Raw genomic sequence first — 57671 nt, forward strand, 5'->3', positions numbered from 1 at the left:
CAGAACCACCGGAAGTATCTCCAAGGGTAGGGTAATTGTCTCCAAAATTATGCTCTGTGAAATTCACTAAGTAAATTTCCGAACCCTTTTTCCGGCAAATATCAACAGCCATTTTTAAGGCATTTTCTGATAATTCCGAAAAGTCAGTAGGTACTAATATGTTTTTCATTTTTTAAGAATTTATTGAAGTTAAAAATTACCAAAAAGCCACCTATTCTCACAATTATTATTCACAAAATAAAAAGGGTATAGTTCCATATTATTCCTTGATATATTTTTGCAGGAGTTAATTACAGCGCCTAATGAAAAACGATTTACTTAACCTTTGCAGGTCAATAGTGACTGATAAAGTGGCTGCTTTAAAAGCAGAACTTAAAACACTACAAGAATCTGCTGATCAAGATACCAAAAGCTCAGTTGGAGATAAGTATGAAACAGGTCGTGCTATGGTGCATTTGGCACAGGAAAATGTTGTGCGCCAATATGAGGAATATGAGAAGCTGGCCAGGATTTTAAACAATCTAAAAGGCAGTGTTGTGACAGAAACCATTGAAGCAGGCTCTCTCATAATAACTAACCTTGGGACCTTCTTCATGTCCGTAGGTTTGGGGAAAGTAACTATGAATGAACAAGATTTTTTTGCTATAGCACCCAACTCTCCAATAGGTGCAGCACTACTTGGTAAAAAGAAAGGTGATAGTATCGAACTTAATGGGCGCAATTATATTATTCAGGGGGTCAAATAAAACTATTCAATTGTTTTAAGAACAGTTTTATGACGTGGCGGTTATTTCTTTAATTCATTAGTAAGAAATAGTCCGATTATTCTATCTTCACCAAGCCTATGTCAAAAGAGAAACTGCTGCTAGTCATATTGGCTTCAGCGCTATTTTCACATATCATGGATTTTATGATCATGATGCCCCTCGGATCTCAGTTTATGAGATTGTTTGACATATCTCCTCAGCAATTCAGCTTTCTTGTGTCTTCTTATACCTTTTCAGCCGGAGCTTCAGGATTTGTTGCTGCATTTTTAATTGACCGGTTTGATAGAAAATCAGCCTTAACGGTAGTATATATTGGGTTCACCATCGGAACATTGGCCTGCGCCTTTGCTCCTACCTACGAAGTTCTGTTAATCACACGTTCTGTTGCCGGTGCATTTGGTGGTGTTCTTGGCGCATTGATCTTATCAATAGTAAGTGATGCTATCCCTCTTGAAAGAAGGGCCGCAGGAATAGGCTTTGTCATGGCAGCATTTTCAGTGGCTTCAGTTTTTGGAGTGCCTTTTGGTCTTTATTTGGCAACGCTTTTTAGCTGGCATGCTCCATTTTTATTTTTAGGAGGCTTCAGTGTAGTAATTAATATTCTTATATTGATCTATGTTCCTTCAATGTCCGGACATATTGCTAAGGGCAATAATCATCAAAATCCACTTCAAATTATTAAGATCATCTTCGGAAGAAGAAATCCTTTAATGGGATTGCTCTTTACTTCTGTTTTGATGCTAGGTCATTTTACGATCATTCCATTTATTGCTCCATATATGGTAGGTAATGTAGGGTTTACAGAACAAGAACTTACTTATATTTATCTTGTAGGAGGTGGTTTAACGATATTCACATCTCCTTGGGTAGGAAGACTTGCGGACCGGTATGGCCGATTACAGGTATTTTCTGTTTTTGGGGTTTTAGTCTTAATACCCGTACTAATTATTACTCATTTAAACCCAGTTCCATTATGGCAGGCACTTATAGTTACAGGCCTCTTTTTTATACTGGCCAATGGAAGGATTGTGCCTTCAACAACTATGGTAACGTCTGTCATTAAGCCTGAAAACAGAGGTAGTTTTATGAGTATTAGGGCTTCAGTTCAACAGATCTCATCTGGATTGGCTGCATTACTGGCCGGAACAATGATCTCAGAAGCACCTTCAACTATTTCAGAAGGAGCAAAAGCCCTTGTAGGTTATGAACAAGTAGGCTATGTAGCCGTATTCTTTAGCATCATTGCCATTTTCGTTGCACGTCTGCTGCGTGTTGAAAAGGGCTCCTAAAAGACTTAAAGTGATTTGAAAAACTCCACATCAGCAGCTATTAGGTCTGCCCAAAGGCCGTATTGTTTTGCCGAGGGGTGAAGATTATCAGTGGCAACTAATCCAGAATCATTAGATCGGGAAATGTCAGTGATATAGAAATATCTAACACCATGTACTTCAGTGATCTTCCTGTTTGCCTGATTATAGTCATCCAACGCTTTAGAGATTTTATCTTTCTTTGACGCTCCAAAAGGTGTAAAACCATAATCAGGAATAGAAACTACAAAAACCCTGTTTTTATCTCCATTTGCCAGTTCAATAGCTCTTTTCAAAAGTTTTTCAAATTCTGGTTTGTATGACTCCACACTTTTACCCTGATATTGGTTATTCACTCCTATCAGCAAGCCAATCAAATCAAATTCATTGGTCAGGTCAGCAGATTCAATGGCAGTAGACAATTCATCTGTACGCCAACCAGTTTTGGCGATTATCATGGGTTTATCAACATTAACACCTAAGGCATTCAACTTTTTTTGAAGTTGATTAGGCCACCTTCCCTCTTCATCAACACTTTCGCCAATTGTATATGAATCTCCTAAAGCCAGAAATTTTAGTTGAGCTGATGCACTGGCAACAGCGCAAAACAATAACAGCAGAGAAAGTATAAATCTCATGATTTAAAATAAATAAGGTTCAAGTTAATTTTAGTCTCCGTAAAACTCTTTAAAGCTCGATTCATCAAGTTGAGCGAGTTCTGCAATTTTAGTGAGGTTCACATTTTTTCGTGAAAGACCGTTGGCACTTTTCCAAACCCCTTTGATTTCCTTAGCAAAATCAAATTCATCTGAAATGACTTTGGCTTCTACAGAAGCTATAAATTGATCTGATTCGTCATACACCAATACGCCCATGCCATTTTTGTCTGCTGCAAGTCTACCTTTAATTACGTACAGATTTCCAGTGGTGACCAAAATACAAGAACCCGTGATGGCATGGCCTTTAAGTTGCATGTTAAACTCAAGTTGCTCATTACCGCCAAGATTACCTGTATAATAAAACAGGCTATTTGAGGCTCCTACTTCTTCTACTTGACCAAGTGAATCTACAGTTCCCATACATAGGAACAAAAGTGAAAAAAGAATGAATTTGACTTTCATAGAACTCATAAATGTGGCTGTCCTTTTCAAGTTAGACAATTAAGGTTGAACAATTAGGTTGCAAGTTCTGAGTTCCGACAACTGCGAATATAGAAAAAATTATTAAGTTCTTGTAATATTTACATCATTCTACAGACTATTCATTTGATAAGTTAAACCAAAATTGAATAAAAACGAAAATGATTTTCTAGAAATTATCGATGATAATCAAAAGATTATTCATAACGTCTGCCGTATTTACACTGATACAACAACTGATCATCACGATTTGTTTCAGGAGATCCTGCTCCAATTATGGAAGGGGTATCACAACTTTAAAGGGGATGCGAAAATCTCAACGTGGATCTATAGGGTATCTCTATATACCGCCATTACCTATATTAAAAAGGTAATGAAGGAAAGAAAATTGAATGAAGAAGTATTAATGGAGAGTACATATGAGCAGAAGGATGAGGATACTTATGAGGAGCTATTGCACGGTGCCATTGAAAGATTAAACGAAAATGAAAAAGCACTGATTACTCTTTATCTCGATGATAAATCATACAAAGAAATGTCTTCTATATTGGGTATTTCAGAATCTAATGTGGGTGCCCGAATAAATAGATTGAAGAATAAACTGAAGGAAATATTTAATCAGAGCAAAGATGGATATTGATAAATTAAAAGAACTTAAAACCGATTCTATAGAGTATAGCAGAACTGAAATCAACCAGATTTTTGAATTGAGGACTGTCCGATCTTTAAAATCGACAAATAAAAAGATGCTCATAGATCTGCTTTTAATGGTAATTACAACAGCATTTCTAATTGGCATCACCTTTTTTATAGGTCTGCAAAGCAGACTACTCGTTAGTGGACAGATTGTAATTATTGCTGGTATACTAATAATACACTACCGAATAAAGTATATGCTCTTAAATAATGTTGACCTTTCAAGTAACGGCATTAAGCCTGCCATTACTAAAATTAAAAACAGGTTGGAAGGTTATATCACCTTTTATCAATTAACGCTGCCTCCTCTTTTTTCAATGTTAATGGTCAAGTTTCAATTTGATATTAATGGCGGCTGGATTGGAGTCTTTAATAAATGGTATTATGTAGCCTGCATTTTTGTGCTAAGTCTTATAGTAGTAAGATTTCTGTGTTACAAAATTTATGGCAAAGACATGGGTAGATTCAAAAGTCTGATAGACAGTTTAAATAACGATTTGTAAGATTATCGAATAAGTTAAGACGGTAAGCTTAAAATCTTTATCACATTACCCTATATTTGACGCCATGGAAATATTTTTGGAGCCCTCTACATGGGTAGCATTACTTACACTTACTTTTTTGGAAATTGTCTTAGGTATAGACAATATTATTTTTATCTCAATAGTTTCAAACAAGTTGCCAAAAGAGCAACAATCGAAAGCACGAAACATCGGTTTGAGCCTTGCTTTGATTTTCAGGGTAGCCCTTCTTTTAGGGATTACTTATATTATAACATTTACCCAACCTCTATTTTCACTTTTTGATCATGATTTTAGTGGCAGGGATTTGATTCTTTTGGCGGGGGGTATCTTCCTTATCTTCAAAAGCACCATGGAGGTGCACCACAAAATGGAAGGTAGCGAAAGCGAAAAAAAAGAGTCAAAACCCCACTCTATGTTAACAGTAGTTGGACAAATAATTTTACTGGATATTATTTTTTCCTTTGATTCGATCCTAACAGCAATAGGTCTAACCGATCAGCTAATTTTAATGATTATTGCCGTTGTTATCTCTATGGGAATAATGATGTTTTTCTCAAAAAGCATAAGCGATTTTATAAGTAAACACCCTACATTGGAAATTTTGGCGCTGTCATTCCTTATTTTAATTGGTTTTATGCTTGGAATTGAAGCACTTCATTATCACGTTCCAAAAGGATATATCTATTTTGCTGTGTTCTTCTCATTAGTGGTGGAAATGTTAAATATCAAATTGAGGAAGAAGCATAACCCAGTTAAATTAAAAAAACGGCTTTAAGATTTTATTCTATGTCTTTGGCCTTTGAAGAGTTAATAAAAAGCACATTTCCAATGTCATCATAACCTTCAAAAAGGTTGTGCTCAAGCTGCTTTATTGCCTCTTCCCTGAAACCAAGTATGGTCAGGTCGGCATCCTGTGAACGCTCGTTTACAATGTCCTTAATATTAACATCTTCTTCATGCTGAATAAGCTTAATGTTATTGGGGGAAATTGGCAACCTACCTGCTTTAATTAAGGAAACCAGATTCTCTTCCTTAGAAGACAATTCTGATTTAGAAACAACCGCAAAAATCCTTATCTCCGCATCTCGCCAGTCTCTATGGCCCATTATAATATAGCCAATCAATATCATCAGACTGCTATTATTAATATCGCTTGGGGTGAGCCAAATATGGATATCATGCATGAAGCCAAACTCTTTGTCAGAGGAACCCAGCAAGCAAATATCAAAATCCGCAGCTTTTACCATGGTAAAGTTATCAAGGATGTGGTTAAGGTTTTGAGGCTCATTCTTTGAGTATTCAAACAATATCATATTAATTTCCTTGCCTGAAACACTCGGCAACTGCATAGATTGAGCCACAGCACTGGTAAATGAGGGTGAAATCAACGTATCTACATAAACATTACTTTTACTGATGCCGGTAGCCTTTAACAATCGGTGTAGCTCTTCTTTAGATTTTTCGTGGGTATCTGTTGATAAGTATCCATTTATATAATGAATATAAGTACCAAAACCATAACGGTGAGAAAGCCACTTCATTAACTGAAAAGCAGATGGTCTCTTAAAAAAATCCTGGGAGATGCAAATAATAGAAGGGCGCCAGTTCTCCTCTCCTTTTTCAACCTTTTGAAGGAACACTTGCAGCTGACGGCTAACCTGAAAAATAACGCCCTGAAAGATTTTAGCCAACCCCTCCTTGCTATTACTGGTGTGGGTGATAAAAATGTAAATCAGGGTCATCATAATAATTGAAATTATGGCGTATTGTGTATTCATTTTAAACATTAAATACACGCACAAGAGTGCTCCAATTAAAGATATTGGCCACTTAGACTTAAAGGAAGGCCTGTATGACGGATCTGCAGCGAAATGTTGAAGGAAGGAAATTAAACATAGAGAGCCATAAGTAATCATAAAGAACATAGAGATTATCTCGGCTACAACATTCACATCACCAATCCCTACAAAAACCAGCGCTATTATACCTGTAACAATTGTAGAATTAATGGGATCATTAGATCCGGGCTTCCCTTGGGCCAAGTAGGCATTGATCTTCATTAGCGGAAAAACTTTATCTCCTGCCAAAGCCTGAAGTGTTCTTGGTGCCACCAAAATACTGCCCAGTGCTGAAGAGATGGTAGCACAAGCAAGACCAATAGGAATTATTGGTCCCCAAACGGCTATGTCCATCATAATCAGCTGATTGTCTACAAGATCGTCTGGATGAGCTGCACTGGCCATTTTATAGGCAATAAAAACATAAATAATCATGCCGCTAAAGGTGGCCAACAATGTTCCGTAGGGGATCGACTTTTTAGGGTCTTTCAAATCTCCCGAAAGACCTACACCAGCTGTCATTCCCGTAAATGCAGGGAAAACAATGGCAAATACCATAAAGAAGTCATCCGGATTTGATACTGTGGCATACCAGTCAAAATCCGTTAGTGTTTCCTGATATTCTGTTGAGCCTAAGAAAAACATAATTAGCGAAAGAAAAAGTATAGCTACCACAGCGTACAATGCTTTCATGCCCAAATCCGCTCCTTTCTTGATAATCAAAAAGCTGAGCAAAATAACTGAAGGGATACTAATCAGGCGTTTATCAATAAAACCAATATCAAATGTGGCTTGCAGGTATTCTATCAATGGACCAAAAGCTTCAGCAAATGCGATAATATAAAAGGCCACGCTTACGGCTTGAGATAGATAAAGAGCAATTCCAATAGCAGCGCCTACATTTATGCCAAACGAGCGTGATATAATATAATACTCCCCTCCACCTTCCACTTTCTGGTTGGTCGCAATCTCTGCAATAGCCATTGCAGTAGGAATAGTCACCATATGGGCGAATATTATGATCCCGATGGTGCCTATGAGGCCAACACTACCCACAGCATAACCAAACCTTAGAAACATAACTGCTCCTAATATGGTGGAGATAGCAGTAAAAAATACGGGGGCTGTTCCGAAGTTGGCCTTGGTTTGCTTTCCTAAACTCATATGTCAAGTTATCATTTTGCCCTTACAATTCCGAAAATAGGCAAATTGTTAAAATCAACCTTTATCTTTGATCAATGAAGAAAATAATTGAAATGTATAAGAAATATAAGGCATACGTGCGGGTTGATCTCGTGATGTATGCCGTTATGATCTTAATGATTATATTCTACTTTATCTATACCTCCTTATTCGATAAGAATTAATTCCCTTACGTTCTTTTTAATCTTTTCGCAAAGGTCATCCGTAGGCAGGTCATTTACATCATTTCCAAATGGATCTTCAATTTCTTCTGCAATCAACTCCACACTCACCAAGATAAAGAATACCATCAACACTATAGGAACTGTCCAATAATGGAATTCGGTCATAAATGCAAAAGGCAGGGTGATTGTAAATGTGAAAATGAATTTCTTTATGAACATACTGTAAGAATAAGGAATCGGTGTATTTCTAATTCTCTCGCATCCTCCCAAAATGTCAGAGAATTCTTTAACCTCTTTGTCCAAAACAAAAAACTGATCTCCAGTTAATTTTTTATCCATGTAAAGTTCATTGATCTTTTTATAGATCATAAAAGAAATAGCATTAGGAATATGTTTCTTGCCTTTCAACTTAGCCAGAAACCCGTCTTCAGCTATATCTAAATCCTCTAAATCAACACCACTACGCAGGTGCTCCTTCATAGAAACTGCAAAATTTGGAATTATTTGAGCAAAATAATTACGATTGGCTTTATCATCATCAGGAAGGTATGCGCTAAGCTTAGATGCCAGGTTACGGGAATTGTTAAGCAATAAACCCCAGAGTTTACGGCCCTCCCACCAACGGTCATAAGCCGAATTTACCCTGAATACTAAAAACAAACCTAATACAATACCCAAGAGTGAGTGAACTACTGTAGTACTGAGAAAGGACAAACCCATGTAATCAAGTAGAAAGTAGGTAATACCCGCAGTGTAGAGCCCCATAAATACTAATGCGGGAAAGAGCGTCTTAACGACTTGTCGGCTATAAGAATGAAAAATAAGAGCAAGCCAGGTTTTAGGATTGTATTTAACCATTGTAATTCAAAAAGTTTAGATGACAAATAAACTTTAGAAATAAGAGAAAACAAAATATACAACCCTTGCCAAATGATTTGCGTAAATCAATTTAAATTAATATAATTATGATATCAATTTAATATCATACCAAAGAAATATAACCATTGACAATTAATTTAAACTAACCACTAATCCCTACTGGCATGAAAACAGAAAAAGATAACAACCCCGTATCAGGCTATCTGATGATTTTTGTAGTCACTATACTCTTCTTCGGCTCCATCTTACTTTTAGCAGCTACTAAATTCCCGATGTTTGCCTTAGGCATCGTAGCCTCTCTTGTATTATGCCCCGGATTCTTTTTTGTAAATCCAAACGGTTCCAGAGTATTGGTGCTTTTTGGTGACTATAAAGGCACTGTCAAAAAGAACGGCTTCTTTTGGGTAAACCCATTTTATGTAAAAAAGAAAATCTCTTTGAGAGCAAGAAACTTCGATAGCGAGCGTGTAAAAGTCAATGACAAGGTGGGTAACCCAATATTGATAGGGGTCATATTAGTGTGGCAAGTTGAAGATACTTTTAAAGCGGCTTTTGAAGTTGATAATTATGAAAACTTTGTGCGTGTCCAGAGTGATGCAGCCGTCCGAAAATTGGCTGGTCAGTATCCTTATGACAATTTTGAGGATGGTGATGCTGAAATGACCTTACGGTCTGGACTTGATGAGGTAAATCATGCACTAGAAGAAAACCTTACACAAAGGCTGGATATTGCAGGCATTAAAGTTATAGAAGCAAGAATTGGCTACCTGGCATATGCCTCTGAGATAGCAAGTGCCATGTTGAGAAGGCAACAGGCCACTGCTATAGTTGCCGCCAGGCATAAAATAGTTGAGGGTGCTGTGAGCATGGTAGAGATGGCACTGGAACAATTGTCGCAGAAGAAGATCATTGACCTTGACGAGGAACGCAAGGCCGCAATGGTCAGTAACCTTATGGTAGTATTGTGTGCCGATAAAGATGTTACACCCATTGTGAATTCCGGAACCTTAAATCATTAGAAATGGATAACTATAAGTTTATAAAAAAGGGACTTTTTGAAAGCCTAAATACTTTTCAGGAGAAACTGAACGCACTGGCAAGGGAAGGATGGAAAGTAGTTAACTTTGTAGGAGATCACAGTTCTATAATAGTACTGCTTGAGCGATCAAAATAAACACTATGCCTAATTTACCACTGTTTAATGGCTAAGAAAAAACCATTTGTAGTCAGACTAGACCCCGAAATGTTGAAAGCGGTTGAAAAATGGGCTGCCGATGAATTTCGCAGCACTAATGGTCAGCTGGAGTATATTATCAACAAGGCCCTAAAAGATGCGGGTCGGCTGAAAAAGAATGGCGAAAGTGACAAATAATTCTATTTTTGTGACCCTATAAACCTATACAACAATGCGTTTTTCGATATACACAATTCTTTTATTGATTTTAAGTCCGGCAGTCTATGCTCAGGACTGGTTGGTAACCACAAGTGCTGATACACTCAAAGGTGAAATAGCAATTGAACTGCCCATGGAGCGCTATGAGGAGTTGACCATAAAAAATGACGATGGCAAGCAAAGGTTTAAGGCCTATCAGATCATAGAATTTGAGCATAAAGGCCAAATTTATAAAACGGTTAAGCATGCTGGTGTTTATAGAATAATGCTTGTAGAGAGCGATGGCTACCTTAGCCAGTTTAGGTACAGGGCAGATCAAGGTTTTGAATTTTCAAGCATCTTCTTACTTAAAACTGATGGCGAGTCATTAGAAGTTTCAAACCTCACTTTCAAAAGGTCACTTTCTAAGTTTCTTGAAGATTGCCAGACTGTAGTGGATGGTCTGGCAAACAAAGAATACAAAAGATCTGACCTGGATCAGATTGTTATTGACTATAACGCTTGTATAGACAAGAAAACGGCTAACGCGCTTGCTACTGAAAATACTCCTAAGGCTCCAGTTCAGGTAGCTCGGGTTAACCACCCTGGTATCGCTATAATTGAAAGTATCTTAAATAAGATTGATAATAACGGTGACCTTAGTGCCATGCTTAACGATATTAAATCCAAACTGTCTAAAGGAGAAAATGTGGCTGGCTATCTGAAATCTGCACTTGAAGAACAGGCTGCTGGTCAGGAAAATATCAAGGAAGAAGTTGACCAACTGCTGGAGACAATTAAATAATGAAACCCGTTGCCATACTTCTTCATGGTGCCATGGGGTCAGAAAAGCAACTGTTTCCTTTGAAGCAGCTGTTGTCTGAAAATTTTGATGTCTATGCCCTCAACTTCACCGGCCATGGTGGCAAAGCCTTTGGAGAAGAATTTGGCATTGAAAGATTCTCAAAGGACTTAGTTCAGCTACTTGACCAGAAAAATTTAAATAATGTCAACATTTTTGGATATAGCATGGGCGGTTATGTGGCCATCAATGCCGCTTTATCGGATTCGAGAATAGCTAAAATTTTTACGTTAGGAACTAAATTTGGTTGGTCGCTAGAGTCAGCAACGCAGGCAGTTAAAATGTTTGATCCGGGAAAAATCGAAGAAAAAGTGCCTGCTTTTGCTGTGACACTAAAATTGATGCACCAACCGCAAGATTGGAAAGAAGTGATGACCCACACTACCCAAATGATGATTTCACTGGGAAAATCACCAATACTCCATTCAAAAAACCTAAAAGAAGTAAAAATTCCAGTTATTATTGGCCTTGGCGCTGAGGACAAGATGGTTTCAGTGCATGAATCCAAAGAGGTAGTAAATGCCTTACACCAGTCAGAATTCCAACTTTATGAAGGTTTCAAACATCCAATTGAGCAGGTAGACATCAGCGTATTGGCCAATGATCTGACAGAATTCTTTTTAAAAGAATCTTAATCCCATTAAATCAAAATTTCGTTCTCCATTCATTAAGCGCTAACCGCTTAATCTGCTATTTTTGCACCCTTAATTTTTATCAGACAATGGCAGAATACAATTTCAAAGAAATAGAGAAAAAGTGGCAGCAGTATTGGAAAGAGCATAAAAGCTATCATGCTGACAATGACTCTACTAAACCCAAGTTTTATGCGTTAGATATGTTCCCTTACCCTTCCGGTGCCGGGTTACATGTTGGTCACCCGCTGGGTTATATTGCTTCTGACATTGTTTCCAGATATAAAAAATTGAACGGGTACAATGTGCTGCACCCCATGGGTTTTGATGCTTTTGGTTTACCCGCAGAGCAATATGCTATTCAAACAGGCCAACACCCTGCAATAACTACTGAGCAGAACATTAAAAGATATAAAGAACAGTTGGAAAATATTGGTTTTTCTTTCGACTGGGATAGAGAAGTACAAACCTGTGATCCTAAATTCTATAAGTGGACACAGTGGATCTTTATGCAGCTTTTTAACAGCTGGTATAACCAAAAGTCTGACAAGGCCGAATCAATTGACTTACTGATCAAGGCCTTTGAAAAAGAAGGAAATGCTAATATCAAGGCCAAATGTGATGATGATACTCCATCTTTCTCTGCTGCAGACTGGAATGCATACAGCGAAAAAGAACAGCAAAATATACTTTTAAAATACAGACTGGCATTTTTGGCCAATACTATTGTAAACTGGTGTCCTGCATTAGGTACAGTGCTTTCAAATGATGAAGTAAAAGATGGTTTCAGTGAGCGTGGCGGGCATCCTGTGATAAGAAAAAACATGATGCAGTGGATGATGCGAATCTCTGCCTATGCCGAAAGATTGTTGCAAGGTCTTGATACTATTGACTGGTCTGAACCTATTAAAGAAATGCAGCGCAACTGGATTGGAAAGTCTATTGGAGCGCAATTTCATTTTAAAATAGCCCCTAACAATATTTCTACTAAGGATGGAGCCACTACTCCCTTGGGTGAGGACTACAAAACTGCTAATCCTGAAAACTGGGCATTACTCAAAGAGTTTGGAAGAACGAACAGAAAGAACCCTACCCCAGAAGAGGATGCAATCTGGCAAAGGGTTAGAAATAAAAAGCTTGGTTATAAAATAAGGAGACAACATACTATTCAGGATTTTATTGCCGATTTTGCCTGTCTCTCTCAGAAACTGGTAATTGAAATTGACGGTGAATATCATCAAGGGCAAAAAGAGTATGATCAAATAAGAACCGAATACCTTAACGCTTTTGGCTTCAGGGTTATCCGGTTTTCTAATCAAGAGATAAATGAAAATCTTGAAAAAGTACTTGAAAAGATAAAATACGAATTGAGCCTCACCCCCTTTAATTCCCCCTCTCCTGAGGAGAGGGGGCTAGGGGGAGAGGCCAAAACCATTGAGGTATTCACTACTCGTTTGGATACAGTATATGGTGTTACCTATTTAGCGCTTGCCCCTGAACACGAGCTTGTTGCTCAAATAGTAACTGATTCGCAGCGCGAGGAAGTAATGGCCTATGCTGAAGTGGCAAGTAACAGGTCTGAGCGCGAGCGTATGACTGAGGTTAAAAATATTACCGGTGCTTTCACAGGTGCTTATGCCATCCACCCTTTTAGTGGCGAGAAGATACCAGTATGGGTGGCTGACTATGTGCTTGCTGGCTATGGAACCGGAGCCGTAATGGCAGTGCCTTCTGGCGACCAGCGTGATTATGATTTTGCCAAACATTTTAATCTGCCGATAACAGTAATCAATGATGCCATGGTTATCGATGAAAAAGCTGACCCTACATGGGAAGGTAAGATCATCAATTCTGGCTTTATGAATGGACTTACACCAAAAGAGGCCATTAAAAGAGGTATTGAGGAGTTGGAGAAATTAGGAATTGGATCAGGCAAGATCAATTATAGAATGCGTGATGCCATTTTCACCAGGCAAAGATATTGGGGCGAGCCTTTACCGGTTTATTTTAAAGATGGCATTCCATATTTAATGGAAGAGTCTGAGTTGCCTTTGGTGCTTCCTGAAGTTGATAAGTACTTGCCAACAGAAGATGGTGAACCCCCATTGGCAAGGGCAGAAAACTGGACAACTGCACAAGGTGATGCTATAGAAAAAAGCACTATGCCGGGCTGGGCAGGTAGTAGCTGGTACTTCTTCAGGTACATGGATGCTCATAATGAAGAAGAGTTTGCAGGTAAAAAAGCACTAGATTACTGGCAAAATGTTGACTTATATATTGGTGGATCTGAACATGCCACAGGTCACTTATTATACTCCAGATTCTGGACCAAGTTCTTGAAAGACATTGGCTTGGTTGAAGTTGAAGAACCTTTTAAGAAACTGATCAACCAGGGGATGATACAAGGGGTTTCTGGCTTTGTTTATCGTTTGAATTATGATGGGTTTGAGAAATTTAAGAGACAACTTTTTATAACGAAATCAAAACGAGACATTCTAATATCAGATAGAGCTAACAAGGAAGTTGAAGAAGAAGTTTTTAGAAAAATTGGCGAAATAACTGGCGAACCAGTTGTTGGGTATGATGCAGGATCCTTGAGATCATCAATTCATGTCGATATTAAGCTCTTGAAAAATAATGAATTGAATATTGATGAATTTAAAAAATGGCGCGCTGAGTTGAAGGATTCTGTATTTATTTTAGAAGATAATAATACATTTATCTGCGGCAGTGAGGTTGAGAAAATGTCAAAATCTAAATACAATGTGGTCAACCCTGATGACATTATAGAAAGATATGGAGCCGACACATTAAGGCTTTATGAAATGTTCTTAGGGCCATTGGAGCAGTTCAAACCATGGAATACTAATGGTATTGATGGTGTTTTCAAATTCTTGAGAAGATTTTGGAACCTGTTCCACAATGCTACTGATCAGTTTGAGGTTTCTGATGCTGAACCTTCAAAAGAAGAACTAAAAGTACTTCATAAAACCATAAAAAAAGTAAAAGAAGACATTGAGCATTACTCCTTCAACACTACAGTGAGTGAGTTTATGATCTGCACCAATGAATTGACCTCATTGAAATGTAATAAGCGCAAGGTGCTGGAGCCTTTAGTAATTGGCCTTGCTCCTTATGCGCCACATATTGCAGAGGAGCTTTGGAATAAACTCGGCCATGAGGAAAGCATTACAAAAGCCACTTTCCCTGAATATGACGAGCAATACCTTGTTGAAAGTGAGCACGAATACCCTGTATCTATTAATGGTAAGATGCGTGCTAAGATGAATTTCCCACTAGACATGCCTAAGGAAGACATCGAAAAGCAGGTATTAGCCTCTGAGATTGTTCAAAAATGGCTGGAAGGCAAAGCTCCTAAAAAGGTTATTGTTGTGCCTAATAAAATTGTGAATGTAGTTGTATAACTGGAGCTTTGAGTTACGAGTTGTAAGCTTTGAGCTAACTCGTAACTCGAAGCTCACAACTCGTCTCACCCCTTTTATTCGTATCTCAAAGACTGCACAGGATTAACCTTTGCTGCCTTGAAAGATTGATAGCTCACTGTTAGCCATGCTATCAATATTGCTGCAAAGCCACTGGCCACAAATACCCAAATATTAATATCTATTCGGTTGGCAAAATCATCCAGCCACTTGTTCATGGCATAATATGCCGGGTAAATAGATAAGGCAAAGGCTATCAAAACAAGCTTCACAAAGTCTTTGGACATCAGGGAAGTAACACCCCATAGAGAAGCTCCCATCACTTTTCTTATTCCTATCTCCTTGGTTCTCTGCTCCGCCATAAATGCTGCCAAGCCAAACAAACCTAAGCTGGCTATAAAAATTGCAACTACTGTAAACACAGTAAATACTTTACCCAACCTTTGTTCTGCTCTAAACAACTTATCAAAATCATCATCTAAGAACGAATATTGTATTGGTTCACCCGGAGCTATCTTATCCCAGCTATTGGTAATACTCTCTATAACCTTATCAGGGCTCTCTCCAGAAAATCTGGTATAAAGTATGTTCCCTTCTTTGGTAAGCTTTAAAACCAACGGCCTAACTACCATTTTCAGACTCTCAAAATTGAAATCTTTAGCTACGCCAATCACCTGCATTTCTTGTGGCGCATCCCCGTCAAAGTTTATGATTTTCTCTTCCAAAGGATTATCCCAGCCCATTTCACGTGCTGCTGCTTCATTGATAATAACCGCTGCAGTGTCTGAAGGAAAATCCCTAGAAAAGAACCTGCCTTCAACCAGCTCAAATCCCAGTGTTTTAGCATGATCATAATCTGCAAAATAAGTGGCTAATATGTGATCTTGTTCGTTACCTGCACTCCTGAATAATGTGGTATTATTCACACCAGGCACCATGTTATTTGAAAAACTTGTACCCATAATTCCAGTTGTGGCTTCTAACTCATTTTTGAAAGCCATTTTATTGTCTTCCAATCTGTTAACATCTTCTATGATCAATACATGGTCTTTATCAATACCCAAATTCTTATCCTGAATATATTGCAACTGCTGATAAACTATAGCGGTGCATATTATTAAAACAATAGAAATCCAGAACTGGAAAGTCACGAGGAAACTTCTTATTGCTCCACTTTTCATTCCTGCTCTAAGTTTACCCTTTAACACTTCAGTGATCTTAAAGCTTGTAAGGTAAAATGCAGGATAGCTTCCAGCTACAATTCCTACCAATAAAACCAGAGCAACATATGTAGCAAGAATTACAGGCTCACCAATAACACTGGCCGCCAGTAATTTTCCTGATAGCACATTGAATGAAGGCATTAGCAAATACACAACCACAATAGCCAAAACACCGGCTGTAATGGCATAAAACATTGATTCTGTTAAAAATTGGGAAATCAAAACTGATCTTTGCGATCCTAATGTTTTCCTTAACCCTACTTCTTTGGCCCTTCCTGCTGACTTGGCAGTTGTAAGGTTCATAAAGTTGATGCAAGCCAACAATACAATAAACAATCCAATTCCTGCTAATATATATACATAGGAGATGTCCCCCGGAGGTTCGGCCTCATCCTGAATGTCTGACTTTAAGTGAATGTCAAGCATAGGGAAGCTGTAATATTCATATATACCACCAGTCTCTCTAAATTCGGCTAATGATTTCCCTACGAATTGTTGCATCACTGGTGTCACATTCAACTCCATAATTGGCTCCAGCTTGGCATCTACATCCTTAGGATCTGCGCCTTCTGCAATGACATAATAGGTATAAAGGCTATTGCTTAACCAGTTGCCTTGATTCATCCATGGAAATGTGCTTGTCGATAAAAGAATATTGAATTTCAAATGTGAATCACTTCTTCTATTTTCAACTACTCCGGTAACTTTATACTCACTCTTATCATTACCAATACTCAAAGACTTATCCAAAGCATCGGATGGTTCTCCGAAATATTTAACTGCCAGATCTTCTGATAAAATAATACTATTAGGCTCTATCAATGCAGTTTCAGGATTACCATACAGCAATTCGAAACTAAATACACTAAAAAAATTGGAGTCAACAGCAAAAACATCTTCCTCGTTAAATGAGATAGTGCCGTTTCTAATAATCCACTCACCCATTGGGTTCACCCTGGTAGCCTCTTCAACCTCAGGGATTTCTTCTACCAACGCTTGGGACATAGGGAAGCTAGTATTGGAAGTATAAATTTCCTGCCCCGCCAATTTACCGTGCAGGTTCATTCTGTAGGTTCGTTCTGCTTTGGCATTAAATTGGTCATATGTAAGTTCATCATAAATATACAAGGTGATGAACAACGATGCTGCAAGTCCTATGGTTAACCCCAAAATATTGATGATTGAAAAGAACTTGTGTTTTGTAATATTGCGAAAAGCAACCTTAATGTAATTTTTTAGCATGTTGAGTTGTTGTTTTGAGTTTAAGTATTAATCAGACTATAACTGGGATAAAATGTTACAGTCTGATTAAAAAAATTATTCTGTCCTGATTGTTTCTGTTGGACTGGCAGTTGCTGCCTTATAAACCTTTATACTTATTGTTGCCATAGCAATAACTAACAACAGCAATATTGAAGATGCAAATGACATAACACCAGGGTCTACATGATAAGTCCATATCATCTCCATGAAAGCACCAGCCATCATGTAACTCAATATTGAACCAATGACGGAAGCTATAAGAAGAATGATTATAAAGTTTTTATTCAAAATTGTCATCAGATGACCGACCGATGCACCAAGAACCTTTCTCACTCCAACCTCCTTCATTCGTTTCAGAATATTTAGAGAAACAATGCTAAACAGACCTATTACTGACATAAATGTAGCGATCACACCTAGAAATCCAAACATTTTCAGTACGTTGGCATTTACCAATGAAGCTTCACTCAGTTCCTCATCCATAAACTGCCCAGTGTACATCTTGTCTGGGAACATGGTTTTCCATTCACTTTCCAGATATTCGTTAATTTTAATCAAGTCAGCAGAAGATGCTTTAATGGTTAAGTAGTGATAATCTTCCTCTGGTACATATCTGAGCATTAATGGGCTGATTGGTGCCCAAAGACCATCAGTATAAGCATCTTGCATTACACCCACCACGTAAAGAGGCACTGTATCCATCCAAATGAGCTTCTGCCCTAGTGGCTCCTCCCATCCAAAGACCCTCACCATTTCCTGACTGACAATGACAGACTCCTTCATATCTGTTTCAGAATCCTTTCTAAAACCGCGGCCATCTAACAATTTAAAATCCATAGTTTCAAAGAAGTTATCCCCTATATGAAGGATGTCAGCATCATACTCCTTATCAGCATTTTTGATAGGGTCATTTCTATAACCACGATCTATCTGATATTCTGACCCGGCAAACGATAAAATTTGCGGATTGCTCCTGACTACATTTTCATAAGATTTGTAGGAATCGATATCATCGAAGTAAACTGAAATGGCACCCTTAAGGTCATATCCATAATCTAGTTCCTTTTGATAAATGGCATTTTGGTAGAATACCACACCAAGAATAATGGCAATGAGAGATATGGAAAATTGTAGTGTTAATAAAACATTGGTCATTTTATTAACCCCACCGAATTTCGAAGTACCTTTTAAAATACTGGCAGGCTCAAAGCTGGTAACGTAAAATGCTGGATAGCTTCCAGCAATTACACCAGTAAATGTCAATACGCCTATTAAGAATAAATAGAAGTTGATATTTTGATCAAAGCTGAGCCTAATATCCAAAAATGGCCACATCTCGCTATAGGCAGGTACTAAAAACAGTGCTATAATCACTCCAGCCACCAAAGACAAAAAGCATAACACCAGGTTTTCCAAAAGGAATTGTATTACCAATTGACTTTTAACCCCACCCATCACTTTTCTCAAACCAATCTCTTTAAGCCGCTTGCTGGCTATGGCCATAGATGTGTTGGTGAAATTAAAACAAGCAATTAACAAAATAAGTACTGCCATGATAATGGGAACAGTAACGGCAGGGGGTGGCATGCTGCTTCTTAACCAATGACCATAAGTAATGTCATCAGCAGCTCTGTAAGCCATTCCCTCAAATGGCTCCAAAAAGTAGTTATTTAGTTTAAAATCAATCCGGGCTTCATTTTGTATTTCCAGGTAATTGGCATCAAGCCTTTCTTCTATAGCTGCAATACGATCTTTGTTATCAACCCTTACAAATGTAGTTACCCAATTCTCCCAGTTATCTTCATATCTACCGTCTTCTTCGCTTGCATTGAGATCAAAGAAGTTTTCTATGTTAGTAATTATTCTAACCCCACCAAAGCTGGAGTTAAGGGGTTGCTCTTCAAAAATTCCGGCTACTTTATAGTCTCTTGGCCCTTTATCGGTAAAATGAGTAAGTGTTTTACCCATTGGGTCACCCTCAGGAAAATACTTTTCTACAATGCGCTGACTTATTAAAATACTTGCCTTGTCTTTCAAAGCAGAAGCGTCTCCTGTGGTAATGTTGAATGTAAAGAAATTGAAGAAATTGGTATCAACGAAAGTAAAGTTCTCATTAAACAATTCATCTTCCAGTTTAAAATTTCCTCCAGAAGGCATGTATCGCATTACATCGTCTACATCTCCTACATTTTCCCTTACGGCTTCAGCTAACGGTAAAGGAGACATACCGTAGGCTTGCTCCTTTTCACGAAAAGTCCTGTAAGCATTGATGCGGTAAATGTTATCCATACCAATTTGATTCTTATCAAAATTGGCGTTGAAGTCGAAATTCAGATAGGCAACAATACTACAGCCAATAGCCAGCCCCATTCCAATTATATTGATGAGGACAAATACTTTACTCTTCCAGAGGCTTCTGAAAGTGATTTTTAGGTAATTCTTGATCATGAGAGTGTTGTTTTGAGCCTGCCTGTCGGCAGACGGGTTTTTGACCTTGGTTTTCCTATAGACTACAAAAGTTTAAAATAGGTTGCATGCAAGAATAACTTTTTACACAGTACCTTGCATTACCAAGTATCTATTCAAAAATAAAGCCCTGGTTTTCAGGACTTTATTTTTGAATTTTATTATTGTTATATGTGGAATTGCTCCTTGATATTTTCAGTTACAACTTTTCCATCGAACAGGTTGATCACTCTGTGCGCATAGTTCGCATCATAAGGAGAGTGAGTCACCATGATTATAGTTGTTCCCTCTTCATTCAACTCGGCTAGAAGCTTCATAACTTCTTCACCATTGGCTGAATCAAGATTACCAGTAGGCTCATCCGCTAGTATCACTTTAGGCTTAGCCACAATTGCCCTTGCTATAGCTACCCTTTGCTGCTGACCACCAGAAAGTTGCTGTGGAAAGTGATTTCTTCTGTGCATGATGTTCATTCTTTCCAAAACCTCCTCTACTCTTTGCTTACGCTCGGCAGAAGGAACTTTCAAATACAATAATGGAAGTTCAACATTTTCAAATACAGTTAACTCGTCAATTAAGTTAAAGCTTTGGAATACGAATCCGATTGATCCCTTTCTCAATTGAGCTCTTTGTCTCTCTGAGTATTTAGATACTTCATGGTCACCAAAGTGATATTCACCATCAGTTGGATTGTCAAGCAATCCCAGAATGTTAAGTAAAGTTGATTTTCCACATCCAGATGGTCCCATGATGGCTACGAACTCACCTTCTTTGATGTCAATGTTTATGCTATTTAATGCAGTGGTTTCCACTTCATCAGTAGTATAAACTTTTTGTAAATTTTTGATTTTAATCATGGTTGTAGTGTTTTTAATTTTATGTTTAAGTTTTGACCTTTTATTGTAAAACGAGCACTTCATTGTCTCCGAAGTTGTCATAAGATGAGGTGATTACCCTATCTCCTGGCTCCAAGCCTTCCAAAACTTCAAAGTGTTCTGTATTCTTTCTTCCTAGTCTTATACTCCTTTTTTCTGCTTTGGTTTCATCTTCAGCCACCACAAAAACCCAGTTACCACCTGTATCTTTGTAAAATCCACCCACCGGAAGCAGTAATTCTTCAGAAGATTGACCCAGCTCAATTCTTAGTCTAAGCGACCCCCCACGTCTAATTCCTTCAGGAGTATCACCGACAAATTGCATGTCTACCTGGAATCTTCCATTGTTAATATTAGGATAAATATAGGTAATCACCAACTCATAATCTTTACCAGCATAAGGCGTAGTGGCCTTTAAGCCGGTAGAAATCCTTGGCAAGTAAAGCTCATCAATCTGAGCACTAACCTTGTAACTACCTACTCTATCAACTTGTCCAAGTCTTTGTCCTGGGTTAACCGTTTGGCCTTCAAACATCTGAGGAGCCGTAAGCTGACCATCTATTGGTGCCTTAATGGTAAGGTTGTCCAAAATTTGTGATACACCATCCAAGCTAGCCATCATTCTTCGTTCTGAGTTATTTAATTGCACTAATTGACGTACTCTTGAAACGGAATCGTTCTTATAACTTTTATATGTGATTTCTTTCCTTTTAACATTGTATTCATAATTAGCCTTGGTTTGTTCAAAATCCTGCTTAGATATTAAATCTTTCTCAAAAAGGACTTTTTGTCTTCTATATTGAGGCTCTAGAATTTGAAGTTGATTTTCTATTTGGGCTAATTGCTGCTGCTGAGAAAGGTCATTTTGTTCAAGTCCTAACCTAGTCTGGCGCAACCTGTTAATACTTTCATTAAGACCTGCCTCCTGACTTAGTACACTCAACTCGGTATTAAGGTTGGAGAGCTCGAGAATAACTTCACCCTTTTTAAGCATGGCTCCACTTTCTTTAAATACCTTCTTAATCTGTCCACCTTCAATGGCATCCAAATAAAAAGTTACACTTGGTTCTACCGTACCCGTCTGTGGTATAAATTCCTGAAAGACCCCTCGCTTGACCTCTGCGATTGTGATTTTGTCCTTTTCTACATTGAGCTTCGATCTGCGGTCAGCAAATAACAGCTGATATCCAACAAACACTACCAAAAGTGTAACCCCGCCAATCGTTGAGATTCGCTTCAATGTCCATGTTTTCTTTTTTATTTTCTTATCCATCAAAAAATGATTAGAGCTTTTAAGTTTGGTTTCCTATTGCCAACAAGTGTGCCAATCGGCCAATCACCATTAAACAGCCTATTTTTAAACAATTGACAGTCCGCTATCGTTCATTCATGGACGTGACCGTCCGCCAGCGAACAAAATAAACACCGGCAACGTATAGCTCTTCAGTTAATTTGATTAATATAACAGCTATAAAAGTAAATAAAGCCCTGTTGGCCGTTTTCGGCCAATATTCGGTATCAACTTTGATAAACAAGAATATATTCTTGAACCAGACTCCAGACCATGACAGAAAACTCCAGTAAATCAGGCCGTATTTTGATTGTTGACGATAATGAAGATTTATTGAAAGCAGCCAAAATCTTCCTTAAAAGACATTTTGCTATAGTCGATCTTGAGAAAAACCCCGAGGCCATTCCTACCCTTATTCAGAATGACGATTATGATGTAATTCTTTTGGATATGAATTTTACCAAAGATGTAAGTAGTGGGAAGGAAGGGTATTACTGGTTAGAGAAAATACTGGACATTGATCCTTCTGCCGTTGTTGTATTAATTACAGCTTATGGCGATGTTCAGATGGCAGTAAAAGCCATAAAGGCAGGAGCTACGGATTTTGTATTAAAGCCATGGGAGAATGAAAAACTTCTGGCCACGCTTTTCTCTGCCATGCGACTCAGGGAAACAAAACTGGAAGTTCAAGACCTTAGAAGTAAGCAGAAGCAAATCAACCTTCAAATCAATGATAGGTATGATAACATTATTGGTCAAAGCCCGGCCATTAGAAAAATGTTTGAAACTATTGACCGCGTAGCCGCAACAGATGCCAATGTCATTATTTTAGGCGAGAATGGAACAGGAAAAGAATTGGTGGCGAGGGCTATTCACAATAATTCATCCAGAAAAGATCAGGTTTTTATTAATGTTGATTTAGGTTCTGTAAGCGAGACCTTATTTGAAAGTGAGCTTTTTGGCCACAAAAAGGGCGCCTTTACAGACGCTAAAGAAGACAGGGCTGGTCGTTTTGAAATTGCCAATGGAGGAACACTTTTTCTTGACGAGATAGGAAACCTTTCCATGCCATTGCAGGCCAAACTACTGACGGTTTTACAGAATAGAAGGGTAAGCCGCGTAGGTTCAAACAAGGAGGTAGAGATAGATATCCGATTGCTTTGTGCCACCAATATGCCCTTATATGATATGGTAAAGGAGAATAAATTCAGGCAGGATTTATTATACAGAATCAACACGATAGAAATTGAGCTTCCACCTCTAAGGGATAGGTTTGAGGATGTTCCATTACTTGCCAACCATTTTTTACATTTCTATAACAAGAAATACAACAAGCAGGTAAGTAAGATTAGTGAAGCTGCTTTGACAAGAATGCAAAAACACAATTGGCCCGGTAATATTAGAGAGCTGCAGCATTCCCTGGAAAGAGCTATTATTATGAGTAACTCTCAAGTGCTTCAACCGGAAGACTTCAATTTCAACAGCAGCCAATCGCAAACCCCTATGGATGCAGAAAATGTGATGCTGGATCAGTTTAAGCTGGAAGAAGTAGAAAAAATATTGATAAGGAAAGTGCTCAAAAAATATAATGGAAATATCACCCAGGCAGCATCAGAGTTGGGTCTAACCAGGTCATCACTTTACCGCAGATTGGAAAAATATGGTCTTTAGTGACTTCAGGTTTCGTACGGCCATAAGGGTTATGTTTATGGGACTAACCATGTCGGTTGTGGTCTATACTGGCTTCCACCCTGAAATGATAGTCACCACCGTGATTTTCGCAATTGCAGTTATCCTTCAGCTTACAGAGCTTTATCGCTTCATTTCAAAAACAAACCGAAGTCTTACCAGGTTTTTGGAGTCAGTGAAATACTCAGACTTTGCCTCTGGTTTCACAGCAGACAACAAGCTGGGTAAAAGCTTCAAGGATTTGAATATTGCTTTCAATCAGGTGTTGGAGGCATTCAGAAAAGCAAGATCAGAGAAGGAGGAGCATCTTCTATATCTCAACACCATTGTAGAGCACGTTAGTACCGGTTTAATTTCATTTGACATTGATGGCAATGTTGAACTCATCAACGCCACGGCCAAAAGGTTTATTAAAATAGAAACCCTAAGAAATATTGAAGAGCTAATTGAAACACAATCAAGACTTTATAAAGTTTTGTTTGATTTGCCTACAGGTAAGAGCTCCCTTTTTAGGATGGAGGGTGATATACAACTTTCGGTAACAGCCACTGAAATAATTCTAAGAGGCAAGAAAGTGAAGTTGGTAGCCTTGCAAAACATCCAACCAGAATTGCAGAAGAAAGAACTGGAAGCATGGCAAAACCTGACCAAAGTTTTGCGTCATGAAATCATGAACTCCATTACCCCTATCGCCTCTTTAACCTCCACTTTAAAAGATGTTTTGATTGAAGACCTTAAACATATAGAGGGTAAATATGAGCTTCCCGAAGAAGCTGTTGATGACCTTCAGGATGGATTGGATACAATTGCAGGCAGAAGTCAGGGGCTCATTAAATTTATAGATGCCTATAGGGATTATACATCTATTCCTCTTCCGGTGATTAAAGGTATTTTAATGGAAGACCTGTTCGATCATATTTCACAGCTACTGAAGATTGAAATAAGAAAATCTAAAATCGATTTTAACTATAACATTGATCCATCTGAAATGATGCTTTATGTGGATGAAGAGCTTATTGAGCAGGTACTCATCAACCTAATCAAAAATGCCATTGAAGCACTGGAAAACACTGAGAATCCTCAGATTCAACTTAAAGCGGAGCTCAATGAGCTTAACAACCCAAAAATAACCATTACCGACAATGGTCCAGGCATTGTGATGGAAGCTCTGGAGCAGGTTTTTATTCCATTTTATACCACCAAAAAAACTGGGTCTGGAATTGGATTAAGCCTGTCCAGGCAGATTATGCAATTGCATAATGGCACTTTGACAGTTGATTCTAGATTGGGAGAATATACAAGGTTTACATTGACCTTCTAAAGCTTAACACCATTGGATTTTACCTTTAGAAAAGGCTTCCACTCTTCGCAAGCGAACCCTGACAGCTCCCTTAAAAACAAAACATAAGAAGGTTTAAAAGGGGCAATCTTAATCTTCATGCCTACCTTTTCGGGGGTGTTATTTCCTTTTTTCGCATTGCATCTTTTGCATGCTGTCACAAGATTGTTCCAAGCTGATTTGCCTCCTTTTGACCTTGGAATAACATGATCTAAAGTCAGATCCTTATTAGTACCACAATACTGACAGTTGAAATTATCGCGTTTAAATATATTTTGCCTGGTAAGTGCTACCCCTTTGTAAGGTACGTTAACATATCTATTCAGACGAATGACTGCTGGCATGGGAAAAGCCTGTGATACCGAATGAAGTTTGTGACCATTAGCCGGTTTTACCAACTCAGACTTATTAAGATAGGTAAGCAAAAATGCTCTTTGTATTGTGCATACAGAGATAGGGCTGTTGTCCTGATTAAGCACTAATACTCTTCTATTCATCCTCTTAAGATAGGCGGTAATGCTATTGAAAGCAAAAAATGGCTATTTTATTAACACATAGTTAATAACAGAGGACAGAATTCAATGTTTATACAAATAATATATTTTACCTCTTTAAAATCTTGAAGGCAAAGTCCCTGTTTTTATTTTTCATCGCCAGATTAATCCAGAACCACGCAAACTGTTCCATCAACTGAAATTTGTCATTACCGCCAATATCATGGCACTCTTGAAATCCTGCATCCTTCGCCAATTGAACCACCACCCTCTTTCCATTACTACTATCACCACACATAAACATATCAATTCTCTGATCCCCATAGATTGTATTTTCTATATTGTTAAAGCCAGTAGTGTTGAAGGATTTCACTACATCTTTAGTGTTGGTGCAGGCCAGAATGGCATCAGAGGTGTTTGCAAAACCTTCCGGTCCACGTCCCATTACCACATTCATGGTATCAACTATAATTTTTCCTGCGGTATCACCTAACGACTTTGCAACTTCAATGGCCATAGGTGCAGGAGTTGCTATTAATATTACCTCTGATGCCTTCGCTGCTTCAGGCACTGACATTGCCTCAGTGTTGGGGTTCTTCAGCAACTCCTGTCCTTTAAAATTATTGATATCCCGCACACCTAACACTATTTTGTGCCCTGCGTTAGCCCATTTTGTAGCTAATGAACCACCTACATTGCCGGTTCCTATTATTGCTATTTTCATATTTCACTCATTTATAATCGTCAACAAGTTCTAACTAATTAGGTTTTAATCAAGTAAACAATACCCCAAGTCCACAGCATATCTTCCTCTTTATTGGTAATTGCGACAACGTTCTCCAAGGAATAAATTATTCTTGACTGAACAGAAAGCCCTTTCGCAACTTTAAAGTCCATACCCGTCAATACATGGAATCTGTAATTGATCTGATTCTTCAAAGACTGTTGGTAGTAAATCTCATAAATCCATCTGAATAAAGATTCGCTGAAATAATGATACCCACTCAAATAGACAGTACTCCAAGTTGCTTTAATTTGGTTTCTTCCATTGAAGTCAGAATAATTAAAAAACTCATTGGCGTATCTGGAATTTTCATAAAGCAAATTGGCAGAAAACTTTACTGTATGACGCTGTTGTTGTAAGAGCTGAAATGTTGTTCCTAAACCATAAAATACCCTAAAATCAAGGTCTCTTCGGTAATTGGTAGCAATGAATGTAACAGCATATGGATATAGCCTGCGTTGTGGTTGATAATACAGATAATTCTTACTCATCAAATCATTGTCTGCCTTCTTGCTTACAATTTCCTGAAATAAATGATTGTTCTGGGATTTGAAAACAAGGTTGGAAGTTGTTTTAAAAGATAAGTCGAACTGATTGTTAATTCTTAATAACTCAACATTACCAGTTTGATATGAACCACCTGAAAGCCATTGAAGTTGAAATTTTGTGGTATCACTTTCATTGATCTGGGCATTGGCACCAACTGCCAAAAAGAAGCTGCACAAGATTAGAATATAGTTTTTCACTTGATAGGTTATTAAAGTAAAGAAGCTGTATTGTTTAAGCAGCTTCTTTACCGGATTCATCATTTGATTGATGTCAATATTTTTATAAACTCCTGTGTCTGCACTACAAAAGGTAAATGTGAAGTATTCATTTCAAATGACTTCTTTACAGTACCATTGGCTTTTACCATCTGTTTTTGAAGATCATAACCAACTGCTTTGTCTTGTGCAGTGTGAATATAATATTTGGGAACACTACCGAATTTAGATTTAGTTAACATCACCTTTTCACCCAAAGGTTTAGCGGGTTCTGCATGGTGGTATTTCACCAAAACGTCTTTCATAAAATCTGGACAATCAGCACAGACTGCTGGTGCTATCATTTCCTTTTTAATAGTTGCAGCAGAATAATCAGAAGTAAATTCTAAAGCTCCACCTACCAGACTTTGCTTATCCTGAGCTGATAGCGATAATAAGTCCTCACCATTTTGAGGCAAATAGGCAGATACATACACGAGTTTTTCAATCTTAGAAGGAATATTTTCTGCCACCTGTGATACTACTATCCCAGCCATACTATGGCCAACTAAAGTAACCTTTCCTGGTTGCTCGTTTATTGCATCTGTAATGGTTTTGACATAGTCATTCAGAGTAACCTGACTGGCAGGCGTAAGTTCAACACCATGTGCCGGCAAATTTACAACTACTACATTGGCATTGACCGCCAGCTGATTTCTTACAAATCCCCATGCACTCTCATCAGCCCAGGCTCCATGCACTAATACATAAGTAGGATAATTCTTCCGTTGATTTTCGAGTTCTTCAAGCACCAGCTCTGCAGCTGCTGTGCCAGAGTTTTGCTGTTGACCTGTTATCAGATTGCCGTCTTTTAGGGCAAAAGCCTCAAAGGGTGGTGCCACTGTAAAATTAGAATTAGGAATTTTTCTGGCGTCATCTTCAATACGGAAAGGCTGAATCTGCATGCCTACATAATTGTCTGCATATTGCTCTTCAGAAGAAGCAAAGCCAGTCCATTTTTTACCCTCTATCAGCAATTTTCCGTTCGGTAGCTTTGTTTTTAAAAGTATTACCGTGCCGTGGCAGATGGCTGCTGTTGGCTTACCCGTCAAATAGAAATCAACAAAAAACTGATGAAGCTCAGTGTTATCTACGAAAGTGTACATTGGCCCTTGTCCACCACATACAAATATCGCTTTGTAGTCGTCAGGATTAACTTCCGATAATTTCAGCGTATTTTGAATTTGCTTTTGCTTGGTTGGGTCTTTCTTAAAGCCCAAGGATAAATAGTCAAAAGCAGCATACTGACTTGCATCTTCAGGATCGCTAAAAGCATCAAACTTTATTTCACCACCATCAGGACTAGCGATGTCCACAGTATAACCAGCCTCGCTAAAAGTCCAATATGGATGAGCTACCTCAGAATACCATGCCCCAATGGGCCAACCAGTTTGTTTACTAACCGCAGGGTTAGAAGCAATCATTAAAACCTTGCCATTATGCCCGGCATTGTGCTGAGCACAAGTGACGATAGAAGATGTAATTGCTAAAAAGAATAGAATTAATTTTTTCATTGTTTGTCTATTTTTAATCATAAGACAAACATATTGTTAGAATAACCTTAAATTGATATACTTACTTTTAAGTACTATACTAACTATTTAGAAAGAAATGGATTACTGTTGATTTGAATAACTATTTTGCTCACTAAATTTTACATCATGCCCGATTTTATTTACGACAAAAAAATCTATTACAACCCTGTAGAGTTTGCCATGGATCGTATTGGTGGCACCTGGAAAATGCCATTACTTTGGCGTCTAAGGGACAAAACGCTCCGCTACAGCGAGCTAAAAAAAGACCTTCCTCATATTACGCACAAAATGCTATCGAGCGTTCTTAGAAGTTTGGAGAAAGAAGGTTTTATTAACAGAAAAGTTTATCCGGTAGTACCACCAAAAGTTGAATATTCTATTACCGAGAGAGGTCAAAAGGCGATACCAATTATTGTGACTATTCGTCAATATGGTGCGGAGCTAATGAAAGAGTTTGGTGTTGAAGTAGAGGAAAAACCCTAATCACGTAAGATCCTTTTTATTGATGTAAGAGTATGGGTCAATTTTGATGTTTCTGCATGCACAATGCCCTCCGAAGTCAGGGTGTCAACCCTAACCTTACCAGAAGCATGAATGATTTGATTGTCCTCCAAGGCTATACCTACATGTACAATCTTGCCTTCCTTATTTTTAAAGAATGCTAAGTCACCAAGTTGAATATCCCTAAAATCAACCGTAGTTCCGGCCTTTTCCTGCTGCCAGGCATCACGCTGAAGGTCATAACCACAAATTCTAAAAACATTCTGGGTAAAACCCGAACAGTCTATACCAAAAGGCGACCTCCCTCCCCATTGGTAAGGAGCATTTAAATATTTAAAGGCTATTTGCTTAAGAAAATCGCCATCTCTTTTTGCCCCCAGGCTCTTTGCCTCGCCATTGAAAGCCAGTTGCTCTTCAACTTTAAAAATTTCATTTGTAGCAATTGGAAGTATGCTGCCTATAACAATTGTAGTATGATGTTTTTTGTAAAGAATGGTAGAGGTTATATCAGTGCAAATTTTGTAATCTGCATTGTTTATCTGGTCAAAATATGCCTCAGATATATCCGTATGTTGCTTAGCATCAATCCAGCCTTCATACTTATCATAATAAATTTGGACGCGAATCCATTTTTTATCGTCACTAATACCGGTAACTGTATAATGGTCGCCAAATAACAATTGTGTTACAACCTCAGCTTTATCACTGTGTGAGGCCCTAACCTGAATTACACTTAATCGACTGATACCCTTGTTGCCAATCTCCATAGACTATATCTTGACCCTGTCAAACTCTCGTTTTAGATCCTTATCTTTAATACTATCGCGTTTATCATGGATTTTTTTACCCTTTGCCAAGGCTATTTCCATTTTAGCCAGACCTCTATCGTTGATGAATAGTCTTATAGGGATAATTGTAAGACCCTTCTCATTCATCTTACTTTCAAGCTTGCCTAGCTCCTGCTTTTTTAGAAGCAATTTACGTTCTCTGCCCTCTTCATGATTGTAAAATGAGCCCTGGGCATAAGGTGAAATATGAATTCCTTTTGAATAAAGCTCCCCCTTTCTAAAATAGCAATAACCATCCTGTAGGTTTACCTTACCCTCTCTTATAGATTTTATCTCCGTACCTTTTAAAACCAACCCTGCCAAATAGGTATCAATAAACTCATATTCAAACTTTGCACGTTTGTTTTTGATATTGATATCATTGGAGAACCTGGACTTATCTTTCTTATTCATCGCTGTCCAAATTTAGAGAAAATATGGTTGATGGCTTCCTTTTTTAAAACCTTCTGCCCTGTCTTACCAGTGGCAATTATTCTGGCACCTACCTTTGCCTCATAAGTGCAAGTAATTTCATTTTTTACTATTGATTCTATTTCCGCCATTACCTCAACTATTTCGCCAACAAATGCAGGGGCTTTATGATCAATAGTCAGCATAGTGCCAATCCCTTCTTCGTCTTCCTCCCTCATCTGTAGCACAAACTGTCTGGATGACCACTCTATTTCCCGCGCCAATGCAAAAGTTGAGCAAACTTTGTGGACAACCTCACCATTAAAAGCCGCCACGTCAGAATCCTCAATAAGCCTTTCAATCTTAATTTGATCGCCAACTTCAAAAATATTCTTCATATTAAAACTTCATTCGTGGCTTTGGTACGGCAGAGAGGTTTTCAAAATCTCCTTTTAAGTATTTAAAATGAGCAGCCATGGCTATCATGCCAGCGTTGTCTGTACAATATTGAAAATCGGGAATATAAATGTTCCAACCTTTGCTTTTAGACAATCTTGTAAGTTCCGCTCTTAACCCTTTGTTAGCTGAAACACCACCAGCAATAGCAATCTCCCTAATTCCCAGTTCTTCACTTGCCCGCTTCAGTTTTTGCATGAGCATCCTGATAAGGCTAAATTGAAGGCTTGCACAGATATCATTTATGTTTTTGGAAATAAATTGTTCGTCCTTTGCTTTCTGATCTCTCAGGAAATATAAAAAAGCTGTTTTTATGCCACTAAATGAAAAATTCAGTCCCTGCATTTCAGAGTCAGGAAAAGCATAGGCTTCCGGATTGCCATCCTGAGCATATTTATCAATCAAAGGCCCGCCCGGATAGGGCAAATCCATAAGTTTAGCTGATTTATCAAATGCCTCACCAACCGCATCATCCTGGGTCTCGCCAATAACCTCCATATCGAGGTAATCTTTTACCAAAACGATCTGAGTGTGCCCACCACTTACCGTAAGACATAAAAAAGGGAACTTTGGTTTTGAATCATCAATAAAGTGAGCCAAGATATGGGCTTGCATATGGTTAACTCCAATAACCGGAATATTAAGTCCCTGCGCTAAAGATTTAGCAAAAGAAGACCCGACAAGAAGAGCTCCAAGAAGTCCCGGCCCTTGTGTGAAAGCTATGGCATCAAGGTCCTTTTTCGAAACGCCAGCGGACTTTAAAGCCTCATCTATAACAGGAACAATGTTTTGCTGATGAGCCCTTGATGCTAATTCGGGAACTACTCCGCCATAATTTTCGTGTACAGATTGCGTTGCTATTATATTATTAAGTACTTTGCCTTTTTTAATAATAGCAGCGGAAGTCTCATCACAAGATGATTCTATGGCGAGTATAGTAGGGTTCATTTAATTCAATTTTGGCGCAAGTTATTAAAAATCGCATTGTTAAGACAATACTTTGGTTCATCGTATCACTCTTCCTTCTACTTGCAATTGCAGCGGGAGCAGTACAGTTTCCCTATATCCAAACAAAATTAGTCAACTATTTATCTGAGAAGTACTCTAAAATGTTGGGGTATGATGTAAGCCTTTCAAATATTGCAATCAAATGGTTTGACAGTGTAGAAATTGGAGGTTTAGAGGTTTATGATCTGGAAAACAATAAAATGATTTATGCTGAAAAGGTATGGGTTGATTTTGATCTATCAGCAATGCTTGAACCAGAAAATCATAATGTAGATGACATTGCCTTAACAGGTGCTCATGTATATCTTACAAAACTTTTTGCCGAAGATGACTCCCTACAAACGTTAAATATCAATGATTTTATTAAAAGAATAAAAGCACTAAAAAAACGTCAAGGGTTAAATTCAAGACAATATCTCTCTTGTGATAATTTAGAGATTATCAACTCAAGATTTAGTTATAACGATCAACGAAGGGATTCCATTAGTACTGGATTTGACTATTATCATTTTGTGGTTGATAGTATCAACGGAAAATTTGATCAGGTATTTACGGTTAAAGACACTTTTAGCATTAATGTAAAAAAGTTGACTTGCAATGACCGTAAAACTGGCCTGGACATAAAAAATCTCAAATCCCAATTTGCAGTATCTCAAAGTGCCATGTCATTCAGGCAACTGGATTTAAAAGTTGGTCAAAGTAATATTAAAGACTCTTTAAGGCTAGAGTACTCAAGCACACTTGACCTGAGTGATTTTAACAATAAAGTGAAGGTCGTTGGGCATCTTGATAATTCAATCATCAACACCAATGACCTTGGGTTATTTGCTTCTGGCGCTAAATCTTACAACCAAAATTTTAGAGTTAGTGGTGATCTTAACGGATTTGTGAGATCATTTACTATCAGAAATGCTAATGTAGCCTTTGGCTCTGGCACTGCACTTAAAGGTAAAATCAGAATGACTGGGTTGCCCAATTTTCAGGAGACCTTTATAGATTTTGATTTGAGCAACTCATATGTTACGATAGAAGACATTAAGCAATATGTAAAACCTAAATCATACAGTAGACTAGAACCATTTGAGCATATCAGTTTCAGCGCGTCATTCTTAGGATTCCCAACAGACTTTGTGGCTAAAGGTGATTTTTATACTGAATATGGACGAATTAGCTCAGATATAAACCTCAAACTAGAAGAAGACATTAGCAAGTCAGTTTATAGTGGGGATTTATCCATGCAAAATTTTGATGTGGGTGGATACACTCAAAATGATATAATAGGGGCTGTAACTTTGAATGGTAATATAAAAGGTTCTGGCTTCACCCTGGAAACAGCAGATTTTAAGCTTGATGGTCTGATTGAAAAAATCGGCTTAAAGGGTTATGAATATGAAAATATTCAAACCAATGCACGGTTTACAAAAGAATTTTTTGAGGGTACAGTTAATGTAGATGATCCTAACCTACGGCTAAATGTAAATGGAGCAATTGATTTGCGTGCAGGTCTCAACTTTTTTAACCTCCAGGCCAAATTAGATACCGCAAACCTTAAAGTTCTTAACCTTACAGAAGAAGATTTATTTGTAAGATCGAATCTGGACGTTAACGCCCGTGGTTTAAAGGTTGACAATATTTTAGGAGGGGCCAGTTTGCTTGACACATATATTGAATACAGAAACAACTCCATCCAAATTGATTCTTTATCTATAATATCTGATAAGGATGAAGAGCAGCGAATAGTATTCCTTAACTCTAACTTATTCAATATAAAAACCCAGGGCGAGTTTGATTTTACTCAGGTATATACCAAAGTAAAATCACTTATTAAAGAATATGAATTAACCCTGAAGAATGATAGTGAGGCTACAGCAGCTTACTATGCTTCCAAAAGCAAGGAGAAAGAGAATGATTTTAAAATGGACTACGAGGTACAGATTAAGGACCTTAACCCACTGCTGGATGTATTTGCCCCTGAATTATCAGTACCAAGTGCAAGTAGAATAAATGGTAGTATTACTGGTGGTTACACCTCAATATTCGCTCTTGAAACGAATATTGACAGTATTACATATCAGAATAATCAGTTCTTAAATAATGATATTCAAATAAACATTTCTAAAATATCTGATAGTACTAATGTACTAGCGATGGTTTATTTAGCTTCTGAAAATCAGCAACTTTCAGATATTGGAACACGAGATTTGCTATTTGAAGGAATTTGGAATAACAATCACATCGATTTCGAATTTGATATCTTTCAAACAGCTTATGACAACAGGGCATTATTATTTGGAGCAATTGACTTCAAAACCGACTCTACAGATATAAGAGTAGAGTCTTCTGATTTACAAATTCTTGACAAAAAATGGCAAATACAGAGTGACAACAGAATTACCATTTCCGGTAAGGAAGTACTTATAAACAACTTCAGTATTTTCAATCAAAATCAAAGAATAGCTATAGAAGGTGCTATTTCGGAAGACTCCAATAAAAAAATGGTTTTGAACATTGACAGCTTAAACCTTGACAACCTTAATACTGTAATTAACAAAGACCTGTCTGGTGTAGTTGATGGATATGGTGAAGTGAGCAATGTTTATGACAATATTTTAATCGACAATAGGTTTACAATAAATGATTTTGAGGTCGATGGTTTTCTTATTGGTAATCTGATTGCGGCAAGTAATTGGAATAACTCAACAAAACAATCTGATGTCAACTGTAGCATTAAAAGGTTAGGGTATAAAATACTTAATCTCACTGGCACCTATTCACCATTTAAGGAAGACAATTTAAATTTAACAGCAGAACTTAATGGCACTGAAGTTAAAGTTCTTGAACCGTTTCTTGATAGTTTTTTTACAAATTTCAAAGGAACGCTAGATGGAGAGCTGTCTATTACTGGAAAATTATCAGCTCCACTAATCAATGGCAGTGGACTTATAAATGACGCAGGATTGCACGTTAATTACTTAAATACAGATTATAACCTAAATGGTAAATTCTATTTTACTGATAATAAGATCGGGTTTCAAGAGATTGAGATTTTTGATGAAGAAGAAAATCGAGGTGAGATAAATGGGTATATAAGTCATACCAATTTCAGAAATATGGGTATAGACCTTAGTGCAGACATCAATAATTTTCAGGTATTAAATACAGTAAGTACTGACAATGAGCTATTCTATGGTAATGGTGTGGCAACAGGGAATATACACTTTATTGGGCTGCTCAATAACATGAATATTATAGCCAGTGCACGCACAGAGAAAGGAACCAGAATTTACATACCTATTGGTGATACAGAGTCAATAGAAAAAGAAGAGTACATTGACTTTGTAGATTTGAGCGGTAACGTTGATCAGCAAGTTGAAGAGGTGGTGAATAAAATAGATCTGAGAGGTCTTAAATTAGACTTTGATCTGGATATTACCCCTGATGCCTACTGCGAGATAATTTTTGACATAAAATCAGGTGATATTATAAGAGGTAGAGGTAACGGAGACTTAAAGTTGGAAATTGACACTAAAGGAGAATTCAACATGTTTGGTGATTATTACATCCAGGAAGGAGGTTATAATTTTACATTATACAATCTGATCAATAAGGAGTTTGAAATTTTGCAAAACAGCAAGATTTCTTGGTATGGAGATCCTTATCAGGGTGTGTTGGATATAGAAGCAACGTACAACCAATTGGCATCCTTTGCTCCATTACTAACCGATCTTTCCACTGCTGAGGACGATATTAATGACATAGTCGAAATAAGAAGAAAATATCCGGTAAATGTATTGCTTGAAATTGACGGTGCCCTTCTCTCCCCTTCAGTTAATTTTGATATTACTACAATCAACCTACCCAGAAATATTCAAACCCCAACTGGTAATCCGGTTGACCTAGAGTTTGAATTCTTGAAATTTAAGAATAGCATTGATGAGCAAGAATTAAAGCGTCAAGTATTCAGTTTGATTGTACTCAGACGGTTTTCTCCATTGCAGTCGTTTCAAACTAAAGGCTCTATTACAAATAGTGTGAGTGAATTACTTTCTAACCAATTAAGCTATTGGATAACTCAGGTAGATGAGAATTTGGAAATTGATGTTGATTTTGGAAAGCTTGATGAAGAAGCTTTTAACACATTTCAATTGAGGTTATCCTATACTTTCTTGGATGGAAGGCTGCGTGTAACCAGAAATGGAGGCTTCACAAATCAGGCAAACAGAGCCGATGTAAGCAGTATTGCTGGTGACTGGACGGTAGAATATCTACTGACAGATGATGGCAAGTTTAAGGTTAAAATGTATAACCGGACCAACTACAATCCTATCAACCCAACAGAGGAAAATCAAAATACAATTACCACAGGTTTTAGTTTAATTCATACCCAAAGCTTTGACGAGTTGAGCGATTTATTTAAGAAAAGTCGTGATAAAGTAAAATCAGATGAGGAAGAGGAAGAACAGGATAATACCACCTCCTCTAAAAGTGAAGCTATAATCAAAGAAGATGAAATGGAATAGAACCCTTCTTATCTGTCTTCTTCTTTTTAATTTAAATCTGTACGCTCAGGATAGCACAACAGTAAGCAAAAGATTAAAACCGCTCATTATTGGTGGAAGTATTGTCTATGCCGGTTCTCTCATTGCCCTTGACCAGCTTTGGTACTCAGATTACGAACGTGAATCTTTTCACTTCTTCAACGATAACAAACAGTGGTATCAGCTCGATAAGCTAGGGCATTTCTATTCATCCTTTCACATATCAAAGGCCAGTTATCATGGACTCAAATGGGCCGGATTAGAAGAAACAAAATCAATATTTTGGGGTTCAATGGTTAGTGTATTGGTAATGACACCAATAGAAATATTCGATGGGTTTTCTTCTGAGTATGGCGCTTCATCTGGTGATATCATTGCCAACAGCTTAGGAACCGCACTTTTCTTTAGTCAACAATCTGCCTGGAGCGAAATCAGAATACACCCAAAATATTCATTCAACAGGACTGACTATCCAAAATATCGCCCAGAAGTTTTGGGTTCAAATTTTAGTGAAGAATTAATAAAAGACTATAATGGCCAGCATCAGTGGCTCTCTTTTGATCTTTCAAAATTTAATGACAAGCTCCCAAAATGGCTAAATATTGCTATCGGATATGGTGGTAAAGGAATGGTTTATGCCAACGAAAAGGACAATGAGGAGAATGGCTTTAACCCAAGAAGACAATATTTTATAGCATTAGATTTTGATTTTAATGAGTATAAGACCAGATCCAAGATTGTAAATACTGCACTTTATTTTGTGAATATGATAAAGCTGCCTGCCCCTACTCTGGAATTTAGTGACAGTAAATTCAAGTTTCATTCATTTTATTATTGACAGCAATTTTCTAACTTACTTGTCAAACTAAAACAACAATCAAGATGGACCTTAATGCATTCATGGAAAACTATGCTAATGAAATAGGCGGGACATATTCCGAATATGACAGCAGAACCTCAATAATTATTGTACCACTGCCTGATGAAAGATTTCAAACGGTTCTTGGTAAACTGAAGCACAGCAGCAGATATGATAGACTTGGCATAGAGTTCACATCTAAAGTGTGTCGTTTTGAAAGTGATTTGGATTTAAAAATGTTACTTCAGGAGAATGCCAATCTTAACCATGCAAAGTTTGCTATATTAGATGATTTCATCCATGTTGAAGCTTCTAGCTTTATTGAAAGTGCAACTGAGCAGCTTCTAAAAGAAATTATTCAGGAGGTGGCCAATGTTGCAGATGAATTTGAGTTTAAGCTCACAGGAGCGGATGTTCATTAATTTTTTTTGATGGAATAACTCTACTATTGTTTACCACTCTTATACCCAATAAATTATTTATTGTGGCTACCTTTGATGTGCAAGCCGCCTTATCGTCCGCCAGTTGGCGGAAGGAAAGTCCGGGCAACACAGAGCATCGTACTTCCTAACAGGAAGGTCCTGGCTAAGCCGGGAACAGCAAGTGCAACAGAAAACAAACTACCCTGACGGTTACCGTCAGGGAAAAGGTGAAAAGGTGGGGTAAGAGCCCACCGTCTTCATTGGTGACAATGAGGTGCATGGTAAACCTTACGAGTTGAAAGACCAAATAAGCTGATGTTTGAGAGCTGCTCGCTCGAATCAGTGGGTAGGTTGATTGATCCTAACGGTGACGTTAGGACTAGATAAATGATAAGGGTCTCGGCTATGCCGAGAAACAGAACCCGGCTTATAGGCTTGCATTTTTTTACTTAACTATTGATATGGCAAAGATTTTAATTATTGATGATGAACAGAGTATCAGAAATACGCTGAAAGAAATACTTGAGTACGAAAAATATACTGTTGAAGAAGCAAAAGATGGAGAAGAAGGTCTAAAAATGCTTCAAAGAGAAAAATTTGATGTGGCTTTATGTGATGTTAAAATGCCTAAAATGGATGGCATAGAAGTTTTAACAAAGGCTGTTGAAAATGGCATTGACACTGAGTTTGTAATGATAAGCGCTCATGGCACTATCGAAACAGCTGTAGAAGCCACAAAAAAAGGTGCTTATGACTTTATTCAAAAACCACCAGATTTAAATAGACTTCTGGTTACGTTAAGAAACGCCTTAGACAAATCTATTTTGGTAAAGGAAACCAAAGTTTTAAAAAAGAAAGTTTCTAAAGGATCTCAAATAGTTGGGGAATCTGAAAATATAATGGCCATTAAAGAGACCATTGAAAAGGTTGCCCCTACAGATGCAAGAGTGTTGATTACTGGCGAAAATGGAACTGGAAAAGAGTTAGTGGCTCGTCAAATTCACGAACAAAGCAATCGGTCTAAAGGGCCAATGGTTGAAGTAAATTGCGCAGCTATTCCTTCTGAATTAATTGAGAGTGAGCTATTCGGCCATGAAAAAGGCTCCTTTACTTCAGCCATTAAACAAAGAATAGGAAAGTTTGAACAAGCCAATGATGGCACACTTTTTCTTGATGAAATTGGTGATATGAGCTTATCTGCCCAAGCCAAGGTTTTAAGAGCTTTGCAAGAAAATAAAATCACAAGAGTTGGTGGAGATAAAGAAATCTCAGTGAATGTAAGAGTAGTTGCGGCAACTAATAAAAACCTTAAAGAAGAAATAGCCAATAACAATTTTAGAGAAGATCTCTATCACCGACTGAGTGTGATTTTAATTAAGGTTCCACCACTGAGAGACAGGGCGAGTGACATTGAGCTGTTAGTACCAAAGTTTTTAGAAGATATAGCTAATGAATATGGGTCTAAGGTCAAAAGTATAACACCTAAAGCAACAGAACTGCTCAAGAAAAACCCTTGGACAGGAAACATTCGAGAACTACGAAATGTAGTTGAAAGATTAGTAATTATGGGAGGTGACGAAATATCCGAGTCTGACGTAGCCCGGAACACTGATTTCCAATAAGTAAAAAGGAGAAGGAGAGTTATATTCTCTCTTTCTCTAGAACTACCTCTTTTTTCTTAACGTCTTTCTTAGAATATGTTGGACATGTGTATTGAGTGCATGCCGACAACCCAAAAAGAACTAAAAGAAACATCGCAAGTCTTAATTTCATCACGTAGTGGTTTTGATTAAAGCCAAAGTATTTCATAAAAGTATTAAAGATTAGACAAAAATCAAATTAATTAAAATAATTAAAGATATTACCTAGGTATAATTAAGCAGATTAAATCATTAAGTTGCACCCGCGACTTTCAGAGTTGTCAAATCTGCCTAAAACCTCAAAGCCCCTACCAACCCTTCTGCCTATATCTTGTGTCTCAATAAATGCGCAAGTATTGTAATTACCCAGGTCTATCACGTTTATACCGCCTTGTCTGTCATTCTTGGCATAGTCAAAAGGATCATTCAAATCCCTCAATAATATTTTTAAGTTTTTGTCAGTAAAAAAAATCCCATCTTCTTTCGCATAAGCTTGTGACATTAACTCAGTCATTCCATATTCAGAGTGAACAAACCTTACATTGAAAGCCCTCTTAAGTTGATCATGGAGTTCTTTACGAATCATCTCTTTTCTGCGGCCTTTCATTCCTCCTGTTTCCATTATTATAGCATCGGACAAATCAAGTTTGTGTTGTTCTACCAAATCTAGCAGTGCAAAGGAAACACCTATCAAAAATATCCTTTTATCAGTCCTTTTAGCCTTATCTATATTTTTTATCAAAGCCGCTGTATCATCAAGGTAGAATGATGAATATTCAGATTCACTTGCCTTTATAAGCTCATCAACCATATAAACCAGAGAAGAGTTATTTCTTTCAAGGTAAGAAGGGAGCAAGGCCATAAAATGATACTGAGTGGGCGACCCATAGAATTTATTAAAAATTGAAAGGGAATGATTCCTATAAAAATCTATTTTTTTCACATGATGCTTCGATGCCATTGAACTTGTAGTGCCACTACTTGCAAATGAGATTTCAGGAACCCAGTCACCACACATAACTTTATGGCTTTTAAAAAACTGAATGGGCAAAAAAGGAATTTGAGTAATCTTTTTTATCTGATCAGTATCTATACCAAGTTCTTTAATATATCGTTTATAAACGGGGTTAGCATTAAATTGATATTGAAAAAGCTCAAGAGCCAACGTATCAAAATCATATTGATCAATACGGAATAATTTTTGCTCAAAACTTTTATTAAAATTCAATCGTTTAGTTTCTTTAAAGTGATTTGTATCTTTAGTTTATGAAAGTAAGATTTTCAATATTCGTTGCATTTTTAGCACTCACTTCTTGTTTTGATGCCCCTGAGTTTGACACAACTCCAAAAATAGAATATAGCAGTGTCAAATTTAAAGATGTAGGCACTAATAGCGATGCGGATAGTCTTATAATATTTTTAAATTTTGAGGATGGTGATGGGGATTTAGGTTTGAGCACGCAAGAACTTAGTCCACCCTTCAATCAAAAAATATACTTTAGCAATAAGACCGGGCAACCCATCAATCTGCTTAATAGCTTTCCACTTGAAGATCTGATGGTACTTTCCAACAGAAGTATAATTGACACACTTCCATCATTTGCTGGTGCTCCCAAATGCTTTAATTGGGATACAAATCCAGAACTTTTCCTAAATAATGGAGATCAGCTAAAAGATACAGTTTACTTCCAGTTCAATCCAAGACACTATAATATTTTCGTTGATTTCTTTGTTGATAATGGAGGCACTTTTACAAAATTTGATTGGCGTCTGGAAATTGATTGTAGCACTAACTTTGATGGAAGATTTCCAATCTTAAATGATACGGGAAAAGACAAAGGACTTGAAGGCACCCTTAAATATGGTATGGTTTCCGTTGGCTTCAAAAGTATCTTTCAGGACAACTTAATGAAACTGAAAATAACCATTTTAGATAGAAGTGGAAATTACAGCAATACTATTGAAACACCACCATTCAGACTGTCAGAAATTGATTAGTAGATATCTGGATATTTATCAGGGTTAGCCTCAGACATTAAAGCGTATACCTTATCAAATATTTCTTCAGGATTGGGCTTAGAAAAATAATCACCGTCTGATGCATAAGCCGGTCTGTGTTCCTTACCCGTAATGGTTATTGGTTTTGAATCCAGGTATTGATATGCTCCTTGTTCTTCCAGCACCTTCTGCATCATAAATGCGGAAGCACCTCCTGGAACATCTTCATCTGCAAAAACAACTCTACTGGTTTTCTTTACAGACTTCAAGATATCATGATTTAAATCAAATGGCAGTAGGGTTTGAGTATCAATTATTTCGCAAGAAATTCCCATTTCATTCAGCTGGTCTGCAGCATCCATTACTACACGGCACATAGATCCATAGGTAACAATCGTGACATCCTTACCTTCTCTAAGAGTTTCAACCTTACCTAAAGGAACGGTAAACTCAGAAATATTATCAGGCGTCTTCTCCTTCAATCTATACCCATTCAGGCATTCAATGATAATGGCAGCATCATCAGACTTAAGCATGGTATTATAGAAACCTGCAGCCTGCGTCATATTTCGCGGAACTAGCACATATATTCCTCTAATGCTATTTAGAATCATACCCATAGGCGATCCCGAATGCCAAACCCCTTCTAGTCTATGACCTCTCGTTCTTATTATTAACGGTGCTTTTTGGCCACCCTTTGTTCTATATTGAAGCGTTGCAAGATCATCCGATAAGATTTGGATAGCATAAAGCAGATAATCCAAATATTGAATCTCTGCAATAGGCCTCAATCCTCTTAAAGCTGCGCCTATACCCTGCCCTATAATTGTACACTCACGAATACCCGTATCGGTAACACGCGATTCACCATATTTCTCCTGAAGTCCTGCAAAGGCTTGGTTTACATCACCAATTTTACCAACGTCCTCACCAAAAGCCAATACCCTCGGGTCTCTTTGAAGAGCCGCATTAAAACAAGCCTGCAATACCTCCCTACCATCAACCATTTGTGATTGTTCAGAATAAAAAGCAGGAATTTCATCAACCTCTAATGCAGACTCTGAAGACTGACTATATAAATATGAATTGAAACGGTCATAGTTCTTGTTTTCAGCCCTTTTAAGCCATGTTATCATGGCCGCTCTTGACTCTCCGCTTTTTTTACTTAGAAGCCTTAAACCCTTCTTAATAGCTTTGTAACTATCAAGTCTAATTGGATTTACAGTCTTATCTAAAGTGTCCCTTATTTCTTCTAGTCCTCTAATTTCCCTGAACTCATTGATAGCATTTGCCAAGCATTGCAATGCAGCATTATGCTCTTCTTCAATGCTTTTGTTAAATGCCTGCCACGCAGCATCTTTTGCCTCCTTAGCCTCTTTCTTGGCTAAAGACGCAAGCTCATCAAGCTCGTCACTTTCAGCAACCCCTTCTTCAATAATCCAGGACCTGAACATCTTTATACAATCATGCTCGGCTTCCCACTGCAAGCGCTCTGGAGACTTATATCTCTCATGAGACCCTGAAGTTGAATGACCTTGTGGCTGCGTCATTTGCTGTACATGAACCATTGTTGGTACATGGTTCTTTCTTGACAACTCAGAAGCCTCCTGATAAGTATCAATCAATGCTCTGTAATCCCAGCCATTAACCCTGTAAATCTCGAAGCCAGCATGATGTTCATCTCTTCTAAAACCCTCTAATACTGCTGATATATTTCCTTTTGTTGTATGATATTCTTTAGGAACCGAAATTCCATACTCATCATCCCAAATAGAAATTAGCATCGGAACCTGAAGTACACCAGCTGCATTTACAGCTTCATAGAACATACCTTCAGATGTTGAAGCATTACCAATTGTACCAAAGGCCACTTCATTACCGTTAATACTAAATTGCTTTAACTCCTTCAATCCCGCGTTCTGTCGATATAATTTAGAGGCATAAGCCAAACCAAGCAAACGAGGCATCTGACCCGCTGTAGGTGATATATCAGCACTACTATGTTTTTCTTCAGTTAAATTCTTCCAATTGCCTTCTTCATCCAGCAGCCTTGTACTAAAATGACCATTCATTAATCTACCCGCTGAAGATGGATCTGCTTCAACATCAGTGTGCGCATATAACTGCGCAAAATACTCCTGAAGGGTAAGCTGATTTATCGCAAACATGAAAGTTTGATCTCTGTAATATCCAGACCTAAAATCTCCATTTTTGAATGATTTGGCCATTGCTATTTGAGCCAGTTCTTTACCATCACCAAATATTCCAAACTTGGCTTTACCCATAAAAACCTCTTTCCTACCTAGCAAACTCGCTTCTCTGCTCAAACAGGCAAGCTTAAAATCAGCAAGAATTTCAGTTGTCTTCTTTGTTTTTCTGGGAGCCTTAGTAGTGTTCAAATCTATTTGGTTTTAAGGTGGAACGGGTATGACTTATTAAGTCTAAGGATATACAAAAATAACCAATTGGGAATATGAATCAAATTCAGATATCCCAAGAGTGGCTGATAAGAAATGCTTTTTTAACCTTATTGCCTTATTTTATACTGATAATTACACAATAACGTTACATGTGATTTGAAAAATATTATTTTTTAAAATTTTATTCTGTTTGGCATTTTTTTTCAGCCTCATACATTATAAAATTTCGTTGTACAACATAAGAATAACAACTACTTATTATATTTGTGCACTATCAATTAAACAGTTTCACTCATGATTATAGGTGTACCTAAAGAAATTAAGAATAATGAAAACAGAGTTGCGTTAACTCCTGCAGGAGCTCAGGAGTTAGTAAAAAGAGGACATGAAGTTTATGTTCAGGCCACAGCTGGAGAAGGCAGTGGTTTTATAGATGAAGAATATGTTTCAGCTGGTGCCAAGATGCTTCCTTCAATTGAGGAGACTTATGCAATTGCTGAAATGATTATGAAGGTAAAGGAGCCAATTGAGCCTGAATACAAACTGATTAAAAAAGATCAACTTGTGTTTACTTATTTTCATTTCGCTTCATACGAGCCTTTAACTAAGGCCATGATCGAAAGTAAATCTGTATGCCTTGCTTATGAAACTGTTGAAAAGAGTGACAGAAGCTTACCATTATTAGTGCCTATGTCAGAGGTGGCTGGAAGAATGGCCATTCAGGAAGGCGCAAAATATCTTGAAAAACCTCTTAAAGGTCGTGGTATCCTTTTAGGAGGCGTACCTGGAGTTCGTCCAGCCAAGGTGTTAATCCTGGGTGGAGGAGTTGTAGGAACTAATGCTGCCAAAATGGCCGCAGGAATGGGCGCTGATGTTACTATCATGGATTTAAGTCTTCCCAGACTTAGATACCTGGATGATATAATGCCTGCAAATGTTAATACATTCATGTCAAATGAATATAATATAAGAGAACTAATTGCTACTCATGACCTTATTGTTGGAGCAGTATTAATACCTGGTGCAAAAGCGCCAAACCTGATTACAAGAGATATGTTGAAAGACATGCGCCCTGGCACTGTATTGGTTGATGTAGCCGTGGACCAAGGCGGATGCATTGAAACCTGTAAGCCTACAACTCACGAAGACCCAACATATATTATTGATGATGTTGTGCATTACTGTGTAGCAAATATGCCTGGTGCGGTACCTTACACCTCTACCCTTGCGCTTACCAATGCTACCTTACCGTATGCTATTCAATTAGCAAATAAGGGCTGGGAGAAAGCTTGTTCTGACAACAATGAATTAAAGCTTGGATTGAATGTAATTAAAGGAGATGTAGTTTATAAAGCCGTTGCAGAAGCTTTTGACTTACCATTTGTTGAAGTTGATAAGTATTTGAACTAAAGTACTCTGAAAATTTAAATGAAAGGCTACATGTTATAATTGTGGCCTTTTATTTTTTATACTCAGGTATATTATCTAAAAATGAATACTTACCATCCTCATTTCGCAAACAACAGAAATGATTAATGCCATTGGTAATAAGTAAATATTTAGATTGAAAACTGGTATTATAAACTGCTAGCTGATCAAAGGCAGATTGACTAATTTTCACCTTAAAAGATTTACACTCAACCAACATTTCACAAATGCCTGATGAGTTATAAACTAAAATGTCAGTTCTTTTTTCAAGTTTGTTGTAGCTGAGCCCGGATTCTACTTTAATTAAACTTTTAGGATATTTTAACTCATTGATTAAGTAATGGACAACATGCTGCCTAACCCACTCTTCAGGCAGCAACTTGATATATTTTTTTCTAATAATGTCAAAAATCTCAATTTTACCTTCATTTTTTCTGATATTACAATTGATTTCAGGAAGATTGAGATGTTGCATACTCAAATAAAAGAAAAAGTGTGATTGTTTATGAAAACTAAAAAAGAAATAATTGACAATTGGCTACCGAGATATACCGGAACACCGTTGGAAGAGTTCGGAAAGTATATCTTACTGACCAACTTCTATAATTATGTAGAAAAGTTTTCTGAAAAATTTAATTGTGAAATCAAAGGTATTGGTAAAGCCATGCAAACTGCCACGGCTAATAATATTACAATTATAAATTTTGGAATGGGTAGTGCGATGGCCGCTACTGTAATGGATCTTATTTCAGCCATCGAACCAAAAGCAGCTTTATTTCTTGGAAAATGTGGCGGTATAAAGAAGAAGACAAAACTTGGAGATTTGATTTTGCCAATAGCAGCCATAAGAGGGGAAGGCACGAGTGATGAATACCTACCAATAGAGATTCCTGCCCTACCATCTTTTAGTTTGCAAAGAGCAGTCAGCTCTATGATCAAAAAACATGCTTTAGATTACTGGACCGGGACAGTTTACACAACAAATAGAAGGGTTTGGGAACATGACAAAACATTTAAAAAGAAACTAAGAAAAATGCGCGCAATGTGTGTTGACATGGAAACTGCAACAATTTTTTCAGTTGGTTTTGTAAATGAAATACCTCGAGGTGCTCTATTGCTGGTTTCAGATAATCCTATGATACCGGATGGAGTCAAAACATCAGAATCTGATGCAAAGGTTACGGCCCATTATGTTGAAGAACATCTTTTAATTGGTATTGATGCACTAATGGAATTAATCAATTCCGGTGATTCAGTTAAACACCTCAGATATTAATTAATGAATCTTATTCCTACAGAATATCAACCCATTGTGGTAATGGGTGTAATAGCACTTCTTTTTATTTTTTTATACAAAGAGATATTCAAGCCAACCGTTACATTTTTAGTTGCAATACTAATTCTTCTGTTAACAGGAATATTATCTCCACGTGACGTTTTAGAAGGGTTCTCAAACCAGTCATTGGCAAGTATTGTGCTTCTCATACTGATTACAGCTGGAATAAGGTCAAACTTTAATATACAGGGCTTCTTAGATTACATTTTTGGAAGGGTCAATACCTACAAAACCTTTCTTGCATCCATGATGGCAAAAGTTGCCATACTGTCGTCATTTGTCAACAATACACCTGTAGTTGTATTAATGACCCCCTACGTCTTTGAATGGGGTAAAAAGCACAAAATATCACCTTCAAAGCTGCTAATTCCCCTAAGTTACTCCACAATTGTGGGAGGTATGATTACCGTAATAGGTACTTCTACAACTCTCGTTTTAAATGGTTTCTTAATTAATAACGGTCTCGACCCAATCGACCCAATCAATTTATTGATTATTGGCTCATGTGTTACTATTGCAGGTATTTTCTTTTTAATCGTATCAAGCTCAAAATTACTCCCCGATAGAAAGGATTTGATTGAAACTTTTGAAAATCAAAAGAGGGAATACCTTATTGAAAAAAGATTAAGTAAACATTCGCCTTTGGTTGGGCAAAAGGTTAAAGAAGGAGGACTGAGGAATCTTACTGGTGTTTATCTGGTGGAGATAGTTCGAGGCCAGCAAATCATCTCTCCGGTAAATCCTAATGAAGTTGTAGAGAAAAATGATATTCTGATTTTTGCAGGCAACACCGAGAAGATAGTTGATTTGACACTTTCAAATTTAGGTATTGAACTTCCTTCTAAATTAGCTCCAACCGGTGAAGGTAATATAAAGGTGGTTGAAGGAGTGATTAGTGCTAACAGCTCACTTATTGGTAAGACAATAAAAGAATCTAATTTCAGGGAACGATATGATGCTGCAGTTGTTGCTATTCATCGTAATGGAGAAAAGTTAAGTGGCAAGATCGGCTGGATAAAAATCAAGGCAGGTGATGTGCTACTCATGTATGTAGGTAACAGCTTCCAAAAACGTGTTGATATCTATAAAGATTTGTACATTATTTCTGGTGAGCAGCAAGAAATTCGACCAAGTCAAAATAATAAGAACAAGTTAATTGCCCTGCTTGGTGTTGTACTAACACTTTTAGTCACTCAATTCTTTGGACTATTCGTTTCATTACTTATCATATTCAGTTTAATGGTGTTTATGAAGCTCATTACAGTGCAAAATGTGAAGCGTGATTTAGACATCAATTTAGTAGTAATATTAGTTCTTTCCCTGGCACTTGGACAAGCCATGATCAAGACTGGAAGCGGAGCCCTAATTGCTCATCAGATAGTTAATTACCTACAGCCTTATGGCAACATCGCACTGCTGATAGGGATCACAGTCATCACAACTATCTTGACTTCATTTATAACCAATGTAGGTGCAATTGCCATCGCATTCCCATTAACCCTGGCCACAATACAAGACCTTAACCTTGAGGGAGCACCTTTCTATTTAGCTATTGCTTTTGCTGCATCTGCAGCCTTTATGACTCCAATCGGATATCAGACTAATCTAATTGTATACGGACCTGGTGGATACACATTTAAAGACTTTCTCAAAGTAGGCCTGCCTATGACCATTGTCTATTTAACGGTAGCGCTTACTGCTATCATTCTGTTATACCCCAATGTCTTTTAATATTTGAGATTAGGCTTTCTTAGGTTCCAGTTTTGATGATTTTGGAAGTTTTAACAGTATCAAAAAGCCCATCCCTACAGCAAAAAATAACATCAGTGCCAAGGTACTATTCCTCATACTATTGGTTATCTGATCTATTATACCATAACAGAATGTGCCTACAACTATTGAAAGATTATAGGTTACATCATAGAAACTAAAGTACGAGGCATTGTCAATTGTATTCTCAGGAATCAGTTTTGCGAAGGTAGACCTGGAAAGTGACTGAATACCTCCCATTACAAGACCCACAACAAAAGCAAGAAGGAAAAATTCATTCTCACTATAGACAAAATATGCCCCAAGACAGACAAAAATCCATATGAACACCATCAATAACAATGAAAACTTATTGCCTTTGAGATTAGAAATATGTGCAAATAAATAGGCTCCACCAATGGCAACCAACTGTATTATCAATACCGTTAAAATCAGTTTGGCGCTGTCAAGCTGAAGTTCCTTAGAACCAAATGTTGCTGCCAGGTACATAACTGTTTGCACACCCATATTATAAAAGAAGAATGCTAATAGAAACAGTTTAGTCATTCTTTCCTCTTTAACTGCATACCACACTTTCTTTAGCTCTTTATAACCTTCAGTAAACACATTGTTTTTAGGTTTAAGATTATGAACATTGTCTGGCAATCTAAGAAAAGTAATTTGTGAAAAAGCAAGCCACCAAACACCAACTAAAAGGAACGCAAAGCGTGTTGCCGTTCCTTTATCCTCAAACCAAAAAACATCAAACATTTCAATCATTACAAGGTTCACTATAAGCAAAATAACGCTACCTATATACCCAAGGGAGTAGCCTTTTGCGCTAATCTTGTCAAACCGATCCTCAGTGGCTATTTCAGGTAAAAATGCATCATAGAAAACCAAACTTCCAGAGTATCCAATACTTGCCAAGACCGAGCATATAATTGCCCATTCAATATTATCTCCAGTAAAGAAATACAACCCCATGCACGAAAATGACCCCAAGTAAACAAAAAGCTTCATTAAGAATTTCTTCTTCCCACTATAATCTGCAATACCAGATAAAATAGGCAGAATGGCGGCCACAAACAAAAATGAAAAAGAAAGTGAATAAGAGTAGAGTACTGAATTAGATATCTCCAACCCAAAGAAATCGACCCTGTCACTACCATCTGCACCTGTAGTTACTGCATTATAGTAGATAGGAAATATGGCTGAAGTGATAACCAAGGAATAAACTGAATTTGCCCAGTCGTACATACACCAGGCATTGATAACTTTAGAATTGTTCAGTTGCATTTTCGAAATTTTACATAAAAAAAGGCTTCCGCAATATACGGAAGCCTATCTATTTTTTTAATGTTTAAAAACTATTGTTCTAACTCTTGAATGGTAGAATACAATAATTTTCTAGCATTAGCTTTTCTAAGTTGAAGTTCAATATCAGAAATCAAACCACGTTTAGCCTCTTTGTCAACTTTCAAGGCTATAGTTATCTGATCTCTTTCTACCTCATTTAATTTATCCTTTTCAGAAGCAACCCAAAGAACAACATCTTTTGGTTCTATAAACACATCATTGGCTTGAATTCTAGGCTCACTTCCCCACTGATCTGTTTTCTTTGGCTCTCCAACATAAAGGTAGCTTACCAACGATTTACGCTCCAACTTCCTCAACTGAGTTGCCTCAGGAATTCTTTGTTTTACGTTGATCGTTACTTCTCTTAATACTGTTGTTACCATGAAGAAAAACAACAGCATAAAGATAATATCCGGTAATGCAGAGGTAGGTATCTCCTGTTTAGTATTAGCTTTTTTCTTAAACTTTGACATAACTTAACCTCCTATTTTTGTTGGTTCTGCAATAGATATCTGCATTGGGTATTCAATTTCTCCGTCTGGAGTTAAACCCCTACCTATATCATATTTCCTTTTATTATCTGGTTCCTTCAAGTTGTCGATTAGTTTTCTCCATTCTTGAGTACTAACACCAGCTCTAACAGCATACATTTCATAGTAAGCAGCTTGAATATTATCCAGTGCCTCTATAAATTTAGCCTGAGTAGTTCCCCTATCCGTTTTCAAGGACACAATGGCCTTTTTAGGACTGTCTGATGATTCTGGGTCTCTCCCGTTATTGTTAACAAAATCCTTGATCATTTGCTTGAGCTCCTTAGGATCTGCCGTAAAAGGCTCTCCCTCAACTAGCATTTTATCTGCTGAGTTGATCTGGATTTTAAACAAATTCCTTTCTGGAATTTTGATATCAATATCCTCCATTTGATCTGGATCTGGAGGCAAAGGGATAAGTAGACCTTTATCATTGGCAATCGTAGTAGTTACCAGGAAAAATATCAACAGCAAGAAAGCGATATCCGCCATCGAACTGGAGTTAATTTCCGGATTTTCTCTTCCCTTGTTACGTGCCATTATTTTATTGCTTTATTGATTTCGGTAAATACAATACCTACAAGTGCAACGATAAACAAAACGTACATGGCAATAAGACCACCACCAACGAATTTGGAGATTCCTCCGGTTACACCTGCCTGAATTGCTTTAGCATTCAGTCCGTCACCTGCAAAAGCGTAGCATATCAAGAATAAAACTACTATTCCCACTAAGGCTCCTGCCGGTTTTACTAATGACTTAGGGTTGTCTAACGACTTAATGATGGGCAAAAATACCGCGCCAATTATGGCAATAATCACCATTATGTAAGAAACCCAAAGTCCTATATCTATAATACTTTCCATTCTTAAATAATTTTAAGTTATAACTAATTAGTTAGTCAATTTGTGCTTAACCAAAAGGTCAACAAGCGTAATTGAGGCATCTTCCATCTGATTAACCAAAGAATCGATTTTAGACACAAGGTAGTTATAAAATACTTGAAGAATAATACCTACGATAAGACCAGCAACAGTTGTTAAAAGTGCTACTTTAATACCGTTAGCAACGATTTGTGGGGAGATATCACCAGCTGCCTCAATAGCATCAAATGCACCAATCATACCGATTACAGTACCCATGAAACCAAGCATTGGAGCAAGTGCGATAAACAAAGAAACCCATACAAGTCCTTTTTCTAATCTACCCATTTCAACTGAACCATAAGCGATGATAGATTTCTCAACCATATCAATGCCTTCTGACATTCTCATTAATCCCTGGGTGAAGATAGAGGCAACAGGGCCTTTAGTGTTTCTGGTTACTTCTTTAGCAGCTTCAACACCACCTTTAGATAGTGCATCTTCTACAGTAGCAAGTAACTTATCAGTATTTGTTGTTGCAAGGTTTAAAGTAATTATTCTCTCAATTGCTATAGCAAGACCAATGATCAAACACAACAATACAGGAGTCATAAATTTCCAATCTCCCTCAATAAATTTGTCTTTAATTACCTGGTGAAAAGAAGCTTCTTCTTCTACCACGGCTTCTGGCTCTTCAACCGGAGCGGGGGTTTCCTCTACAACTGGCTCTTCAGCAACTGCCGATGAATCAGCCATTTCTGTTGATGTGGAATCTGCGGCTTCATCTTGAGCATTAGATTGATAACTAAGGGTTAAACACCCCACCAGTGCCAATAATGTGAATAGTTTTTTCATAGTTCAAGTTTTAAAATATTTCTCAGTTGTGAGAAGGTTTTGTTAGCAATTAGATATTTAAAAGTTAAAGTTAGTTAAAAGTTTCAATTCTCCGTATTTCTGACCAATTCTTAACTATGTAGTTAGTTTTATTTTGTCAAAAATTTATCAAACCTGAGGAGAGGAAGGGATTCGAACCCTCGGTGCCCTTTGACAGGCACACTCGCTTTCCAAGCGAGCACCATCGACCACTCGGTCACCTCTCCATTCTGCGAGCCTTCTGTTCACAGGATGCACAAATAAATCAATAAAAAACACTTTATGCAAGAACATATCAGATTTATAAAATTTAATTTATTGTCATCTCACCACATATAGAATTCGTCATTCTAAGCTTAATAACCGCCTTTTCTTCTTCCTCAGCCAGTACCATCATCAATTTGGTTACTGCTGCTTCCAATGTAAGATCAAGTCCACTTATTACCCCTATATTTTCAAGGTCTTCACTGGTCTCATACCTCCCCTGATCTACCTTGCCACCGGGACATTGAGAAACATTAAGAATAACTATATTTTTATCTATAGCACCTTTCAAAAGATTAATAAACCACTCATCAGTTGGGGCATTCCCAGAGCCATAGGTCTCCATGACCACTCCCTTCAAGCCCTTTATACCAAAAATAGCCTCTACAGCAGCTTCGGAAATACCTGGAAACAGCTTCAATATAATGACCTTATTATTAAGTTTTTTGTGCAATGTTAAGCCCAAATTTTCTTCAGGCTGGTGTATAAATTTATCGTTATAGTTAATGACTACACCTGCTTCTGCTAACAGAGGGTAATTTTCAGACTCAAAAGCATCAAAATGTACACTCTCTACCTTTTTTGAGCGATTTCCCCTTAGTAACACGGAGTCAAAATAAATAGCCACTTCAGGAACCATCGGTTTGCCATTTATTTTTGTAGAAGCAATTTCTAAAGAGGTAATTAAATTTTCCCGTGCATCGGACCTTGGTGCAGATATAGGCAGTTGGGCTCCTGTAAATATTACAGGCTTGTTCAAATTCTCAAGCATAAAGCTTATAGCCGAGGCAGTAAAAGCCATGGTATCGGTACCATGCAGCACAACAAAGCCGTCATACTCTGAATAATTTTCATAAATCATTTGCCCCAAAAGCTCCCAATGCCCAGGATTAACATTTGATGAGTCAATAGGATTGTCAAAGGACAGGACAGTTATATTTAGCTCCAACTTCCTTAATGAAGGAATGTGATCCATTATAGAAGCAAAATCAAAAGGAATTAAAGAGCCTTTATCATTATGTACCATACCCAAGGTACCACCAGTATATATAATGAGTATAGAGGTGTCAGGTGCCTTGGCTGATGATGTTATTATATTGGAGGTTGTAAACTTCATTTGAAAAGGTTTAGGGCATTAGTGGTGGTGATTTCGGCTACTTGATTTACTGATAAATTCATAAACTCGGCAACCTTATTAACCACCATGCTAATATAAGCTGGCTCATTTCTTTTACCTCGGTTAGGTGCAGGCGCCAAATATGGACTATCTGTTTCCAATACTAGTTTATTATTATCTATATGAGGTATAACATTGTCCAACCCTCCATTTTTAAAGGTGGCCACCCCTCCTATTCCCAAATGGAAGCCAAGGTCAGTGATTTTTTTTGCCTGCTCAACTGTACCTGTAAAGCAGTGGAAAACACCTCTTAACTTTTCTTCTCCCATTTGCTCTATAAGGCCAATGGTTTCATCAATGCTTTCCCTGCAATGAATAACCACAGGCCTATTATACTTAACAGCCCATTGGCACTGCACTTTAAAAGCCTCCTGCTGTTGATCCCAGAATGTTTTGTCCCAATAAAGGTCAGTTCCTATCTCGCCAACTGCCGCCCACTTCCTTTTTGATAGCCAGTCCTCCACCAAATACAATTCCTTCTGAAAGTCCTTGTTAACCGAACATGGGTGCAACCCCATCATAGGAATACACCTTGAATCTTTATTCTCCAGTTCAAGCATGCCATCAATTGACTCATGGTCAATATTTGGCATATAGATTCTTTCAAGTCCTGCCTCCCAGGATCTTTCCAGGACCTCATCTATATCAGCCTGAAATTTATCAGAATAAATATGTGCGTGGGTTTCTATTAGCTTAATCATTGACAACTCTATAATTGACGGGTCATTAATTAGTCACAATTGCCAAAATTAATATTTCCTGCCTTTCCAGATTACTTTGGTGCCAGATAAATAAAAAAGACCTGAGCCAATGGAGACAAACCAGGAATAGAACTCATATAAGAAGATGTTAATGAAGGATACTTTATGTTTTAATGTTTTGGCCGAAAGGTGAATAAATAATGCCTGAATCATGGTCTTAACAATGAATAAACCTAAGGCAATAAAGGGAGAGAATATAAAGGCACAAATGATAAATGGAAAATAAAAGGCCTGTATAATTAAAATAGTAATCATTGGCCACTTTAACTGTAATGCACCATGCATCCATCTTTTACGCTGATGAAAAAGTGTAGACACTTCTTTGATCGATTTGGTGAACCCAAGCACCGAATCATTAAATATATGCTTCACTTTAAAGCCCGCTTTTCTAACATGACGGAAAAGCTCCATGTCTTCTGTAATAGAGAATGGAACCTTCTCATAACCACCTACAGCTTCATAAGCCCGCCTTGAGATCATCATATTGTTCCCCATTGTAGTTACAGGCTTGCCTAAGCAATCCATAACATAAACCATAGCTATGGCAAAAAGCCAGTCGATACTCTGCCATTTATTATCCTCCACGAGCGTAACTCCTGTGATAATATCAATACCACTTTCAGCAGCAGTAACCATTTCTTTAACCCAGGATTCAGGTAACCGCATGTCTGCGTCTGTCACAAAGTAATATTGACCAGTGGCCTTCGGTGCTAATTGAACCAAAACCTTTGCCTTTGCCTTTTGGTGAGAAACCCGTTCATCAATTTTAAATAAATAGCAATTTGGGTGATGTTCTATCAACTGCTCAATTAACTCATAGGTGCCATCAGAGGAATTATCATCTCCTATGAGTATTTCAATTTTATCTTTCGGGTAATCTAATGCGACTAAACTGGACAAACACCTTTCAATGTTCTCCTCTTCGTTTCTAACGGCAAGGAGTATTGAGACTTTAGGCCATTCTACAGGAACCTTATGCTCTTCCTTCCTTCTATTTTTGAAGTAAATCCAACAGACTATAAGACAGATGTCTGTAAGAATAACAACTCCAATTAAACATGACAGAACTATTATCATAGGCTTTTAAACACAAAACCCTGACTAGAGAAATGATCAAGAAATCTGGGCAGAGCATACTTCATGTTAGCTTCAGCTTTAACATTATCGTGAAAAAGCACAATAGAGCCTTTTCTAGTAGCTTTTATTGTACCCCTTAAGCATTGTTCCGGATTGATCTTTTTACTGTAATCTCCGGAAAGCACGTCCCACATTATAATTTTATGATTAGGGGCTACTTTACTGATTTGGCTTCTTTTAATCTTACCATAAGGTGGCCTGAACAACTTAGCGTTCTCTTTGAGCTCTGCCAAATGCTTTTCACATTCTTGAATATTACATATATACTGTTCATCATTCACAGACCAGCCAGCTAAATGATTAAAAGTATGATTCGCTAATTTGTGGCCTTCATTCAAAGCTCTTTTGGCAATTTCAGGATGCTTCCTCAAATTATCGCCAACACAAAAGAAGGTGCCTTTTGCATCATATTTTTTCAAAGTTTCCAAAATAAATTCCGTTAAATCAGGAATTGGACCATCATCAAAAGTCAAATAAATCACTTTTTCCTTTGTTGGCACCGACCAAACCAGCGAGGGGTATAACTTTTGGACTAACCACGGGGTACGGTGAAAAAACATTAGAGGTCTACTTTGCAGGATAGGATGGTGATATCATCATGATAACCATTGTCTCCTTTAAAACCATCCAGATTGATAATGATATCCTGGTGAATCTTTTTCAAATCCAGATGCTTGTTTTCCTTGAAATACTCTATCAAACGCTCTGAACCAAACTCTTCATTTTGCTCATTGGCCGTTTCAGTAAGACCATCAGTATAGCAAAACAGGAGAAACTCATCCAGATCAGTAATAAACCCTTCATTAACAAAAGGTAATGGATGAATAGCTCCAAGTACAGTTGATCCTTCTTCCAACTGAACAATATCATCTTTGGTAATCAAAAGGGGCGGATTGTGACCGCTATTGATATAAACCAGAGTCTTTAACTTGTGATCATAAATTCCTGCAAAGAAAGTTATAAACTTCTCTCCCTTTGCATTCTCGAGCACCTGATAATTCAACTCATTAACAATCTCTACCAAGTTTGGGGTCTGGCGCACAAGAGTTCGTAGCGATGCCTGAAAGTTAGACATCATCAGTGCTGCAGGAATGCCCTTACCTGAAACATCGGCAATACAGATGAGAAACTGATTTTGGTTGATAGGTATGTAATCATAATAATCACCTCCCACCCTGTCGTGAGGCAAGTAACTGGCTTCTATCTTTAAGCGAAGTCCATACGGTAAAGAATCTGGAAACAAGAACTGCTGAACGTCACTGGCAATCTCAAGCTCCTTTCTTAATGCCTCTTGCTCCAACTGTTGCCTTGCTAGCTTTTTATTTTCAATAGCAACAATGATAATATTTGTGAGTGCCTGAATAAACCTGGTGCTGCTCTTTTTTGACTCTTCGTCTTCTGCATTAATACCACCAACAAACACTACAGAAAGTAAAGAAGCTTTATGATATATGGGTATCAGATAATCAAACTCACCAAACACATCATTCCTATCATCAATTTGTGTCAGTGTTTTGGTTACCAAAAAGTCCTCTGGAAGTTTTTGTTCAAAGCAATTGGTAGACGTTCCAAAACTGACCTTGCAGCTCCATGTCTCGTCCATTACAAAAAGCGCGAGCCTTTTGATATTCAGGTTTCCCCTCAGAGTAAACTCATAAATTTTATAGAGCGAGGTTTCGGGCAAGTTGTTGTTAATCGATTGGGTGATCTCCAACAAAGCGTTTAGCTCAAGCTCTTTGAGGTTATATTTATTCTGTAACGAAAGTGTATCCATGAATAAGAATGTGGCGATTTAAGGCCTTAAGCAATATAATTAATTATACAGTTTACTAAAAATTCAATAGGCTCTATCCTTCCACTTATATCCACCCCAATGAGCTACTGCACCAAAAATAACGACATAAAACGGATACACCAGTTGAACCAGTAAATAATAAAAAATATTAAACGAACTATTTAAGTGATGTAGTATAGACCCTATAAAAATGCCTTCCAAAATAATTTTAGTCACTAAAATGGTCAATACAGCTATATTAAAGTTAATCGACAGACTAACTAAGCCCATAATTGTAGCAACCGCTGTCAAAAGAACCGTTAACGCTAAGAATATCTTATAAACTGAAAGGTTCTTATTCCATTTACCGCTCCATCTTTTGCGTTGATTGAAAAAAGTCTTTATGTCTTTTGAGCCAGAAGTTGAAACAACGGCATCGCTGTCTTTCATATACCTAATTTCTCCCTTAAGCTCATTATTGATCTTCGCTAAAAGAAACTCATCATCACCACTAGCTATGTGTTCATTGCCATCATATCCACCAACCCTCTCAAACTCTGATTTTCTAAAAGCCAGATTTGCACCATTGCACATAAATGGTTGACCTATATTTAGGCTTGCCGCCCCTGTTCCAATAAGTGGCGCAAACTCAACCAGTTGTAGCTTATCAAAGAAGCTAACCGGTTTGAAGGTTACCCCGCCAAATGTCATATTTACTTGAGTGTTCTGAAAATACTTATTTATAACTTGAA

Annotated in this window: 53 protein-coding genes, 1 tRNA gene and 1 other RNA gene (2 of these 55 cut by a window edge); 23 read left to right on the forward strand and 32 right to left on the reverse strand. The window is 37.5% G+C overall.

Annotation, left to right across the window (positions count from 1 at the left end):
- Window positions 1-169, reverse strand: partial view of a universal stress protein gene (locus RIB54_RS10250; RefSeq protein ID WP_350100825.1) — the 5' end (the start) only. 689 nt of this gene lie to the left of the window's left edge; 169 of the gene's 858 nt are visible here — the first part of the coding sequence; it begins with the start codon at window positions 167-169; the stop codon falls past the left edge of the window.
- 133 nt (window positions 170-302) lie between these two features.
- On the opposite strand from RIB54_RS10250, the gene RIB54_RS10255 reads away from it, so the two are divergent.
- Both RIB54_RS10255 and RIB54_RS10260 read left to right on the forward strand, forming a co-directional pair.
- Window positions 303-746, forward strand: a complete 444-nt coding sequence (locus tag RIB54_RS10255) for a 3-oxoacyl-ACP synthase (RefSeq protein ID WP_350071470.1) — start codon at window positions 303-305, stop codon at window positions 744-746.
- Between the two features lie 98 nt (window positions 747-844).
- Complete coding sequence (locus tag RIB54_RS10260; protein ID WP_350100826.1) at window positions 845-2056, forward strand: MFS transporter; 1212 nt, start codon at window positions 845-847, stop codon at window positions 2054-2056.
- A gap of 5 nt (window positions 2057-2061) precedes the next feature.
- Here the strand turns inward: RIB54_RS10260 and RIB54_RS10265 are convergent, their stop codons facing one another.
- Window positions 2062-2712 (reverse strand): SGNH/GDSL hydrolase family protein, encoded by a 651-nt coding sequence (locus RIB54_RS10265; protein WP_350100827.1) that lies wholly within the window; start codon window positions 2710-2712, stop codon window positions 2062-2064.
- A 30-nt stretch (window positions 2713-2742) separates the two neighbouring features.
- Window positions 2743-3153: a hypothetical protein gene (locus RIB54_RS10270; RefSeq protein ID WP_350100828.1), complete on the reverse strand. Its 411-nt coding sequence runs from the start codon at window positions 3151-3153 to the stop codon at window positions 2743-2745.
- A 205-nt stretch (window positions 3154-3358) separates the two neighbouring features.
- Here RIB54_RS10270 and RIB54_RS10275 point away from each other — a divergent pair, with 205 nt between their 5' ends.
- The 3 genes from RIB54_RS10275 (at window position 3359) to RIB54_RS10285 (ending at window position 5208) form a co-directional block, all read left to right on the forward strand.
- A complete protein-coding gene (locus RIB54_RS10275) occupies window positions 3359-3853 on the forward strand; it encodes an RNA polymerase sigma factor (protein ID WP_350100829.1) in 495 nt (164 codons plus the stop codon).
- Window positions 3843-4412 carry a hypothetical protein gene (locus RIB54_RS10280; protein WP_350100831.1) on the forward strand — a complete coding sequence of 190 codons (570 nt, stop codon included), beginning with the start codon at window positions 3843-3845 and terminating at the stop codon, window positions 4410-4412. Before RIB54_RS10275 ends, RIB54_RS10280 begins: the two co-directional genes overlap by 11 nt.
- 64 nt (window positions 4413-4476) lie before the next feature.
- Entirely contained in the window at window positions 4477-5208 is a 732-nt protein-coding gene (locus RIB54_RS10285; RefSeq protein ID WP_350100832.1) for a TerC family protein, read from the forward strand.
- Between the two features lie 4 nt (window positions 5209-5212).
- Here the strand turns inward: RIB54_RS10285 and RIB54_RS10290 are convergent, their stop codons facing one another.
- Window positions 5213-7435: an amino acid permease gene (locus tag RIB54_RS10290; RefSeq protein ID WP_350100833.1), complete on the reverse strand. Its 2223-nt coding sequence runs from the start codon at window positions 7433-7435 to the stop codon at window positions 5213-5215.
- A 185-nt stretch (window positions 7436-7620) separates the two neighbouring features.
- Window positions 7621-8496: a bestrophin family protein gene (locus RIB54_RS10295; RefSeq protein WP_350100834.1), complete on the reverse strand. Its 876-nt coding sequence runs from the start codon at window positions 8494-8496 to the stop codon at window positions 7621-7623.
- 185 nt (window positions 8497-8681) lie between these two features.
- Between RIB54_RS10295 and RIB54_RS10300 the strand changes: the two genes are divergently transcribed.
- The 6 genes from RIB54_RS10300 (at window position 8682) to RIB54_RS10325 (ending at window position 14808) form a co-directional block, all read left to right on the forward strand.
- On the forward strand, window positions 8682-9536 hold the full coding sequence (locus tag RIB54_RS10300; protein WP_350071500.1) for an SPFH domain-containing protein: 855 nt from the start codon (window positions 8682-8684) through the stop codon (window positions 9534-9536).
- Window positions 9537-9538: 2 nt separating this feature from the next.
- Window positions 9539-9691 (forward strand): DUF4177 domain-containing protein, encoded by a 153-nt coding sequence (locus RIB54_RS10305; RefSeq protein ID WP_350100835.1) that lies wholly within the window; start codon window positions 9539-9541, stop codon window positions 9689-9691.
- 27 nt (window positions 9692-9718) lie between these two features.
- Window positions 9719-9889, forward strand: coding sequence for a type II toxin-antitoxin system antitoxin (locus RIB54_RS10310; protein ID WP_350071506.1), 171 nt, complete (start codon window positions 9719-9721; stop codon window positions 9887-9889).
- A gap of 34 nt (window positions 9890-9923) precedes the next feature.
- Window positions 9924-10694, forward strand: coding sequence for a hypothetical protein (locus RIB54_RS10315; protein WP_350100836.1), 771 nt, complete (start codon window positions 9924-9926; stop codon window positions 10692-10694).
- Complete coding sequence (locus RIB54_RS10320) at window positions 10694-11386, forward strand: alpha/beta fold hydrolase (protein WP_350100837.1); 693 nt, start codon at window positions 10694-10696, stop codon at window positions 11384-11386. The genes RIB54_RS10315 and RIB54_RS10320 overlap by 1 nt, the downstream gene beginning before the upstream one ends.
- A gap of 86 nt (window positions 11387-11472) precedes the next feature.
- Window positions 11473-14808, forward strand: a complete 3336-nt coding sequence (locus RIB54_RS10325; RefSeq protein WP_350100838.1) for a leucine--tRNA ligase — start codon at window positions 11473-11475, stop codon at window positions 14806-14808.
- 74 nt (window positions 14809-14882) lie between these two features.
- Here the strand turns inward: RIB54_RS10325 and RIB54_RS10330 are convergent, their stop codons facing one another.
- From RIB54_RS10330 to RIB54_RS10345, 4 genes are all read right to left on the reverse strand, one after another.
- Window positions 14883-17291 carry an ABC transporter permease gene (locus RIB54_RS10330; protein ID WP_350100840.1) on the reverse strand — a complete coding sequence of 803 codons (2409 nt, stop codon included), beginning with the start codon at window positions 17289-17291 and terminating at the stop codon, window positions 14883-14885.
- Window positions 17292-17366: 75 nt separating this feature from the next.
- Window positions 17367-19760 carry an ABC transporter permease gene (locus tag RIB54_RS10335; protein WP_350100841.1) on the reverse strand — a complete coding sequence of 798 codons (2394 nt, stop codon included), beginning with the start codon at window positions 19758-19760 and terminating at the stop codon, window positions 17367-17369.
- 185 nt (window positions 19761-19945) lie between these two features.
- A complete protein-coding gene (locus RIB54_RS10340) occupies window positions 19946-20635 on the reverse strand; it encodes an ABC transporter ATP-binding protein (protein ID WP_350071523.1) in 690 nt (229 codons plus the stop codon).
- A gap of 40 nt (window positions 20636-20675) precedes the next feature.
- Window positions 20676-21926 (reverse strand): efflux RND transporter periplasmic adaptor subunit, encoded by a 1251-nt coding sequence (locus RIB54_RS10345; RefSeq protein ID WP_350100842.1) that lies wholly within the window; start codon window positions 21924-21926, stop codon window positions 20676-20678.
- 291 nt (window positions 21927-22217) lie between these two features.
- Here RIB54_RS10345 and RIB54_RS10350 point away from each other — a divergent pair, with 291 nt between their 5' ends.
- Both RIB54_RS10350 and RIB54_RS10355 read left to right on the forward strand, forming a co-directional pair.
- Window positions 22218-23615: a sigma-54-dependent transcriptional regulator gene (locus tag RIB54_RS10350; protein WP_350100843.1), complete on the forward strand. Its 1398-nt coding sequence runs from the start codon at window positions 22218-22220 to the stop codon at window positions 23613-23615.
- Window positions 23605-24954, forward strand: coding sequence for a sensor histidine kinase (locus RIB54_RS10355; protein WP_350100844.1), 1350 nt, complete (start codon window positions 23605-23607; stop codon window positions 24952-24954). The genes RIB54_RS10350 and RIB54_RS10355 overlap by 11 nt, the downstream gene beginning before the upstream one ends.
- Here the strand turns inward: RIB54_RS10355 and RIB54_RS10360 are convergent.
- From RIB54_RS10360 to RIB54_RS10375, 4 genes are all read right to left on the reverse strand, one after another.
- Complete coding sequence (locus RIB54_RS10360) at window positions 24951-25469, reverse strand: HNH endonuclease (RefSeq protein WP_350071534.1); 519 nt, start codon at window positions 25467-25469, stop codon at window positions 24951-24953. The two genes, RIB54_RS10355 and RIB54_RS10360, sit on opposite strands and share 4 nt — an antisense overlap.
- A gap of 106 nt (window positions 25470-25575) precedes the next feature.
- Window positions 25576-26190: an NADPH-dependent F420 reductase gene (locus RIB54_RS10365; protein ID WP_350100845.1), complete on the reverse strand. Its 615-nt coding sequence runs from the start codon at window positions 26188-26190 to the stop codon at window positions 25576-25578.
- Between the two features lie 38 nt (window positions 26191-26228).
- Window positions 26229-27059, reverse strand: a complete 831-nt coding sequence (locus RIB54_RS10370) for a DUF481 domain-containing protein (RefSeq protein ID WP_350100846.1) — start codon at window positions 27057-27059, stop codon at window positions 26229-26231.
- Entirely contained in the window at window positions 27056-28567 is a 1512-nt protein-coding gene (locus RIB54_RS10375; RefSeq protein ID WP_350100847.1) for an alpha/beta fold hydrolase, read from the reverse strand. Before RIB54_RS10375 ends, RIB54_RS10370 begins: the two co-directional genes overlap by 4 nt.
- A 147-nt stretch (window positions 28568-28714) precedes the next feature.
- On the opposite strand from RIB54_RS10375, the gene RIB54_RS10380 reads away from it, so the two are divergent.
- A complete protein-coding gene (locus RIB54_RS10380) occupies window positions 28715-29071 on the forward strand; it encodes a winged helix-turn-helix transcriptional regulator (RefSeq protein ID WP_350068872.1) in 357 nt (118 codons plus the stop codon).
- Here RIB54_RS10380 and RIB54_RS10385 read toward each other — a convergent pair.
- Genes RIB54_RS10385 through tsaD form a run of 4 tightly spaced genes read right to left on the reverse strand, consistent with a single transcriptional unit; the run spans window position 29068 to window position 31731 of the window.
- The gene (locus RIB54_RS10385) at window positions 29068-29856 is read right to left on the reverse strand and encodes a C40 family peptidase (RefSeq protein ID WP_350100849.1); all 789 of its coding nucleotides are present in this window, start codon (window positions 29854-29856) and stop codon (window positions 29068-29070) included. The genes RIB54_RS10380 and RIB54_RS10385 overlap by 4 nt on opposite strands.
- A gap of 3 nt (window positions 29857-29859) precedes the next feature.
- A complete protein-coding gene (gene smpB / locus RIB54_RS10390; protein WP_350100850.1) occupies window positions 29860-30330 on the reverse strand; it encodes an SsrA-binding protein SmpB in 471 nt (156 codons plus the stop codon).
- Complete coding sequence (locus RIB54_RS10395; RefSeq protein WP_350100851.1) at window positions 30327-30725, reverse strand: thioesterase family protein; 399 nt, start codon at window positions 30723-30725, stop codon at window positions 30327-30329. Before RIB54_RS10395 ends, smpB begins: the two co-directional genes overlap by 4 nt.
- Window position 30726: 1 nt before the next feature.
- Window positions 30727-31731, reverse strand: a complete 1005-nt coding sequence (tsaD, locus tag RIB54_RS10400) for a tRNA (adenosine(37)-N6)-threonylcarbamoyltransferase complex transferase subunit TsaD (RefSeq protein ID WP_350100852.1) — start codon at window positions 31729-31731, stop codon at window positions 30727-30729.
- Window positions 31732-31742: 11 nt separating this feature from the next.
- On the opposite strand from tsaD, the gene RIB54_RS10405 reads away from it, so the two are divergent.
- The 5 genes from RIB54_RS10405 (at window position 31743) to RIB54_RS10425 (ending at window position 39232) form a co-directional block, all read left to right on the forward strand.
- Entirely contained in the window at window positions 31743-36311 is a 4569-nt protein-coding gene (locus tag RIB54_RS10405) for a translocation/assembly module TamB domain-containing protein (protein WP_350100853.1), read from the forward strand.
- Complete coding sequence (locus RIB54_RS10410; protein WP_350100854.1) at window positions 36298-37167, forward strand: DUF2279 domain-containing protein; 870 nt, start codon at window positions 36298-36300, stop codon at window positions 37165-37167. The genes RIB54_RS10405 and RIB54_RS10410 overlap by 14 nt, the downstream gene beginning before the upstream one ends.
- Window positions 37168-37211: 44 nt before the next feature.
- Window positions 37212-37610: a type III secretion system chaperone family protein gene (locus RIB54_RS10415; RefSeq protein WP_350100855.1), complete on the forward strand. Its 399-nt coding sequence runs from the start codon at window positions 37212-37214 to the stop codon at window positions 37608-37610.
- Window positions 37611-37686: 76 nt separating this feature from the next.
- Window positions 37687-38056: RNase P RNA component class A (gene rnpB, locus RIB54_RS10420), an RNA gene on the forward strand.
- 15 nt (window positions 38057-38071) lie between these two features.
- Window positions 38072-39232, forward strand: a complete 1161-nt coding sequence (locus RIB54_RS10425; RefSeq protein WP_350100856.1) for a sigma-54-dependent transcriptional regulator — start codon at window positions 38072-38074, stop codon at window positions 39230-39232.
- A gap of 262 nt (window positions 39233-39494) precedes the next feature.
- Here RIB54_RS10425 and RIB54_RS10430 read toward each other — a convergent pair whose 3' ends face one another.
- The gene (locus RIB54_RS10430) at window positions 39495-40478 is read right to left on the reverse strand and encodes a LuxE/PaaK family acyltransferase (RefSeq protein WP_350100857.1); all 984 of its coding nucleotides are present in this window, start codon (window positions 40476-40478) and stop codon (window positions 39495-39497) included.
- A 38-nt stretch (window positions 40479-40516) separates the two neighbouring features.
- Here RIB54_RS10430 and RIB54_RS10435 point away from each other — a divergent pair, with 38 nt between their 5' ends.
- Window positions 40517-41248 carry a hypothetical protein gene (locus tag RIB54_RS10435; protein WP_350068903.1) on the forward strand — a complete coding sequence of 244 codons (732 nt, stop codon included), beginning with the start codon at window positions 40517-40519 and terminating at the stop codon, window positions 41246-41248.
- Here RIB54_RS10435 and RIB54_RS10440 read toward each other — a convergent pair.
- Complete coding sequence (locus RIB54_RS10440; protein ID WP_350100859.1) at window positions 41245-43647, reverse strand: alpha-ketoacid dehydrogenase subunit alpha/beta; 2403 nt, start codon at window positions 43645-43647, stop codon at window positions 41245-41247. The two genes, RIB54_RS10435 and RIB54_RS10440, sit on opposite strands and share 4 nt — an antisense overlap.
- Before the next feature lie 315 nt (window positions 43648-43962).
- Here RIB54_RS10440 and ald point away from each other — a divergent pair, with 315 nt between their 5' ends.
- Entirely contained in the window at window positions 43963-45078 is a 1116-nt protein-coding gene (ald, locus tag RIB54_RS10445) for an alanine dehydrogenase (RefSeq protein WP_350068909.1), read from the forward strand.
- 49 nt (window positions 45079-45127) lie between these two features.
- On the opposite strand, the gene RIB54_RS10450 is transcribed toward ald, so the two are convergent.
- Window positions 45128-45571 carry a type I restriction enzyme HsdR N-terminal domain-containing protein gene (locus tag RIB54_RS10450; protein ID WP_350068912.1) on the reverse strand — a complete coding sequence of 148 codons (444 nt, stop codon included), beginning with the start codon at window positions 45569-45571 and terminating at the stop codon, window positions 45128-45130.
- A gap of 30 nt (window positions 45572-45601) precedes the next feature.
- Between RIB54_RS10450 and RIB54_RS10455 the strand changes: the two genes are divergently transcribed.
- Together RIB54_RS10455 and RIB54_RS10460 are read left to right on the forward strand one after the other, a co-directional pair.
- Complete coding sequence (locus RIB54_RS10455) at window positions 45602-46372, forward strand: AMP nucleosidase (protein WP_350068914.1); 771 nt, start codon at window positions 45602-45604, stop codon at window positions 46370-46372.
- Between the two features lie 3 nt (window positions 46373-46375).
- On the forward strand, window positions 46376-48163 hold the full coding sequence (locus RIB54_RS10460; protein ID WP_350100860.1) for an SLC13 family permease: 1788 nt from the start codon (window positions 46376-46378) through the stop codon (window positions 48161-48163).
- A 9-nt stretch (window positions 48164-48172) separates the two neighbouring features.
- Here RIB54_RS10460 and RIB54_RS10465 read toward each other — a convergent pair whose 3' ends face one another.
- The 12 genes from RIB54_RS10465 to RIB54_RS10520 all read right to left on the reverse strand — a co-directional run.
- Window positions 48173-49480 (reverse strand): MFS transporter, encoded by a 1308-nt coding sequence (locus RIB54_RS10465; protein ID WP_350100861.1) that lies wholly within the window; start codon window positions 49478-49480, stop codon window positions 48173-48175.
- A 71-nt stretch (window positions 49481-49551) separates the two neighbouring features.
- The gene (locus RIB54_RS10470) at window positions 49552-50013 is read right to left on the reverse strand and encodes an ExbD/TolR family protein (protein ID WP_350068922.1); all 462 of its coding nucleotides are present in this window, start codon (window positions 50011-50013) and stop codon (window positions 49552-49554) included.
- Window positions 50014-50016: 3 nt separating this feature from the next.
- Complete coding sequence (locus RIB54_RS10475) at window positions 50017-50610, reverse strand: ExbD/TolR family protein (RefSeq protein ID WP_350068924.1); 594 nt, start codon at window positions 50608-50610, stop codon at window positions 50017-50019.
- On the reverse strand, window positions 50610-50936 hold the full coding sequence (locus tag RIB54_RS10480; protein WP_350068927.1) for a hypothetical protein: 327 nt from the start codon (window positions 50934-50936) through the stop codon (window positions 50610-50612). Before RIB54_RS10480 ends, RIB54_RS10475 begins: the two co-directional genes overlap by 1 nt.
- Before the next feature lie 27 nt (window positions 50937-50963).
- Window positions 50964-51788, reverse strand: a complete 825-nt coding sequence (locus RIB54_RS10485; RefSeq protein WP_350068930.1) for a MotA/TolQ/ExbB proton channel family protein — start codon at window positions 51786-51788, stop codon at window positions 50964-50966.
- Between the two features lie 156 nt (window positions 51789-51944).
- A tRNA-Ser gene (locus RIB54_RS10490) sits at window positions 51945-52033 on the reverse strand.
- 83 nt (window positions 52034-52116) lie between these two features.
- On the reverse strand, window positions 52117-53187 hold the full coding sequence (locus RIB54_RS10495; RefSeq protein WP_350100862.1) for an asparaginase: 1071 nt from the start codon (window positions 53185-53187) through the stop codon (window positions 52117-52119).
- Window positions 53184-53948: a TatD family hydrolase gene (locus RIB54_RS10500; RefSeq protein ID WP_350100863.1), complete on the reverse strand. Its 765-nt coding sequence runs from the start codon at window positions 53946-53948 to the stop codon at window positions 53184-53186. Before RIB54_RS10500 ends, RIB54_RS10495 begins: the two co-directional genes overlap by 4 nt.
- A gap of 48 nt (window positions 53949-53996) precedes the next feature.
- Window positions 53997-55085, reverse strand: coding sequence for a glycosyltransferase (locus RIB54_RS10505; RefSeq protein ID WP_350100864.1), 1089 nt, complete (start codon window positions 55083-55085; stop codon window positions 53997-53999).
- The gene (locus RIB54_RS10510) at window positions 55082-55705 is read right to left on the reverse strand and encodes a polysaccharide deacetylase family protein (RefSeq protein ID WP_350071697.1); all 624 of its coding nucleotides are present in this window, start codon (window positions 55703-55705) and stop codon (window positions 55082-55084) included. Before RIB54_RS10510 ends, RIB54_RS10505 begins: the two co-directional genes overlap by 4 nt.
- A complete protein-coding gene (locus RIB54_RS10515; protein WP_350100865.1) occupies window positions 55705-56919 on the reverse strand; it encodes a PP2C family protein-serine/threonine phosphatase in 1215 nt (404 codons plus the stop codon). The genes RIB54_RS10510 and RIB54_RS10515 overlap by 1 nt, the downstream gene beginning before the upstream one ends.
- Before the next feature lie 63 nt (window positions 56920-56982).
- Window positions 56983-57671, reverse strand: the 3' portion of a protein-coding gene (locus RIB54_RS10520; protein ID WP_350100866.1) for a glycosyltransferase. Its footprint extends 403 nt past the window's final position; 689 of the gene's 1092 nt are visible here — the last part of the coding sequence; its start codon lies beyond the right edge, outside the window — the gene reads right to left on this strand; its stop codon occupies window positions 56983-56985.

The sequence above is a fragment of the Fulvivirga sp. genome (assembly GCF_040218215.1).
Taxonomy (GTDB): domain Bacteria; phylum Bacteroidota; class Bacteroidia; order Cytophagales; family Cyclobacteriaceae; genus Fulvivirga.

What these genes read in the sequence shown, in the direction of transcription:
- RIB54_RS10255 (WP_350071470.1), top strand. Translation starts at nt 303, where the DNA reads ATGAAAAACGATTTACTTAACCTTTGCAGGTCAATAGTGACTGATAAA.
- RIB54_RS10260 (WP_350100826.1), top strand. Translation starts at nt 845, where the DNA reads ATGTCAAAAGAGAAACTGCTGCTAGTCATATTGGCTTCAGCGCTATTT.
- RIB54_RS10265 (WP_350100827.1), bottom strand. Translation starts at nt 2,712, where the DNA reads ATGAGATTTATACTTTCTCTGCTGTTATTGTTTTGCGCTGTTGCCAGT.
- RIB54_RS10270 (WP_350100828.1), bottom strand. Translation starts at nt 3,153, where the DNA reads ATGGGAACTGTAGATTCACTTGGTCAAGTAGAAGAAGTAGGAGCCTCA.
- RIB54_RS10280 (WP_350100831.1), top strand. Translation starts at nt 3,843, where the DNA reads ATGGATATTGATAAATTAAAAGAACTTAAAACCGATTCTATAGAGTAT.
- RIB54_RS10285 (WP_350100832.1), top strand. Translation starts at nt 4,477, where the DNA reads ATGGAAATATTTTTGGAGCCCTCTACATGGGTAGCATTACTTACACTT.
- RIB54_RS10290 (WP_350100833.1), bottom strand. Translation starts at nt 7,435, where the DNA reads ATGAGTTTAGGAAAGCAAACCAAGGCCAACTTCGGAACAGCCCCCGTA.
- RIB54_RS10295 (WP_350100834.1), bottom strand. Translation starts at nt 8,496, where the DNA reads ATGGTTAAATACAATCCTAAAACCTGGCTTGCTCTTATTTTTCATTCT.
- RIB54_RS10300 (WP_350071500.1), top strand. Translation starts at nt 8,682, where the DNA reads ATGAAAACAGAAAAAGATAACAACCCCGTATCAGGCTATCTGATGATT.
- RIB54_RS10305 (WP_350100835.1), top strand. Translation starts at nt 9,539, where the DNA reads ATGGATAACTATAAGTTTATAAAAAAGGGACTTTTTGAAAGCCTAAAT.
- RIB54_RS10310 (WP_350071506.1), top strand. Translation starts at nt 9,719, where the DNA reads ATGGCTAAGAAAAAACCATTTGTAGTCAGACTAGACCCCGAAATGTTG.
- RIB54_RS10315 (WP_350100836.1), top strand. Translation starts at nt 9,924, where the DNA reads ATGCGTTTTTCGATATACACAATTCTTTTATTGATTTTAAGTCCGGCA.
- RIB54_RS10320 (WP_350100837.1), top strand. Translation starts at nt 10,694, where the DNA reads ATGAAACCCGTTGCCATACTTCTTCATGGTGCCATGGGGTCAGAAAAG.
- RIB54_RS10325 (WP_350100838.1), top strand. Translation starts at nt 11,473, where the DNA reads ATGGCAGAATACAATTTCAAAGAAATAGAGAAAAAGTGGCAGCAGTAT.
- RIB54_RS10330 (WP_350100840.1), bottom strand. Translation starts at nt 17,291, where the DNA reads ATGCTAAAAAATTACATTAAGGTTGCTTTTCGCAATATTACAAAACAC.
- RIB54_RS10335 (WP_350100841.1), bottom strand. Translation starts at nt 19,760, where the DNA reads ATGATCAAGAATTACCTAAAAATCACTTTCAGAAGCCTCTGGAAGAGT.
- RIB54_RS10340 (WP_350071523.1), bottom strand. Translation starts at nt 20,635, where the DNA reads ATGATTAAAATCAAAAATTTACAAAAAGTTTATACTACTGATGAAGTG.
- RIB54_RS10345 (WP_350100842.1), bottom strand. Translation starts at nt 21,926, where the DNA reads ATGGATAAGAAAATAAAAAAGAAAACATGGACATTGAAGCGAATCTCA.
- RIB54_RS10350 (WP_350100843.1), top strand. Translation starts at nt 22,218, where the DNA reads ATGACAGAAAACTCCAGTAAATCAGGCCGTATTTTGATTGTTGACGAT.
- RIB54_RS10355 (WP_350100844.1), top strand. Translation starts at nt 23,605, where the DNA reads ATGGTCTTTAGTGACTTCAGGTTTCGTACGGCCATAAGGGTTATGTTT.
- RIB54_RS10360 (WP_350071534.1), bottom strand. Translation starts at nt 25,469, where the DNA reads ATGAATAGAAGAGTATTAGTGCTTAATCAGGACAACAGCCCTATCTCT.
- RIB54_RS10365 (WP_350100845.1), bottom strand. Translation starts at nt 26,190, where the DNA reads ATGAAAATAGCAATAATAGGAACCGGCAATGTAGGTGGTTCATTAGCT.
- RIB54_RS10370 (WP_350100846.1), bottom strand. Translation starts at nt 27,059, where the DNA reads ATGATGAATCCGGTAAAGAAGCTGCTTAAACAATACAGCTTCTTTACT.
- RIB54_RS10375 (WP_350100847.1), bottom strand. Translation starts at nt 28,567, where the DNA reads ATGAAAAAATTAATTCTATTCTTTTTAGCAATTACATCTTCTATCGTC.
- RIB54_RS10380 (WP_350068872.1), top strand. Translation starts at nt 28,715, where the DNA reads ATGCCCGATTTTATTTACGACAAAAAAATCTATTACAACCCTGTAGAG.
- RIB54_RS10385 (WP_350100849.1), bottom strand. Translation starts at nt 29,856, where the DNA reads ATGGAGATTGGCAACAAGGGTATCAGTCGATTAAGTGTAATTCAGGTT.
- smpB (WP_350100850.1), bottom strand. Translation starts at nt 30,330, where the DNA reads ATGAATAAGAAAGATAAGTCCAGGTTCTCCAATGATATCAATATCAAA.
- RIB54_RS10395 (WP_350100851.1), bottom strand. Translation starts at nt 30,725, where the DNA reads ATGAAGAATATTTTTGAAGTTGGCGATCAAATTAAGATTGAAAGGCTT.
- tsaD (WP_350100852.1), bottom strand. Translation starts at nt 31,731, where the DNA reads ATGAACCCTACTATACTCGCCATAGAATCATCTTGTGATGAGACTTCC.
- RIB54_RS10410 (WP_350100854.1), top strand. Translation starts at nt 36,298, where the DNA reads ATGAAATGGAATAGAACCCTTCTTATCTGTCTTCTTCTTTTTAATTTA.
- RIB54_RS10415 (WP_350100855.1), top strand. Translation starts at nt 37,212, where the DNA reads ATGGACCTTAATGCATTCATGGAAAACTATGCTAATGAAATAGGCGGG.
- RIB54_RS10425 (WP_350100856.1), top strand. Translation starts at nt 38,072, where the DNA reads ATGGCAAAGATTTTAATTATTGATGATGAACAGAGTATCAGAAATACG.
- RIB54_RS10435 (WP_350068903.1), top strand. Translation starts at nt 40,517, where the DNA reads ATGAAAGTAAGATTTTCAATATTCGTTGCATTTTTAGCACTCACTTCT.
- ald (WP_350068909.1), top strand. Translation starts at nt 43,963, where the DNA reads ATGATTATAGGTGTACCTAAAGAAATTAAGAATAATGAAAACAGAGTT.
- RIB54_RS10450 (WP_350068912.1), bottom strand. Translation starts at nt 45,571, where the DNA reads ATGCAACATCTCAATCTTCCTGAAATCAATTGTAATATCAGAAAAAAT.
- RIB54_RS10455 (WP_350068914.1), top strand. Translation starts at nt 45,602, where the DNA reads ATGAAAACTAAAAAAGAAATAATTGACAATTGGCTACCGAGATATACC.
- RIB54_RS10460 (WP_350100860.1), top strand. Translation starts at nt 46,376, where the DNA reads ATGAATCTTATTCCTACAGAATATCAACCCATTGTGGTAATGGGTGTA.
- RIB54_RS10465 (WP_350100861.1), bottom strand. Translation starts at nt 49,480, where the DNA reads ATGCAACTGAACAATTCTAAAGTTATCAATGCCTGGTGTATGTACGAC.
- RIB54_RS10470 (WP_350068922.1), bottom strand. Translation starts at nt 50,013, where the DNA reads ATGTCAAAGTTTAAGAAAAAAGCTAATACTAAACAGGAGATACCTACC.
- RIB54_RS10475 (WP_350068924.1), bottom strand. Translation starts at nt 50,610, where the DNA reads ATGGCACGTAACAAGGGAAGAGAAAATCCGGAAATTAACTCCAGTTCG.
- RIB54_RS10480 (WP_350068927.1), bottom strand. Translation starts at nt 50,936, where the DNA reads ATGGAAAGTATTATAGATATAGGACTTTGGGTTTCTTACATAATGGTG.
- RIB54_RS10485 (WP_350068930.1), bottom strand. Translation starts at nt 51,788, where the DNA reads ATGAAAAAACTATTCACATTATTGGCACTGGTGGGGTGTTTAACCCTT.
- RIB54_RS10495 (WP_350100862.1), bottom strand. Translation starts at nt 53,187, where the DNA reads ATGAAGTTTACAACCTCCAATATAATAACATCATCAGCCAAGGCACCT.
- RIB54_RS10500 (WP_350100863.1), bottom strand. Translation starts at nt 53,948, where the DNA reads ATGATTAAGCTAATAGAAACCCACGCACATATTTATTCTGATAAATTT.
- RIB54_RS10505 (WP_350100864.1), bottom strand. Translation starts at nt 55,085, where the DNA reads ATGATAATAGTTCTGTCATGTTTAATTGGAGTTGTTATTCTTACAGAC.
- RIB54_RS10510 (WP_350071697.1), bottom strand. Translation starts at nt 55,705, where the DNA reads ATGTTTTTTCACCGTACCCCGTGGTTAGTCCAAAAGTTATACCCCTCG.
- RIB54_RS10515 (WP_350100865.1), bottom strand. Translation starts at nt 56,919, where the DNA reads ATGGATACACTTTCGTTACAGAATAAATATAACCTCAAAGAGCTTGAG.